Raw genomic sequence first — 57671 nt, 5'->3', positions numbered from 1 at the left:
ATTGATCAGCTCGGCGAGGATGTTGAGTGGGATCACGGCGGCGATCAGGCCAAACACGATGCCGACCAGCCAGGTGGCGAAGAACGGCGTATGGAAGCGTGGATGCACGGTCGACAGGCGTTTTGGCAGCAAGCCGTCGCGCGACATGGCGAAGATGATGCGCGTCTGGCCGAAGGCCATCACCAGGATCACGGTGGTCATGCCGAGGATGGCGCCCAGGTCGACGAAGCCGGCGATCCAGTTTTCACCCGCGTATTGCAGGGCCAGCGAGACGGGATGGTCGACGCCGAGGAATTTTTGATACGGCACGATGCCCGTCATGATGGCTGACACCACCACGTACAGCACGGCGCACACGGCCAAGGAGCCGATAATGCCGATTGGCAAGTCGCGCGACGGCTTCTTGACTTCCTCGGCGGCCGAGGTCACGGCGTCGAAGCCGATGAAGGCGAAGAACACGAGGGCGGCGGCGCTCAGCATGCCATGGTAGCCGAACGGCATGTAGGGCTGCCAGTTGGCGGGCTGCACGTGGCGCGCACCGAAGATGATGAACAGCAGCACCACGCCCACCTTGATGGCCACCATGATGTTGTTCAGGCGCGCCGATTCGCGCACGCCCCAGCCCAGCATGGCCGTCAGCAGCAGCATGATGATCAGGGCCGGCAGGTTGATGAAGGTCGTCACGCCGGGCAGGGCGCCCGGGGCGGCCGTCAGGGCCACGGGCAGGGCGATGCCAAAGCCCGACAGCAGCGACTGGAAGTAGCCGGACCAGCCGACGGAGACGGCGGCCGCGGCCAGGCCGTATTCGAGCAGCAAGTCCCAACCTATCATCCAGGCGGCCAGCTCGCCCAGGGTGGCATAGCTGTAGGTGTAGATGGAGCCGGCCACCGGCACGGTGGAGGCGAATTCCGCATAGCACAGGGCGGCGAAGCAGCAGGCGACAGCGGCCACGACAAACGATAACGACAGGGCGGGGCCGGCCGTCAGCGCACCCGTGCCGGTGAGCACGAAAATGCCGGTGCCGACGATGGCGCCTATGCCCATGAGGACAAGGTCGAAGGGCCCCAGCACCTTGGCCAGTCCTCCCGGCTTCTTGCTGTGGGCAATCATGTCATCCAAATTCTTGGTTCTAAATAAGCTCACTGTGTCTCCTGGTAGTTTTTGTCATGGCGCCATTGCCGCCTCGTGGGCAGCACGACGCAGCCAGATTCTAGCCCAGGCGGCCAAGATTCCAGAAGGAAAACTGTACATTGCCGTGCGCGCCAGCCCGCAAGCTTGTCTTGCAGGCAAAAAAACAGCCCCGAATGTGGCCGGGGCTGGAAAGGAGACTGCTACAAATGGTTACTTTGGCTTACTTCGCGAAGTGCGCTTCGATCTCTTCCAGCGTCTTGCCCTTCGTCTCTGGCAATAAAAACGCGGCAGCCAGGAAGTACAGTACCGTGCAACCAGCGCCAAAGAAGAACAGCGTCGAATAACCGTGCAAGCCCACGGTTGGCAGGAAGATGGCGGCGATCACCGTCGAGACGAACTGGTTCACCAGCAGGGCGATGCTCATGCCGTTCGAGCGTATGCGTGTCGGCATCAGCTCGGACAGGGCCAGCCACACGCACACGCCCGGTCCCACGGCGAAGCTGGAAACAAACACGCAGATGGCAATCGCCACCAGCCAGCCATGCGTGGACGACGGCACGGGACCCAGGCTGGCCTTTTCGATGCGCAGCGGCGCCTCGCGCCCGGCGGCCGGGTCGGCGAACGGATTCAGGTGCAGCTTGCGGAAGAAGACGCCGATCACGCTGTCGGCCTGCACGGCGTCTTCGCGGGCGATTGACACTTGGCGCAGCACGGGATCGTCGCTGCGCAAGCTTTTCACGTTGGTGAACGGGCCGTAGGCGTAGGCGATGGTTAGTTGTTGTGGCGTGCCGTCGGCCGCCGCGCCCAGGGCTTGCAGGGTGGCGGTGTCCAGGTGCAGGGTTAGGCCGTCCGCCTGAACCTGGGTGGCGATGGCGGGGCGCACGTCGGCCAGGTGCGCTTCGGCGCCGCGGAATAGCAAGCCGGCCGCCAGCAGCGAGACGACGATGCCGCCCGTGCCCAGCATCAGCAGGAATTTGCGGCCCTTGCGGTCCACCAGCAGCACGGCCACCACCGTCATCACGGCATTCAGTACCTTCAGCAGCACGTCCGCCATGTTGGCCGAGGCGCCCGACAAGCCCGCCTGATTGAGGATGTTGACGACATACGCAAGGATGGAATTGATGCCCGTCGCCTGCGTGCAGGCCAGGATCAGGCAAGCGAGCAGGAAGGGCAGCACGTAGCGGCGGCTCAGCAGCGGATCCCTGGCCTTGCCACTCGCCTTTGCCGCGTTCTCTGGCGTGTCTTGCATCTCGCGCAATTCCAGCTCGGCGGCTGCGGGCAGGCGCGTGCGCAGCAGGGACTGGCGCGCCTGCCCGATGCGGCCCCGTTGCGCCAGCCAGCGCGGCGATTCGGCCAGCAGCAGGGCGCCGACGGTAAATACCAGGCCCGGCGTCAAACAGACCCAGAAGATGCTGCGCCAGGCGTGGTCCTTGGCCGTGAAGATGGCGGCGATGCGGCCAGCTTCCGGCAAGGCTTGCGCCGCTTGCGTTGCCGTTTCCACCGTCTGCGCTTGCAGCAGGCCGATCAGGGCGGCCGCCACCAGGCCGATGGTCAGCAGCAGCTGGAACAGGGCCGCGCCCCGTCCCCGCTGTTGCGCGGGCAGGCATTCGGCCAGGTACAGGGGCACGACGACGCCGATCAAGCCGCCGCTGATGCCTTGCAGCAGGCGGCCCAGCAGCAACGGCGTGTAGCCGTCGGCCAGCGCGATCAGCGGAATGCTGGCGCTGAACAGGGCGCCGGCCAGGAACATCACCCAGCGCCGGCCCAGCAGGTCGGCCAGGGCGCCGGCGAACAGCGAGGAGAGGACTGAACCCAAGAGCACGGCGGCGACGATAAAGCTCAGCTGCTGGGCTGTCAGTTTCCAGGCCACCGAGGCCGTCGATTCCAGGTAAGGCAGGGCGCCGGCGATGATGCCGATGTCTATGCCGTACAGCAATCCCCCCATGCCGGCAATAAATAGCAGGTAGCGCATGGCCCACACAGGGGCCTTGTGTGACGTGTCGTGCATGAAAACTCCGGGACGGGGTTGAGGTTGGGGGAGGTGGTCTAGCGGGTGGAAAGATCGATGGCCGCGCCTTCGACGAAGACGGACACTGGCTGTAGTGTGGAATCGAGGACGACGATATCGGCCCAGGCGCCGGGCGCCAAACGGCCCCGTTCGGATTCGCCCAGGTAATCGGCGGGGTACAGCGACAAACGGTTCGAGGCGTCGGCCAGGTCCAGGCCCAGGTCGACGAAATTGCGCAGCGCCTGGTCCATGGTCAGCACGCTGCCGGCCAGCGAACCCGTGGCCAGGCGCACGCAGCCCAGGCATTTGTAGACGCGCTGCGTGCCCAGGCCGTATTCGCCGTCCGGCATGCCGGTGGCCGAGGTGGCATCCGTCACGCCGTACAGGCGCGGAATGGCGCGCAGGGCGGCGCGCAGGGCGCCCTTGGCCACGTGCTGCAGGTCGGGGATGATTTCCGCGTATTCGGCATGCGCCAGCGCCGCGCCCACCATGCCGGGGTCGTAGTGCGTCATGCCCGTCATGCCGTTGTAAAGGTGGGTGAAGCCGGAGACGCCCGCCTTCAGGGCCGCGACGCCTTCGTCATACGTGCCGGCGCTGTGGCCGATCTGCACGCGGATGCCCAGCGCCGCCAGTTGCGGGATCATTGCCAAATGGCCGGGGATTTCCGGTGCCATGGTGAGCACCTTGATGGGGGCGATGGCGTGAAAGCGCTGCACCAGCGCCAGACTGGCTTGTACCACGTCGGGCGGCTGCGCGCCCAGGCGGTGCAGGTTCAGGAATGGTCCTTCCAGGTGCACGCCCAGCATGCGCGCGCCGTTGGCCGGGCGCTCGGCGATGACGCCGGCCAGGCCTTGCAGGGCGCGCAGGATCGAGGGTTCCTTGGCCGTCAGAGTGGTGCCCAGCAAGGCCGTGGTGCCGTGGCGCGCATGCACCTGCGCCACGGTGGCGCCCGCGTCGCCGCCTTCCATGATGTCGACGCCGGCCGCGCCGTGCACGTGCAGGTCGATAAAACCGGGCAAAATGGTCAGCGCGCTGTCGGCGGCAGGGTCTTCTTGTATCTGGACGATACGCTGATCAAAAGTGATGGTGCCCGTGATCCAGCCAGATGGGGTAAGGATTCTGCCGCTCAGCATGTGTTATTCCGCTATAAAAAGTTCGATGCCCAGCTTTTGCAGCCCTTCGCGGTATTCCTGGCTGATGCTGGCATCGGTGATGACGGTATCGACGCGGTCCAGCTGCACGATGCGGTGCAGGCTGACGCGGCCGAACTTGGAGGCGTCCGTGAGGACGATGATTTTCTTGGCCCGTTCCACCATCTTGTGGTTCAAGCTCGCTTCCGCTTCGTGGTGGGTGGTCACGCCAAACTGCAGGTCGAAGCCGTCCACGCCCAAAAACAGTTTGTCGAAGCTGTACGCTTGCAGACAGGTTTCGGCCTGGCTGCCCTGGATCGACAGCGACTGCTTGCGCAGCAAGCCGCCCGTCAGAATCAGGTCCACGCCGGGAGCGTCGGCCAGTTCCCATGCGATGTTGAGGCCATTCGTGGCCACCGTCACGCCGGTCGCATCGCGCAAATGGCGCGCCAGCGAGATGGTGGTGGTGCCCGAGTCGATGATGATGTTGTCGCCCGGTTCCACCAGCCGCGCCGCGAAGGCGCCGATGCGCTCCTTCTGCTCGTGGTTGATGGCATCTTTCTGGCGTATCGTGTGTTCAAGCGGCGGCGTGCGCGTCAGCGTCGCGCCGCCGTGGCTGCGTGTGGCCATGCCTTGCGCTTCCAGCGCATTCAAGTCGCTGCGGATGGTGACCGCGGACACGCCGAGCTTTTCCACCAGATCGGTCACTTGCACCGAGCCGTGCTGGGCAAGCATTTGGAGGATGGATTCACGGCGTTGGCTGGTATTTCGCATGGTGGCGGGCTCAGTAAAAAATGAAAATACCGAGCTTAACAGATTGCCGCTTCGGCAATGACGGGGACTGCCGCATTGCGGTTGCAGGCGCGCGCATATTGCGCCAGCAAGCTGCCGATCTTGTGCTCGATCAAGGCTGGCGCCTGCGCTGGCAGGCTGCCCTGCACCACGGCCAGGTACTGTTCCGGCAAATGCTGGCTCAACAGCGGCAGCGGAATCGCCACGGTGTCCAGGTTGGCCAGCAACTTGTCGACGGCGGCCGCCACTTCCGGCTCGCCCCAGTAATAGCGGCAACGGTCGCTCAAGCCATAGCGGCGCATCAATCGCTGTTCGTCCGGCGTGCCCAGGTAATGCTTGATCCAGTTCTTCGGCTTGGCCGCCATCACGTCGTCGAGCACTTGCATCAGCTGCGAGGTGGCTTGCGCCGGCAGCAGTTCCTGCTCGATCTGGCACAGCGCGTACAGCGCCTCGCGCAGGGCGAAGGTGGCGGCCGGGCCCACTTTCAGGATGGCGAAATGGTCGCGCACCATGGCATGCAGAGCCGATTCGCGCTGGTAGTCGGTGGAATGGGCTTCGAATACCAGGCCAGGCTGCTCGGCGACAAAGGCCGACAGCTCGGTGGCGGCATCCGCGTCGTAGTGCTGGATGCTGCTCTGGTCGAAATCGACGCCCGGCTGCACCACCATGGCGATCACGCGGCGCCAGGCGCCATGCAGTTCCTTGTCGAGAAAGGCGCGGCGGTGCACGTCCAGCGTGCGGCGCGCCGCTTGCGGGCTGGTGACAGCGCCGGCCTGCGCCAGCGATGCTTCGCCGCCGGGAATCGGCACTTCCGTGCCGATCACGTAGACGGGCGGCTCGAAGCCGGCGGCGGCGGCGGCGGCTTCGGCGACGATGCACAGGCGCGCCGAACGTGCGGCCACGGTTTCATCGTCGAGCTGCAAGGGGTCGTCAAAGCAGCGCATGCTGCAATCGAGGTGAATTTTATGGAAACCGGCCGACGCATACGCGGCGATCAGGGTCTCGGCGTGGGCCATCGCGGTGGCCGCGTCGAGGTGCTGCCAGGCGTTCGGGCCAAGATGGTCGCCGCCCAGCACCAGGCGCTCGGTCGGGAAACCCTGTTCCCGCGCCAGTGCCAGCATGGTGTCGCGGAAAACGGCCGGCGTCATGCCCGTGTAGCCGCCGAACTGGTCGACCTGGTTCGACGTCGCTTCGACCAGCAGCACGGTGTCGTACTCGCTGGCCACGCGCATGGCGGCGCGCAGCACGCTCGGGTGGCTGCAGCAGACGGCGTACAGTCCCACGCGTTCGCCGCGGCGGTGCGCCTTGATCACTTGCTGGATCGGGGACAAGGTAAAAGTCGGGTTTTCCACTTGCTTCATGATGTTTACGCCTTGGTATGTTGTCGTATCAAAAGGGCCGCGCCGCGCGCGCCGCCGGCATCGCCAAAGCGGGGCGGCAAGATGGGCGGCACGTGCACGCCGGGGAACAAATGACGCTTGACGGCGGCCGGCAGCCTGTCGTACAGGTGCGGCAGCTTGGACAGGCCGCCGCCGAGCACGATGACGTGCGGGTCGTAGGCCAGCACCAGGCCGGCCAGCGCGTGGCCCAGCACATCGAGGTGCACGGCCACCGTGCGTTGGGCCACGGCGTCGCCGATGTTGGCGCGGGCGACGATGGCCAGCGGCTCGGCGCCATCGCCGCCGAAGTGCGCGTGGAGTTTACGCATGGCGGGGCCGGAGACATAGCGTTCCAGGCAGCCCGCTTTACCGCATGGGCAGCAATACTCGGCCAGGCCGTGCTGCGCCAGCAGGGTGGCGGGCAGGCTCCAGTGGCCCCATTCGCCGGCCACGCCGTTAAAGCCGCGCAGCAGCTGGCCGCCCACGCAATAGCCGCCGCCGGCGCCCGTGCCGAGTATGGCGCCGAACATGCTGGCGGCATTCTCGGCCGCGCCGCCTTGCGCTTCCGACAGGGCGAAGCACTGGCAATCGTTGCCGATGGCGACAGGGCGCTGCAAGGCTTGCTGCAGCGTTTGCGCCACCAGGCGGCCGTTCAGGGCGGGCACGTTGGAGCTCAGTTGCCGGCCGCTGGCGCTGTCGATCACGCCGGGCAAGCCGATGCCGACGGGCGCCGTCGTACCCAGTGCCGCGTCGCCATGCGCCACCAGCTCGACGATGGCTTGCACGAAGGCGGCAAAATCGTCGCCCGGCGTGGCCACCCGCTCACGGAACACCTCGGTCAGCGCGCCGTCGCGGTCGGCAAAGGCGACCAGCTCGATCTTGCTGCCGCCGATGTCGATGCCGTGGTAGCCCGTTTTGTGGTTAGAATTGGTCATGGCCATAGATGGTGACGCCTTGCACGACACGGTTGACGATGCCGCCGGCGAATGGATTGTCGGGGCGCAGTTGCAGTAGCGCGGACTGGTGCAGCGCATATTGCTGCGCCATCAGCAGCCACAATGGCGCCAGCCAGGCGTCGGGCCAGGCCGGCGCGTCGGCCGCTAAGTTGGCAGATAAGTCGCCGCCGATGCCCACGGTCAGGCACGTCTGCGCCACGCTGTCGCGCTGCAGTTCTTTCAATAGATCGTCCTCGTACTGGCGCGCCAGCGGCTTGCTGCTGCGCAGCAGGATCACCAGCGACTCCGTGGTGACGGCCGATTTCGGGCCGTGGCGGAAACCCAGCGGGGTATTCGCCATCGCCATCACGCGGCCACCCGTCAGTTCCAGGATTTTCAATGCCGCTTCCTTGGCCAGTGCTTCCAGCGGGCCGCTGCCCAGGTAGACCACGCGCTGCACTGGCTGCGAACCCAGGTCCGCCACGGGAGCCGACCAGTCGCGCAACGCTTGTTCGCCCAGTTGCGCCAGCGTCTCCAGGCGAGTCAGATCCGTGTCCTTGCCCAGCACCGACAGGGCCGCCAGCAGCATGCTGCTGAAACTGCTGGTCATGGCAAAACCGCGGTCGCAGCTGCCTTCCGGCATCAGCAGGTTATACGTATTAGCGTCGTTCGCGCCCTGGCGCGCCAGCTTGCCATCGGCGTTGCAGGTGATGTTCAAAAAGCGCGCGCCGGGTACCACCTGGCGCAGCAATTCCACGGCCGCCAGGCTTTCCGGGCTGTCGCCGCTGCGGGCAAACGAGACGAGCAGGGTGGGCGCGTCCGCTTCCAGGTACAGCTCATGGTGCGTCAGCAGGGTCGTGGTGGCGATGGCGCGGATGTGCGCGGGCCAGGCGGCATTCAAGGTGTCGACAACGATTTCGCCCACGTAGGCCGAGCTGCCGGCGCCCGTCAGAATGACGCGCTGCGCGGGATTGGACAGCGCGTCGCCCAGGAAGGCGGCCAGGCTGGCTTGCTCGCTGCGCAAAATGCTGGCCAGCGCGCGCCAGATGGCCGGCTGGTGGGCGATTTCCTCGGCCGTGTGCAGGCCGCCGATGTCGCGCCAGGTTTGAATGTCACGCTGAAGAAGGGTAGTCATGGAGTGTCAGTAAAGTGTTTGTTGGGGAAAGCATAAATACTAAATTTCGAAAAGTCAAATACGAAAGTAAAACGAAAGTAAATTGTTTGGTGGCTTGCGAAATAATGTCGTTTTAACGACGGTGGAGTGTGCTGCGGTGCAGCGTAAAAGCCTGTGGCGGCGCGGCTTGTCGCTGAAATGCGACGATAACGAAAGTATGTTTTGTGACATTTTGGTGAAACGTAAGAAAATTGCGCCAATTTTGGGCATTTTATTAATAAATTGGCGGTAGAACTTTCTTTTGATTGACGATATTTATTTTTCTTCTTAAAGTATTTCCATCACTTCGATTTTCTGAAAGCCGCCTGATGAAACCACTTCCGCTTCCCCGCCGCGCCCTTGCCGCCTGTGTCCTCGCCGCCCTCGCCACCTTGGCTGCGCCTGGCCTGCATGCCGCGACTATCGGCAATTTGCAGACGATTTCCGCCATGCACGCGGCCGACGTGGCCAAGGGGGAGGCACTGGGCTGGGATGTGCGCAGCGATACGGGCATGCAGCTGCGTATCAGCCTGCCGCAGGCGGACGTGCTGCGTATCCAGGCAGGCGGCAAGGCCGGTTTGACGGGGCCGGGCGACAAGGCCGCGCCCATCGTCGTGGGTCAGCCGGCCGCGCAAGTGGCGTACGAGTTCAGCGAGCAGACCGAGCATATCCTGATCAGTACCGCAGCCCTGAGCCTGCGCATCGACCGTCAACCCTTGCGCTTTACCCTGCTGCGCAAGGGCGACGCGGTGCCGCTGTGGCGCGAAGTGCAGCCGCTGTCGCTCGACGACAAGCAGGGCGTGCAGGTGCTTTCCAGTCTGCCGGGCGAACGTTACTTTGGCGGCGGCCAGCAGAATGGCCGCTTCGAATTCAAGGGCAAGCAGGTGCCCGTGTCATATTCGGGCGGCTGGGAAGAGGGCGATCGGCCGAACCCCGCGCCATTCCTGATGAGTTCACGCGGCTGGGGCATGCTGCGCAATACCTGGTCCGACGGTCATTACGACTTGCGTGACAAGGAGCAGATATCGCTGCAGCACGCGGAAGGCCGCTTCGATGCGTATTTCTTCGTCGGCAAGGACGTGCGCGACGTCGTCGCCCGCTACACGGAATTGACGGGCCGCGCGCGCATGCTGCCCCGCTGGGCGCTGGAATACGGCGACGCCGATTGCTATAACGATGGCGACAACGTGAAAAAGCCGGGCTCCGTGCCGAAGGGCTGGAGCGATGGCCCGACGGGCAAGACGCCGGACGTGGTGGAAACCGTGGCGCGCCAGTACCGTGAACATGATATGCCGGGCGGCTGGATCTTGCCCAACGATGGCTATGGCTGCGGCTACACGAGTTTGCCGGAGACGGTAAAGGGCCTGGCCGGCTACGGTTTTCGCACGGGCCTGTGGACGGAAAACGGCGTCGACAAGATCGCCTGGGAAGTGGGGCAGGCGGGCAGCCGCGTACAAAAACTGGACGTGGCGTGGACGGGCAAGGGCTACCAGTTCGCCATGGACGCGAACAAGTCCGCTTACGACGGCATCCTGAACAATTCCGACAGCCGCCCGTTCCTGTGGACGGTGATGGGCTGGGCCGGCATCCAGCGCTACGCCGTGGCGTGGACCGGCGACCAGAGCGCCAGCTGGGATTACATCCGCTGGCACATCCCGACCCTGATCGGCTCGGGCCTGTCCGGTCAGGCGTATGCATCGGGCGACGTGGACGCCATCTTCGGCGGCAGCCCGGAAACCTATTTGCGCGATCTGCAGTGGAAAAGTTTTACGCCCGTCCTGATGGGCATGTCCGGCTGGGCCGCGGCTGAGCGCAAGCATCCGTGGTGGTTCGAGCAACCGTACCGCGACATCAATCGCCGCTACCTAAAACTCAAGATGCGTTTGACGCCGTATATGTATACCCTCGTGCGCGAAGCCGAGCTATCGGGCGCGCCGCTGGTGCGGGGGCTGATGTGGGATTACCCGCAAGACCCGGCCGCCTACACGGAAGCCTATAAATATCAATTCCTGCTGGGGCGCGACGTGCTGGTGGCGCCTGTCTACCGCAGCCAGGCCGTCAGCGGCGGCTGGCGCAAGGGCATCCACCTGCCACAGGGCACGTGGTACGACTACTGGGATGGCCGCCAGGCCACGGCCGACGCCAAAGGCCGCGATCTGGACTTGCAGGTCACGCTGGACAAGCTGCCCGTGTTCGTGCGCGGCGGCGCCATCCTGCCCATGTATCCGGAAATGCTGTACGACGGCCAGAAGCCGAAGGATCAGCTGACCCTCGATATTTATCCACACGGCGATTCCGAATACACCCTATATGAAGACGACGGCAACACGCGCCAGTACCAGGGCGGTGCCTACAGCCAGCAAATCATCCGCATGCGCCAAACGGGCGGCGACGTGCAGGTCGACATCGGCGCCGTGGCAGGCCAATACGCGGGTCAGGAAGCGCGTCGTGGCTATGCGCTGCGCATGCTGGCGGGCCGGGCACCGGCCGCCGTGCGGGCTGGCGAACGTCTGATCGCGGCATCCGGCGAGCGTGCCGCCTATGACAAGGCGGTCGAAGGCTGGTTCTTCGACGCGGCCGACCGGCAAGGTACCTTGCACGTGAAAGTGGCGGCGCACGATATCCGCCAGCCCTTGACCATGCGTGTCGACGGCGCGCTGGCCGTGGCGAGACTGGACGCCGACTTCCCGGCCGCGCCCGTACCGGGCCGCGCCTTGCCGGCCGACGCCATGCAGGTGGTGGCGCGTCCCTTTGAGGAAAACGGCTATCCGCTGGAAAACGCCTTCGATGGCAAGCCCGAGACGTGGTTCCGCACCGTGCGCAGTCCGTCCGTGAAAAGCGGGCCGCACGAATGGGTGATCGGCTTCACGGAGCGGCGCCTGGTGGACGGCATCGAACTGGCGCCGCGCAACGACCAGCACTGGAAACATGGCCAGGTGCGCGACTATGAAATCTACATCGGCGACAACAACGGCGAGTGGGGCGCGCCGCTTGCACGCGGCACCCTGAAACTGGAACAAGGCACGCAGACGATCAATTTTCCCGCCACGGCCGGGCGCTTGCTGCGCTTCCGCGTGATGAGCACGCAAAATCCGGAAGGCGATGGCGCGGCGTCCACCGATCCGATGGTCACGGCAGTGCAAGGCGCGCCGGTGGCGCGGGCGTTCGATGCGGCGTTGGCGACCGACGTGGCGCCCGTCACCTTGTCCGAATTCCGCGTGCTCGAGCACCGCGTGGCCGAAGGCGAGGAGGTGCAGCGCTATCTGTCGGATCTGGCGCTGCCGAAAAATATTGCGCGCGACCGGCCGGCCGGCAAGGCGGTCGAGATGCGCATGAACGGGCTGTGGTTCCGCAAGGGCCTCGGCGTGGGACCTGCCAGCCGCATCGACTTGCAACTGGCGGGCAACTGGAATCTGCTGCGCGCCGACCTGGGCGTGGACGATAGCTGCCGCAGCGCGGGCGGCCTGCAATTCCAGGTCTGGAGCGGTGAACGGCTGCTGTATGACAGCGGCCTGGTCACGGCTCCCGGGGTGGTCAAACCCGAAATCGACGTGCGCGGCCTGAGCCAGCTCAGTTTGCGCACCCTGGGCGCGCGCGGCGCCCACCCGGCCCAGGTCTGTGGTAACTGGGCCAACGCGGTGTTGACCGGCACGGAGGGCGCGACAGTCAAGCCGCGCTAGACACATCATCATTTCACTAAAAACGAGCCCCTCTTCGGACCGGGGAGGGGCTCTTGCAGCCTGACGAAAAAAATCACTGATAACCACTGATAATAAGGGAGATGGGAATGCACTTGAAAAAACTGATGGCCGCCATGGTGGCGGTAGGGTTGGGCTCAACTGCGCTGGCCTCAACTGCGCTGGCAGCGGAGGAGGAGAAACTGGCGCGCGTCGAAGTGACGGGCTCCAGCCTGAAGCGCATCAACGCGGAAACGGCGTCGCCCGTACAGGTGATCAACGCCAAGCAAATTGAAAACATGGGCGCGCTCACCTTGCTGCAGGTGCTCGACAACCTGCCCGCCGCCCGTCCGGCGCAGCAGGATTTCCGCTCGATGTTCACAGGGTCCGATGGCGGTTCGCAAGCGAACTTGCGCGGCCTCGGTGCGCAAGGCACGCTGGTGCTGCTGAATGGCCGCCGCCTGTCGTTCTACGGTGCGCCGGCCGGCTTCCAGACCATGTTCGTCAACATTGACGCCATTCCCGCCGCCGCCATCGAACGCATGGAAATCCTGACGGATGGCGCGTCGGCCGTGTATGGCTCCGATGCCGTGGCGGGCGTCATCAACGTCATCACCAAGAAATCGTATCAAGGCCTGGAAGCGCGCGCCAATGGCGAGTTTTCGCCCAGCGTGAAAGCCTATGGCGAGCGCCAAGCCAGCGTGCTGTATGGCTTGGGCGACTTGGCCAGCGATGGCTACAACATCTACGGTTCCGTGAACGTCTACCAGCGCGACCGCATTGCGCTGGCCGATACCTACCGCAAGCGTCCCTCGTATTTTTACGTGAATAATCCCAATTTCATCCCGAACATGCGCGTGGGCGTCGGCAGCGAACCGGGCGTGATGAATCCCGGGACCTTCTTTGTCTTCGACAAGGCGAAGAACAATGCTCGCACCCAGCGCGCCGCGCCTGGCTGCAACACCAGCATCACCGAAGCCTCGGGCACGCGCTGCGTGTGGAATGCGCTGCCCAACCAACTCGACACGGGTCCGACCTCGGAGCGCGCCACAGCCTACCTGAGCGGCCGGCTGAAACTGGGTGGCGACATGGAAGCGTTCGCGGAAGGCGCCTTCACCCACATCAAGATGCGCGGCGAGAATGGTCCGTCCAGCTTCAATAGCGGCAGCACGAATAACTGGTTCGCGCGCAATACAGGCAATACCTTGAACACCTTCGCCACGCCTTTTCTGAGCCCGAACAACGTCTACCTGAAGGGCAAGCTCGATGCCGACATGGTGGCCAGGATGGGCGGCGCGGCCGGCTTGAATTACCTGTTGCAAGATGCGACGGGCCACTTCGGCCAGAAAAATGTCGATGAAAACTACCGCGCATTGTTGGGCCTGCGCGGCAGCATCGGCGGTGGCTGGGATTTTGAAACGGCGCTGAGCGTGGCGGGCAGCCATTCCACCTTGTTCCAGACGGCCAATCTGAATATCAATGGCTTCAAGCAGGCGTTCGGCCCGTTCACCAAGGATCCCGTCAGCGGCCGCACGTACATCTCGGACAATCCCGCCTACAAGTTCGGCGAAATCAGCGACGCCAACGCGGCGCTCCTGCGCGCCGCCTACCCGACCTTCGCCATCGAATCCTGGACCAAGCTGATGACGTGGGATGCGAAGCTGGAAGGCACCTTGTTCAAGCTCGGTGAGCGCGAAGTGCGCGCCGCCGTGGGCACCAACATCATGCGCGAGAGCTTCCTCACGCCCGGCAACGCGGATGCTGCCAATGGCTTGATCACGCAGCAGGGCGGTTCCTGGTTCGATGGCCGGCGCACCATCGCCGCCGTGTTTGGCGAAGTGGTGGTGCCGCTCAGCGACACACTGGAAGTCAATGCGGCCGCGCGCCTGGACAAATACCCGCATTTTGCCGCCAACCTGGCGCCCAAGCTGGGCGTGATCTGGCGCGCGCGGCCCGACCTGATGCTGCGCGGGACGTATTCTGAAGGTTTCCGCGCGCCCAATCTGGCCGAAGCAGGGTCGGGCGGCGTCTTTGCGCAGGTGGGCGGCATCCGCGACACGGTGCGCTGCGACGAAACGAATGCCATGGCGCGCGCCTTGCTGAAGTCCAAGGTGGCGACGGATGCAGACCTGGGCAAGAGCCTGCTCAATTCGAATTGCGCGACGACGGTGGGCGGCCTGACGCCGCCGAACCAGAACCTGCGCCCGGAAAAAGCCAAGATTTCGACCGTGGGCCTGGTCCTGCAGCCGGCCAAGGACGTGAGCATCTCCATCGATTACTGGTTCATCAACCGTCGCGACGAAATCGTGCGCCAGGACTTCAACGAGCTGTTTACGGAACTGGTGGACAAGTATGGCCCGACCCTGGCCGGCACATCGAGCGCCATCCGCAATAGCTTGACCGACGCGGACCGGGGTAATATGGCGGCGGTGGCAGCGATGTGCGCCAATCCCGCCAACGCGGGCGTGTGCGCGGGCGGCGTGCCGGGCTACTCGGTGGGCAACCTGGGCGGCTTGATCAACTCGTACTCGAACCGGGGCCGCACCCTGATGGACGGCGTGGACATCGATGCGCGCACGCGCTTTGCGCTCGGTGACTGGGGCAAGCTGAGTACCGGCATCGCGGCCACCATCCGCAAGCGCGACACCCATGACAGCGAAGACGGCAGCGACATCAAGGGCAATACCGTCGGCTACTATGATTCACCGCGCTACCGCGCTACAGTCAACGCCGACTGGAGCTACCGCAACTTCGTCAGCAGCGTTTTCATCAACTACTCGGGCAAGACGCGCTGGGCCTACGGTCCCTGGGACAAGGACAACACGCCGGAAAACTGCACCGCCGCCTCCGTGGCCCTGCCTGCGGGCCAGTGCAAGGGCGCACCGTCGTACACCACGGTGAACCTGGCCTTCAGCTGGAAGCCGATCAAGCACCTGGACGTGGGCCTGAACGTGAAAAACGCGTTCAACAAGCAGCCGTACTACGACCCGAACGGCTGGGAAGGCTACAACCATAGTCAGGACCTGTTCGGCCGCCAGTTTGCCCTCTCGGCCAGCTACAAGTTCTTTTAAGGCGTGATCTTGCCCCGGCCCGCCAGCCGGCATAGTGGCGGGCCGGGTATTACCATGAAAAGAAAAAACAATATTCCGAAATGCGCAATATGAAAGATAAACGTAAATGAAAGGGGATTACCATGTCTACTTTCGCGTTTTCCTCACACAATTTCTGTGCGGATTGTCCTTCATAGGCCACGTTCTTGCATGCGCATGTATCTGTCACACCACGATAACGAAAGTTGTCAGCCGGGCCACTCATTAAACCGAAAGATAAATCGCATTTATTTGCTGGGTTGATCGATAAATTTGCGTTATGGCTTTCTTTTTATTGACGATACTTATTTTTCTTTTTAAAGTAATCCCAAGAAAACGAAAATCAGCCGATACGGACTGATTTCCCGAAAGGTGCAACTGCCTGGCTGCACCGGCCGACGACCACCATAAAAATTGCGTTCCCCCGACTCCGCCCTGGAGCGGGGAGGGCGCGTATAACCCTCGATATAGACGGAGAGACAATCATGCATAGCACCCGACTCAAATTGCGCGACATCAGCCGTGCCGCCGCGATCGTGATCGCATTGGCGGCCGGCGTGCCAGGCCAGGCCTGGGCACAGTCGAACGCCACCAGCACCATTTTCGGCGAAGTGAGCGCGCCGGCCGGCGCCACCGTGGTACTGGAAAACCTGGCGACGGGCGTGCAGCGCAGCTTGACGCCCGATACGTCGGGCCGCTATGTGGCCAACTCCATGCCGCCAGGCCGCTATGCGGTGCGCGTGCTGCGGGCCGGTTCGGTCGAAGCGTCGCAGGAAGTCGAAGCGCTGATCGGCGCCGGTGCGGAAGCGAACTTCGGTCCGGCCAGCGCGGCCGGTTCTGTGGGCCAGGAGCAGACCGTCGTGGTGAAAGCGTCGCGCAACCCGATCGACGTGTCGAACACTAACAATGGCGTGATCTTCACCGCCAAGGAATTGAAAGCGCTGCCAGTCGGGAATGACGTGGCCTCCATCGTGCAGCTGACGCCGGGCGTGGCGCGCGGCACCAACAGTGTGTATGGCAATGCGCCATCGATCGGCGGTTCAGGCCAGTCGGAAAACGCGTTTTACGTCAACGGTTTCCCCATCACCAACATCCTGACCCAGGTGGGCGCGTCGGAACTGCCGTTTGGCGCGATTTCCAACCTGCAGGTGCTGTCGGGCGGCTACGGCTCGGAATTTGGCCGTTCCACGGGCGGCGTGATCAACATCACCACCAAGAGCGGCGGCAACAAGGTCGAATTCGGCGGCAAGGTGTCCATCATCCCCCGCTCGCTGAAGGGCACGACGGAAAACCGGTATTACCCGAACACGGGCGCCAATCCGAAGACGGATGGCACCTTGAAGTACTGGAACCGCGATAACGGCAGCACCAGCAAGGTCGTCGGCTTGTACGGCAGCGGGCCGCTGATCAAGAACAAACTGTTCGCCTTCGTGGCGCTGGAACAGACGCGCACGGATGGCGGCTCTGTCGCTGGTGCGCGCGACGACCTGGTGGACAAGGTGCTGCCGAACGGCTGGCGCGAGAGCAAGAGCAAGGTTGACCGCATGATGGCCAAGCTGGACTACAATCTGACGGATGATCATCACTTTGAATATACCAAGCTGTATGACCGCACGACAACGGACAGCCAGAGCTATGGCTTCGACTATGCCACGCTGAAACGCAACAACGTGCCTGGCGGCGGGAGCGAAACCACCATCAACTGCTGCGGCTCGTCGGCTGCGCCAGGCGCGAATGTCGACATCTTCAAGTACACGGGCTATCTGACGGATAAGCTGACGGTGACGGCCATGATGGGCCAGTCGCGCACTGCGCACACCCGCACGCCGAATGGCTACAACCCGCTGCTGGCGCAGACCTCGTCGAACACGTCGACCCAGGTGCCTGGCCTCTCCTATGCCAATCCGCAAGCGGTGACGGGCACCCTGGTTGACCCTTCCTCGGAAGACCGCCAGAAAGCCAAGCGCCTGGACCTCGAATACAAGCTGGGCAAGCACTCGCTGCGCGGCGGCATCGACCGCATCGACGTGGAATCGCAAGTGGGCCTGAGCCTGGCCGGCGGCTACCGCTGGAACTACCAGCGGGCCACGGATCCGAATCTGCCGATCAACGGCGCCTTTGAAACGCCGTACCAGGGCGACGGCTACGGCAAGCAGGGCTATTACGTCAGCAAGGAACTGAACGCCAACCTGGCGCGTCCGACCAGCGTGCAGTCGGCGCAGTATATCCAGGATCACTATCAGGTCACGGAGCGGGTGCTGCTGGACCTGGGCCTGCGCCGCGAGCAGTTCACCAACTACAGTACCGATGGCGTGGCCTTCATTTCGCAGCGCAACATGATCGCCCCGCGCGTGGGCGCCACCTGGGACTACCTGGGTGACGGCACCCTGAAATTCTTCGCCAACGGTGGCCGCTACCATTTGCCGGTGCCGTCGAATTTGTCGAGCAACATGGCCAGCCCCTTCCTGGCCACCAGCGAGATGTTCACCTACACGGGCGTCGATCCCGTCACGGGCGCGCCGACGGGCCTGCATGCGATCAGCAAGCCGTATTCGGCCAACAACGCGTATGGCCAGAGCCGCGATGCGCGCGAAGTGACGGCCGTTGGCCTGAAACCGCTGTCGCAGGATGAATTCTCGCTGGGCTTCGAACGCGCCCTGAGCAAGAAGCTGGTGGTGGGCGCCAGCGTCCTGTACCGTAAGCTGAACGATACCAACGATGACACTTGCGACGCGCGTCCGCTGCAAGCCTGGGCCTCGCGCAACAGCGTCGACACGGGCAAGTGGGGCGGCTTCCAGTGCGCCATCATCAACCCTGGCCGCGACAACAGCCTGATGGTGGACTTTGACGACGGCAAGGGCTTGCGTCGCGTGGATATTTCGGCGGCAGAGTGGGGCAATCCGCTGCCATCGCGCACCTACCGCGCCTTGAACATGTTCGTCGAGCATCCGTACACGAACGGCTGGTACGGCAAGCTGACCTACACCCTGTCCGCGCTGAAGGGCAATATGGAAGGCCAGACGGACAGCATCGGCGGCGGCGACGTGGGCTTGACGGTCAGCGACGACCACAAGGAACTGATGTACAACGCGTATGGCTATCTGCCGGGCGACCACCGCCACGCCTTCAAGGCTTACGGCTTCATGCAGCTCATCCCGGACGTGATGGTCGGTGCCAACCTGTCGCTGATCTCGGGTGCGCCGCGCAACTGCATCGGTGCGCTGCCGGACAACCTGAAGTTCGAGAACGATTACGGCGATTCCTACTTCTATTGCAACGGCAAGCCGGCGCCGCGCGGCAGCCAGGGCCGCCTGCCATGGCAAGCCCAGCTGGACATGAATGTGGCCTATACTCCCAGCGCCGTCAAAGGCCTGAGCCTGAAAGTGGACGTGTTCAACGTTTTCAACAGCCAGACCGTCACCCGCTATACCGAAACGCGCGAAGACCATGGCGCCATCTCCCGCAATTACCTGCAAGTGGATGGACGCACGGCGCCGCGCTCCGTGCGCTTCACGGCGGAATACACCTATTAAACTGCAGCCGGCCCGCCGTGCGGCGGGCCGGTGACGAACATTACCAATGGAAGCGAGAAGAGACCAATGACGACACAAATCAATCGACGCAATTTCCTGTCCGCCAGCGCCGCGCTGGCCGGTGGCGCCATGGCCGGCAGCGCCTTGCTGCCTGGCGCCGCCAACGCCGCCAACGCCGCACCTGCCGCCGACCGCGACAAGGTCCGCCTGGGACTGATCGGCACGGGCATGCGCGGCCAGGTGCTGCTGGCCGAGCTGGTGCGCCGCGACGACGTGGAAGTGGTTGCCCTGTGCGATATCGAGCCGATCATGCTGAAACACGCGCTGGGCCAGGTGGCCAAAGCCGGCAAGCCGCGTCCGCGCACGTATGGCGAAGACCGCGACGAGAAAGCCTACAAGCGTATGCTGGATGCGGGCGGCCTCGATGGCGTGATCATCGCCACACCGTGGGAATTCCACGCGCCCATGGCGATTGCCGCCATGCAGGCGAAGATACCCGTCGGTTGCGAGGTGGTGGCCGGCATCACCCTGCAAGACCACTGGGATGTCTTGAATACCCAGTTGAAAACGGGTACGCCCTATATGTTGCTGGAAAATGTGTGCTACCGCCGCGACGTGATGGCCGCGCTGCAGATGGTGCGCGCGGGCCTGTTCGGCGAACTGCTGCACTTGCAGGGCGGCTACCAGCATGACCTGCGCGCCGTCAAATTCAACAGCGGCAATCCGGCCAAGCCGTATGGCGGCGGCGTGGAATTCGGCGAAAAAGGCTGGTCGGAAGCCCATTGGCGCACGCAACACTCGGTCGAGCGCAATGGCGAACTGTATCCGAGCCACGGCATCGGCCCGTGCGCCATGTACACGAACATCAACCGCGGCAACCGTTTTACGCGCATCAACGCCTTCGCCAGCAAGGCGCGCGGCTTGCACGACTACATCGTCAAGCAGCCGGGCGGCGCGCAGCATGCGAACGCCAAGGTGAAGTTCAAGCTGGGCGACGTGGTCACCACCACGCTGGCGTGCGAAAACGGCGAAACCATCATCCTGCAGCACGACACGAGCCTGCCGCGCCCGTATTCGCTGGGTTTCCGCGTGCAAGGCACGGATGGCCTGTGGATGGACTTGAACAATGCGATTCACATCGAAGGCGTCAGCAAGCCGCACCAGTGGGACGACTTCAAGGTCTACCAGGACAAGTATGACCATCCCGTATGGCGCAAGTACGCGGCGCAGGCCGAAGGCGCGGGCCACGGCGGCATGGACTTCTTCGTCATCCATGCCTTTGTCGAAGCATTGAAGGCCAATGCGCCGATGCCGATCGATATCTACGATGCCGTGACGTGGAGCGCCATCACGCCGCTGTCCGAGCAATCGATTGCCGCCAACTTCCAGACCCTGGACTTCCCCGACTTCACGGGCGGGCAGTGGAAATCGCGCAAGCCGATCTTTGCCCTCGACGGCAAATACTAAGCACCATTCACCCGCTACCGCGCCTGCCGCCGTGGCGGGTTTTTTCTATCCCAGGAGACGTTGATGAAACACAGAAGTTCATTACTCTACACAGTCCTTCCCGCCATGCCCTTGCTGCTGGCAGCCTGCGGCGGCGCCACCGCCACCAGCACCAGCACCAGCACGGGCGGCACCGCCTTGCTGGCCGCCAGCGTGACCGCACCGGCCAACTCCGCCACCGTGGAACTGGCCGGCAACGCCTTCATCACCAGCGGGCAGGAGGGCGCCGTCATCGGCGAACATGGCCTGGCCGGCTGGAGCAATCCGGCTGCCGTCGCCAGCACGTATTTTCGCGTGGCCGGGGCGGGCCCCGTCCAGGTGGCGCTCGATGCCAGCTTGGCCGATGGCGGCAACAGCACCATCCGCGTGAAGCTCAACGGCCAGCCCTTCGACGTCAAGCTGGCCGGCAAGGCGCGCAAGACTTACGCCGTCGGCACGGTGAACGTGCCGGCGGCCGGCTATGTGAAGGTGGACTTGCAGGGACTGACACGCGCAAAGGCCACGTTTGGCGAGGTCGCCGCGCTGAAGGTGATGGCCGGTGCCACGCTGAACTATGCCAACGATCCGGCCAATTACTACTGGTCGCGGCGCGGGCCGTCCGTGCACATGGGCTACGCGGTGCCGGCCAATACCGAGTATTTTTACAACGAGATGACGATACCGAAGGGGCAGGACGCCATCGGCTCCTACTTCATGGCCAACGGCTTCGGCCAGGGCTATATGGGCATTCAGGTCAAGTCGCCCAGCGAGCGCTGGATATTGTTTTCCGTGTGGGATGCCGACAATGGCGCGAAGACTACCCTGGTCAGCAAGGGTGCCGGCGTGGTCGACAATGCGTTTGGCGGCGAGGGCACGGGCGGACAGACTTACCTGTCGTATGACTGGGCGGCCGGCACCACGTACCGTTTCATCACGCGCGCGCGGCCCGATGGCAAGGGCGGCAGCGATTACTCGGCCTGGTTCTTCGCGCCAGAGACGGGCAAGTGGCGCTACATCGCCACCTGGAAGCGGCCGGCCATCAGCACGTACTTGACGGGCGTGCATTCCTTCCTTGAGAACTTCATCGACACCCTGGGCTACACGGAGCGCCGCGTCCAGTTTGGCAACCAGTGGGCAAGGAACGTTTCCGGCACCTGGTCGGAAGTGACGGCAGGGCGCTACACGGGCGACGCTACGGCGACCAATGCGCAGCGCATGGATTACGCGGGCGGCCTGGAAAACGGCAAGTTCTACCTGCATAACGGCGGCTTCTTTGCCGATGTCGTGAAAACCAGCCAGAACTTCACGCGGCCCGCCACGGGGCAGGCACCCACCGTCGATGTGAGCGCCTTGCCGATGCAATAGGCGCCCTTAGCCCGGCCGCTTGCCCACCATCGCTTCGATGCCGCGATAGTAAGTGAGCGGCCGGCCTATCGTCACTCCCATCAATGCTGCCGCCTGGATGATGTCGTTTGTATCGCGCCGGTACACCACCAGCGCATCCATTTCATCGGTGCCGTTGCCGTCGATCTGTATCAGCTCATAGCCGCCTTCGTCCACGGCGCGCTGCGCCAGTTCCGTATCCAGCCACTCGAAATAGGGCAGGGCGCTACCGTCGCTGTCCTTGAGCATTTCGTACGGGAAGTCGGGGAAATCGTCGAACATTTCCTGTATCTGTTCGTGCAGTTCATCGAGCTTGTCGCTCGACGCCATGTAGCCGCCCAGATGCGAGAGGATCGCCACCGCGTAGGCCTGCGCATCGCTATCGATCCACTCGTCGCGTGGAGCGGAGGGCGCATCGGTGATGGCGGTGACGGCTTCGTCGAGCTCCTCTCCTTCCAGGTCACCGCAGGTCAGCTTGGTCAGCAGCTCAGATAGCAGCATGTTTGCCTCTCAATGGTGGTGGCATGGCCGGGATGGCCAGCGTGTGCATCATGTCATAAATACTATCATTGCCCTGCAAGCTGGCGCGTTCTGCAGAACCGACCACATGCCCGTCGCAGGCCGCTTGCGCCGCAGCACCGCATAGATATAGAATGCGAATCATTACTATTTACGAACCAGGGAGTATGCAACGTGTCGGCTGCCCAATCCGGCGTCCACCAGGAAGTGGGCAGCCTGTATCACGAACACCATCGGTGGCTGCAAGGCTGGCTCAAGCACAAGTTGGGCAATGCCTTTGACGCGGCCGACGTGGCGCACGACACCTTCATGCGCCTGCTGAACCGTGACGTGGCCATCGCCGCGCGCGAGCCGCGGGCTTTCCTGACGACGGTGGCCAAGGGCGTGCTGGGCAATTTGTACCGCCGCCGCGACCTGGAAGCGGCCTACCTGGACACCCTGGCCAGTTTGCCGGCGCAGCACGCACCCGATCCCGAAGCGCAGGCCATTTTGCTCGAAGCCTTGTTCGACATCGACCGCCGCCTCGATGGCCTGGCGCCGGTCGTGCGTCGCGCCTTTCTACTGTCGCAGCTCGATGGCATGCCGCAGGCGGCCATCGCACTGGAACTGAATATCTCGCTGGCCACCGTGCAGCGCTACCTGGTCAAAGCCATGCACCAGTGCTTCTTTTCCCAGCCGGGGCCGTGATGGGCGCCTTGACGCCGGAAGCGGCCAGCCTGCAGGCCGTGGAGTGGCTGGTGCGCCTGCAGGCCGGTGACGCCACGCCGGAAGTGGAGCAGGCCTGGCGCGTCTGGCGCGACAGTGATCCGGAACATGAGCAAGCCTGGCTGCATGTGGAAGGCTGCATGGCGCGCATGCGTGCCTTGCCGGCGCCGCTGGCGCATGGCACCCTGGCGCGCAAGCCCGCGCATGCGCAGGCCAATGCGGCGCGCCGGCAGTCGCTCAAACTCCTGGCGCTGCTGGCCGTGGGCGGCGGGGCATGGATAGTGGGCGGCGATGAGCAGGCGCGATGCTGGCTGGCAGACTACCGCACCGGCACGGGTGAATTGCGCCACATCGTGCTGGCAGACGGCACGCGCATCACCCTCAATACGGCCACCTCCGTCGACGTGCGCTATGACGCAGGCCAGCGCCTGGTGACAGTATTAAAGGGCGAAATCATGGTCAGCACGGCGCGCGATCCTGCCGGCCGGCCTTTTATCGTGCAGACGGCCCAGGGCCGCTTGCAGCCCGCGGGTACGCGCTTTGCCGTGCGCGCCGGTGGCGAGGCCACGCGCCTGGGCGTGTTCGCGGGCGCTGTTGACATCATGCCAAAGCTGGCGCCCGGCGCTGTGCAAAGGCTGCACCCCGGTCAGCAAACCAGCTTTACGGCGGCGCAGATCGGTGCCGTGCAAGCCTTGCCTGCCGGCGCGGATGCCTGGACGACGGGCATGCTGGTGGCGCACGACATGCCGCTGGCCGATTTTATCGGCGAGCTGGCGCGCTACCGCCATGGGCGCCTGGCTTGCGATCCGGCCGTCGCCCAGCTGCGCGTGTCCGGCATCTACCCGCTGGCAGACACCACGCAAGTGCTTGACATGCTGACGCGCACCTTGCCCGTCGACGTGCGCCAGAGCACGCGCTTCTGGGTGACCGTGGTGCCGCATCGGAAGAATTCATCAATATTTTCTGAAAAATGAGGGGTTTTCGATTTTCGCGTGACATAGCAAGTGAACCCTTCATTCACTTTCAGGAAAACAGTCCGCATGCCCAGCACAACACCTATTTACGCTTCTTCCTCTTCCTCTTCCGCTTCCACCGTATGCCGCCGCAGCGTGGCGGCACTGGCCGTCAGCCAGGCCCTGTGGCTGCTCGCCGCCGGCGGCGCATTGGCCGTCGCACCTATTACTCAGGCAGCCAATGGGGCGCGCATCGAACTGGCGATACCCGGCGGCACCCTGGAACAGGTGCTGGTGCGCTTTGGCCAGCAGACGGGCACCATGATTTCCTACCAGGCCGCCAGCCTGGCAGGCAAGCGCAGCGCCGGACTGACGGGCAGCTACAGCGTGCCTGAAGCGCTGGGCGCCATCGTCGCCGGTTCGGGTCTGCGTGCCGTGCCGCAGGCGAATGGTGGCTATGTGCTTGACCTGGCGCCCGTGGACGGCGGCCAGACCATGCCCGAGACGAAGGTCACCGCCAGCGCAAGCGCGCATGGCGTGACGGAAGGCAGCGGCGCTTACACGACACAGACCATGCGCTCGGCCACGCGCCTGGGCCTGTCCGTGCGCGAGACGCCGCAAGCCGTCAGCGTGGTCACGCGCCAGCAGATGGATGACCAGAATCTGCAAACGGTGGAAGACGTGCTGCAAAATGCGGCCGGCGTGGCCATCAACCGCTACGACAGCGACCGTACCTCGTTCTTCGCGCGCGGTTTTTCCATCGCCAGCTACCAGTATGACGGCATCCCCACCACGGTCGACAATGCGTTCAGCGTGGGCGACAGCACGCTGGACATGACGGCCTATGACAGGGTCGAGATCGTGCGCGGCGCCACGGGCTTGCTCACTGGCGCCGGCGAACCGTCGGCCACCGTCAACCTGGTGCGCAAGCGCGCGTCTTCGCGGCAGCTGGCGGGGAATGCCGCCCTGAGCCTGGGTTCCTGGAACAATGCGCGCGCCAGCGCGGACCTGTCCACGCCTTTGACTGCGGATGGCAAGGTGCGTGGCCGTGTCGTGGCCAGCTACCAGGACAGCGAATCGTATGTGAACCTGTATCACGGCAAGAAAGCCATGGCCTACGCCACCGTGGAAGCGGACTTGGGGCCCGGCAGCGTGCTGATCGCGGGCTATGAGTACCAGGATAACCGCCCGCGCGGCGGCATGTATGGCGGCTTGCCGCTGTGGCATGCGAACGGCGAGCGCGCCACCTGGTCCCGCTCGGCCACCACGGCCGCCACCTGGAGCCGCTGGTTCAGCACCAGCCAGACGGCCTTTCTGCGTCTGGAGCAGGACCTGGGCAGCGGCTGGAACCTGACGGCCATGCTGAATCACGGCTGGGGCGATTACTCGGCTGCCGAGTCCTTCGCCTACCTGTGGCCCGACAAGGCCACGGGGCAGGGCATGAAGGGCGGCCCCGGCTTCTATTCAGGCACGCGGCGCCAGGATAGCGTCGATGCCTATGTGCAGGGACCGGTGCAACTGCTGGGGCGCACGCATGACCTGGCGTTTGGCGTCTCTGGCAGCAAGCAGTTCTCCAGCTATCCGGGCATCGCCGGCGGCAGCGTCGATTACGGCAATTTCCATCAATGGCGGGGCGTGACGCCGGAGCCGGACTGGAACGATCCCGGTTTCTCGCGCTGGAAGCTGCTCGATACGGTGCAGCAGCGCGGCATCTACGGCACGGCGCGTTTTTCGCTGGCCGACCCCTTGAAACTGATCGTCGGTGCGCGCTACAGCCGTTACAAGGCCGACCATGTTGACGACTGGGGCGGCAGCTACGCCTATGCCAAGCATGCCGTGACGACCTACGCGGGCCTGGTGTGGGATATCGATGCGCAGCATGCGCTGTACACCAGCTACAGCAAAATCTTCAAGCCGCAGGGCTACCAGGACCGGTTCGGCCGCTACCTCGACCCGGTGCAGGGCAAGAATGTGGAAGTGGGCGTGAAGGGCGAGTATTTTGGCGGCAAACTCAATGCCGCGCTGGCCGTGTTCCGCATCGCGCAAGATGGCCTGGCGCAAGAAGACACGGGGCATGTTGTCGGTAATTCGCTGACGCAGGCGTATTTCGCGGCATCGGGCACCACCAGCAAGGGTGTGGAACTGGATGTGTCGGGCGAGCTGGCAAAGGGCTGGAACGTGTCGGCCAGCGTGTCGCATGCGGCTGCTGAGGACAACGCGGGCGCGCGCTTGAACAGCTATGTGCCGCAAACCCTGGCGCGTGTGTTTTCCACCTGGCAGCTCGATGGCGACTGGCGCGCCTTGTCCGTGGGCGGCGGCGTGAACTGGCAGAGCGGCGCCTACCGCGACGCCACGGGGCCGAACGGTGTCGAGCGCGTGGAGCAGGGCGGTTACACCGTGGCCAGTCTGATGGCCAAATATGCGCTGTCGCGCCAGCTGTCGCTGCAGGCAAACGTCAACAACCTGTTCGACAAGCATTACTACAGCCAGCTCGGTATGTACAACCAGGCTTACTGGGGCGCACCACGCAACGCCAGCGTGACCCTGCGCTACATTTTCTGATGCATCAGAGCGGCCAGGCCTGCTTGGTGACGGCCACGCCAACGATGTAGGCAAACAGCAGCACGGCGCCGACAAACGCGGCGCCGCGCACGGCCGGCGTCTTGCCACGTTTCAGGGCAATCGTGCCCAGCACGATGTAGGCCAGCAGCGCGCACAGCTTGGCGGTCAGCCAGGGCTGACTGCCGGGAGACTGGCCGCTCCACACGGCCAGGGCGATGGCGCTGGCCAGCAGGGCCGTGTCGACCAGGTGCGGTAGCACCTTCACCCAGCGCTGCCGCAAGGCGGGCGAGGCGCGCAACATCCAGGCACCGCGCAAGAGGAAAAGAAAGCCGCTGGCGGCGGCGCAACCCATGTGGAAATGTTTGAGGCTCAGATAATCCATGCGTGTGTCGGTGGCGTTGATTGACGGTGGCGCCAGCATAGCCGCCTTTCGTGCGCCGCGCCATACGTCGTCGGGAGGTCGCGCAATCAGCGGCACCATTTTACGTACACCAGCTCCGGATCTCCCTCGTCGAGATGGTCGATCTGGCCGCTGCGCACGAAGCCCGCGGTGGCGAACAGCCGTTGCGCGGCCAGGTTGGACTGGTTCGTCGAGGTGAACAGTTTCTTTGTCTGGCACGCGGCTTCGGCGGCCGCCAGCAGGCGCAGTCCCACGCCGCGCCGCTGCTGCGCGGACGAGACCACCACCAGCGGGACAAAACCGTAGCCAAAGAAGTCCTCGTGCAGCAGCGCATAGCCGGCGGCTTGGCCGGCCCGGAGGGCGACCAGGCATAGATTCCTGTCGACGGCCGCGCGCACGGCTTCGCCCCGGCTTTTGTAAGACACCCGCCATCCAGGCTAGGTCCGCGTGCCTGTATCTAGTCACTTTTGCCGATACGGCTATCCAGATTGCCTTTCCAGAATCACCCTGTGGCCGATAGTGCCTTTCCCCTCTGCCACGTAAGCTGGTCGGGACGGCTGGCCAGACGGCCAGTGCATTCATGGAGAAACATCGTGGCTACCCTAGATGGCACTAAGAACAACAGTAGTAACAAGGCAGTCGAACCGGGCATGCGGCGCAAGCAGGCGTCCGTGTTGGTCAGCAGTACCTTCGCGTTTACCATCTGCTTCGCGGTATGGATGATGTTTGCCGTACTGGGCATTCCCATCAAGACCAGCCTGGGCTTGACTGAAACGCAATTCGGCCTGCTGGCCGCCATGCCCGTGCTGACGGGCTCCCTCGTGCGCGTGCCGCTGGGCATCTGGACCGACAAATACGGTGGACGCCGCGTCTTCTTCCTGCTGATGCTGGCCAGCGTGGTGCCGATCTACCTGATTTCCTACGCCACCGTCTATTGGCATTTCCTCGTGCTGGGCATGTTCGTGGGCCTGGCAGGCGGCTCGTTTTCCGTCGGCACGCCGTACGTGGCGCGTTGGTATGAAAAGGAGCGCCGCGGCCTGGCGATGGGCATCTTCGGCGCCGGCAACTCCGGTTCCGCGCTGACCAAGTTCGTCGCGCCGGGCATCGTCGCCGCCTTCGGCTGGCAAATGCTGCCGAAGGTGTATGCGGTGGCCATGCTGGCCACGGCCATTATCTTCTGGCTGTTTTCGTACACCGACAAATCGCATCTGGCGCCATCGGGCGAGAGTTTTTCGGCACAAATGAAGGTGCTGAAGGACCCGCGCGTGTGGCGCTACTGCCAGTACTACTCGGTGGTGTTCGGCGGCTATGTGGCGCTGGCGCTGTGGATGACGAAGTATTACGTGGCCGAATACGGCTTCGACCTGAAGCACGCGGCGCTGCTGGCGGCCTGCTTCTCGCTGCCAGGCGGCGTGCTGCGCGCGCTGGGCGGCTGGATCTCGGACAAATATGGTGCCGCCAAAGTCACCTGGGCCGTGATGTGGGTGTGCTGGGTGTGTTTCTTCCTGCTGTCATATCCGCAAACGCAGATGGTGATCGAGACCGTGACGGGGCCGCTGGCTATCCACATCGGCCTGTCGCCGCTGTGGTTCACCGTGCTGCTGTTCATCGTCGGCATCGCCATGGCCGTGGGCAAGGCCTCCGTCTTCAAGTTCATCGGCGATGACTTTTCCGACAACATCGGCGCCGTCTCGGGCGTGGTGGGCCTGGCCGGTGGTCTCGGCGGCTTCGTCCTGCCCGTGATGTTCGGCGCCCTGGTGGACTTCACCGGCGTGCGTTCGAGCGCCTTCATGCTTCTGTACGGCACCGTCTGCGTTTCCCTCGTCTGGATGTATTTCTCGTTCAAGCCGCTGCGTGCGGCACCAATCAATCAACCTGCAGGAGTGACGCTGTGAGCAAACCAATGAGCCGCTACATGATCAATACCTGGGAGCCGGAAACCCCGAGCTTCTGGCAAAGCACGGGCAAGGCCACGGCCGCCCGCAATCTGTGGATTTCGATTCCCGCGCTGCTGCTGGCGTTTGCCGTGTGGATGGTGTGGAGCGTGGTGGTGGTCAACCTGCCCAACATCGGCTTCACCTACAGTAACAACCAGCTGTTCTGGCTGACGGCCTTGCCGGGCCTGTCCGGCGCCACCTTGCGCATCTTTTATTCGTTCATGGTGCCCATCTTTGGCGGCCGCCGCTGGACGGCCATTTCCACGGGGTCGCTCCTGATTCCCGCCATCGGCATCGGCCTGGCCGTGCAGGATGTGAACACGGGCTATCCGACCATGCTGATCCTGGCCCTGCTGTGCGGCTTCGGCGGCGGCAATTTCGCTTCGTCGATGGCCAATATCAGCTTTTTCTACCCGAAGGCGAGCAAGGGCTTCGCGCTGGGCATGAATGCGGGCCTGGGCAACCTGGGCGTGTCGGTGGTGCAGTTCGTCGTGCCGCTGGTGATCACGTTCGCCGTCTTCGGCGCCTGGGGCGGCGACTCGCTCACCTGGGTCAAGAATGGCGTGAGCAAGGACATGTGGCTGCAAAACGCGGGCTTCATCTGGGTGCCGTTCATCGCCTTGAGTACCTTGCTGGCCTGGTTCGGCATGAATGACCTGGCCTCGGCCAAGGCTTCGTTTTCCGAACAGGCCGTGATCTTCAAGCGCAAGCACAACTGGCTCATGTGCTGGCTGTACACGGGCACCTTCGGCTCCTTCATCGGTTATTCGGCCGCGTTCCCGCTGCTGATCAAGATCCAGTTCCCCGACGTCAACCCTCTCGATTACGCCTTCCTGGGCCCTTTGGTCGGCGCGCTGGCGCGCGTGGCCGGCGGCGTGATTTCCGATAAATTGGGCGGCGCCAAAGTCACCCTGTGGTCCTTCCTGCTGATGATAGGCGCCGTGCTGGGCGTGCTGTACTTCATGCCGCAAGCCGGCGCAGGTGTGCACACTGCGGGTAGTTTCAAGGGCTTCTTCTGGATGTTCATGCTGCTGTTCGCCGGCACGGGCATCGGCAATGCGTCGACCTTCCGCATGATCCCCGTGATCTTTTTGACGGAGCACCAGCGCGCTGCGGCCGGCAAGGGCAAGGCGGCGCAGGAGCAAGCCATCGTCGACGCCAACAAGGAAGGCGCGGCAGTCCTGGGCTTCACCTCGGCCGTGGCGGCCTACGGTGCCTTCTTCATTCCGAAAAGCTATGGCACCTCGATTTCTCTGACGGGCAGCCCCGACGCGGCCCTGTGGTGCTTCATCGGCTTTTATGTGAGCTGCATTGCGATTACCTGGTGGTGCTATGCGCGCAAGAATGCGCCCATGCCTTGCTAAAGTTGGAGTGTCTGGCAAGTCGTTCTTGCCAGACGTTGAGGAAATGAGAGTATGTCATGGAAGAACTGGAAAAATTCGTCAACGGCTTCAGCCTGTTTCAGCGGCAGTATTTCAGCGAGCCGCAGACCTTGTACGACAGCCTGCGCGATGGGCAGCGGCCCACGACCTTGCTGATCGGTTGCTGCGATTCGCGCGTCGACCCCATGCTGCTGACGGGCAGCGACCCGGGTGACATGTTCGTGGTGCGCAATATCGCTAATCTGGTGCCGCCGTGCACGCCCGACGCGCCGCCCGGCGTCAGTTCGGCCATCGAGTTTGCCGTCTGCAAGCTCGAAGTGGCCAGGGTCATCGTGCTCGGACATGCGCGCTGCGGCGGCATCCGCGCACTGCTGGAACCGCAGCCGCGCGCGGAAGGGCAGGAAACGGACTTCGTGGGACAGTGGATGCGCATTGCCGAACCGGTGGCGCAGCGCGTGCGGCGCGAGCTGGCGCACCGCTCATCGGAGGAACAGCACCATGCGTGCGAACTGGCCAGCATCCTGCAGTCGCTGGACAACCTGCTGACCTACCCTTGGCTGAAGCGCCGGGTGGAGCAGGGCTTATTGAAATTGCATGGCTGGTATTTTGACATCGACAGCGGCGCGCTGATGGCGTATTCGGCGCGCCAGCAGCAGTTTTTGCCGCTCGTGTGTCCAATCGAAAGGGCGCGCCATTTGCACGAGCGCCCTTGGCCGGATTCAACTAAAGCGTAACAGATCGCCGCTGCGGTCAAACGCCAGCAGGCCGTCGATACGCCCTTGCTCGATGGCCGTCACCATGGCGCGCAGGGGCGCCTCGCATGCCTGCGCGGCGGGCGGCTGGCCGTCCTGGCCCGCCAGTCCCGCCACGAAGACCACGTCCCAGTGCGTCTGCATCTGTTTCGACTCCTCCATCAATGTATCGAAGCTGCCCAGTTCATCTGGCAGCTTGTCGGCGCACATCACGGGCGTGAGGGACTTGCCCTGGCCGCCTGGCTGGGCCTGCGCCTGGGTAAAGGTGAACAGCAGACGTTGCGGCTGTTCCTGGTCGCGGGCGCTGCGCAGCAAGCTGGCGTAATCGGTAATGGACATGGTGCTCTTTCTCTGTGTTGAACGATGACGACAGGTATACCGCAGCACGCTCGCGGCGCCCATAGGCAATAGTGACTATCCGGGTGACTACGCGCCTATGCATTCCTGGTGCCGGAAACCGACTTCTTGCCAATACCGCCGCGCGGGGCGCATCGATAGACTGTTTGTATCGACGCTTGAGCCATCCTGCTTGCAGCGTTTTTTAAGACCTGGCGCCGCTGCCTGCGGCGCAATGTGGAGGTAGCATGAGTCACTTTCTGGACCGCCTGAAATTTTTTAGCAAGCCCGCCGAGCCGTTTTCCAACGGCCATGGCACCGTGGTCGATGAAGACCGTACCTGGGAAAACGCCTATCGCCAGCGCTGGCAGCACGACAAGATCGTGCGTTCCACGCATGGCGTGAATTGCACCGGCTCGTGCAGCTGGAAGGTGTATGTCAAGAATGGCCTGATCACCTGGGAAACCCAGCAAACCGATTACCCGCGCACGCGGCCCGACCTGCCCAACCACGAGCCGCGCGGCTGCCCGCGCGGCGCCAGCTATTCCTGGTATGTGTATTCGGCCCAGCGCGTGAAGTATCCGATGGTGCGCGGCCGCCTGATGGAAATGTGGCGCGAAGCGCGCAAGACCATGGACCCCGTCACCGCCTGGGACTGGATCAGCCAGGACCCCGTGCGCTCGCAGCAGTACAAGTCCATCCGTGGATTGGGCGGCTTCGTGCGCGCCACCTGGGAAGAATCGAATGAAATCATCGCCGCCGCGAATGCGCTGACGATCAAGAAATACGGCCCGGACCGCATCGTCGGCTTCTCGCCGATTCCCGCCATGTCCATGGTCAGCTATGCCTCCGGCACGCGCTACCTGTCACTGATCGGCGGCGTGGCCCTGAGTTTCTATGACTGGTACTGCGACTTGCCGCCTGCCAGCCCGCAAGTGTGGGGCGAACAGACGGACGTGCCGGAATCGGCCGACTGGTACAACTCGACCTATTTGATGGTGTGGGGTTCGAACGTGCCGATGACGCGCACGCCGGATGCCCACTTCTACACGGAAGTGCGCTACAAGGGCACGAAAACCGTGGCCATCTCGCCCGATTATGGCGAAATGGTGAAGTTCGGCGACATCTGGCTGGCCCCGAAACAGGGCACGGACGCCGCGCTGGCGCTGGCCATGGGCCACGTCATCCTGAAGGAATTCCACTCGGAAGGGCAGAGCGCCTACTTCCGCGAGTATGCGCGCCAGTACACGGACTTCCCCATGCTGGTGCTGCTCAAGGAGCATAACGGCACCCTGGTGCCCGATTACTTCCTGCGCGCTTCGCACCTGGACAACAACCTCGACGAAACCAACAACCCGGAATGGAAAACCCTCGTCATTGACGAAACCACGGGCGCCATCACGGCGCCGGCCGGCTCCATCGGCTTCCGCTGGGGCGAATCGGGCAAGTGGAACCTGGAGCAGAAGGCAGGCGGCAGCGGCGTGCCCATCGTGCCGATGCTGTCCATGATCAACGACAGCGATGCCGTCACGGAAGTGGGTTTCGCCTACTTCGGCGGCAAGGATGCGGCCGACATGCTGCTGCGCAAAGTGCCGGTGAAAACCATACGCCTGGCCGACGGCAGCACCGCCCTGGTCACCACCGTGTTCGACCTGACCCTGGCCAACTACGGTATCGACCGTGGCCTGGGCGGCGAAAACGTGGCGGAAAGCTATGACGACGACGTGCCTTACACCCCGGCATGGCAGGAAAAACACACGGGCGTGAAACGCGCCGACGTCATTACCGTGGCGCGCCAGTTCGCGGAAAATGCGGACCAGACGCGCGGCAAGAGCATGGTCATCGTGGGTGCCGGCCTGAATCACTGGTACCACATGGACATGACCTATCGCGGCATCATCAATATGCTGATGATGTGCGGCTGTATCGGCCAGTCCGGCGGTGGCTGGGCGCATTACGTGGGACAGGAAAAGCTGCGTCCGCAAACCGGCTGGACGCCATTGGCCTTCGCCCAGGACTGGGTGCGGCCGATGCGCCAGATGAACGGCACCTCATTCTTCTATGCGCACACCAGCCAGTGGCGCCATGAAAAGCTGGAAACGGGCGACATCGCCTCGCCATCGGCCGCCAGCGGCACGGGCGACCTGACCCTGCTCGACTACAACGCCAAGGCCGAGCGCATGGGCTGGCTGCCATCGGCGCCGCAGCTGCAAACCAATCCGCTGGAAGTGGCCAAGGCCGCCAAGGCGGCGGGGCAGGCGCCGGCCGCCTATGCGCTCGATCAGATCAAGGCCGGCCAGTTGCAGTTCTCTTGCGACGACCCGGACAATCCAGCCAACTTCCCGCGCAATATGTTTGTCTGGCGCTCGAATATCCTGGGCAGCTCGGGCAAGGGCCACGAGTATTTCCTGAAATACCTGCTGGGCACGCAGAACGGTTTGCTCAGCGACGAAGACGACTGCATCACGCCGAAACAGGTGAAAGTGCGTCCCGCCGCCGAAGGCAAGCTCGATCTGCTGGTGGTGCTGGACTTCCGCATGTCGACCACGTGTTTGTATGGCGACGTGGTGCTGCCGACGGCCACCTGGTATGAAAAAGATGACTTGAATACCTCGGATATGCACCCCTTCATCCACCCGTTGTCGGAAGCCGTGCAGCCCTTGTGGCAATCGAAGTCGGACTGGGAAATCTACAAGGGCATCGCCGAGAAATTCTCGGAAATCGGCGGCGAACTGCTGGGCACACAGCAAGACATCATCCTGACGCCGCTGATGCACGATACGCCGGGCGAGCTGGGCCAGCCTTTCGATCCCAAGGATTGGCGCGCCGGCGAATGCGAAGCCGTGCCGGGCAAGACTATGCCGAACATGACGGTGGTCGAGCGTAATTACCGCGACGTCTACAAGAAGTTCACCTCGATCGGACCGCTGCTGGAAACCATCGGCAACGGCGGCAAGGGCATTTCCTGGAAAACGGGGCATGAAATCGACGTGTTGCGCGGCATCAACCGCACGGTGCTCGATGAAGGCGTGTCGAAAGGCCAGCCGCGCCTCGACACGGCCATCGATGCAGCCGAGATGATCCTGACGCTGGCGCCGGAAACGAATGGCCACGTGGCCGTGAAAGCCTGGGCCGCGCTGTCGGCCATCACGGGACGCGAGCACACGCATCTGGCCAAGCCGCGCGAGCATGACAGCATCCGCTTCCGCGATGTGCAGGCGCAGCCGCGCAAGATCATTTCCTCGCCCACCTGGTCGGGTCTGGAAAGCGAAGAAGTCAGCTACACGGCCGGCTATACGAATGTGCATGAAATGATCCCATGGCGCACGCTGACGGGCCGCCAGCAGTTTTACCAGGATCACCTGTGGATGCGCGATTTCGGTGAAGGCCTGTGCGTGTACAAGCCGGCGATCAATACCAAGACGACGGAAGCGCTGCTGGGCACCAAACCGAACGGCAACAAGGAACTGGCGCTGAACTTCCTGACGCCGCACCAGAAATGGGGCATCCACTCCACGTATTCGGACAACCTGCGCATGCTGACCCTGTCGCGCGGCGGACCGCACGTGTGGCTGTCGGAAATCGACGCGAAGACGGCCGGCATCGTCGACAACGACTGGATCGAAGTCTTCAACGTGAACGGCAGCCTGACGGCGCGGGCCGTCGTCAGCCAGCGCATCCCGTCCGGCATGACGATGATGTACCACGCGCAGGAAAAGATCATCAACGTGCCTGGCGCGGAGATGACGGGCAAGCGGGGCGGCATCCATAACTCCGTGACGCGCGCCGTGCCCAAGCCGACGCACATGATCGGCGGCTATGCGCAACTGGCGTACGGCTTCAATTACTACGGTACGGTGGGCTCCAACCGCGATGAATTCGTATTGGTGCGCAAAATGAACAAGGTCGATTGGCTGGAAGGCCCGTTGCAGGAAGAAGGAGCATAGTATGAAAATCAGAGCGCAAATCGGCATGGTGCTGAACCTGGACAAGTGCATCGGCTGCCACACCTGTTCCGTCACCTGCAAGAACGTGTGGACCAGCCGCGACGGCGTCGAGTACGCATGGTTCAACAACGTCGAAACGAAACCGGGCATCGGCTATCCGAAGCAGTGGGAAAACCAGGACAAGTGGAATGGCGGCTGGCGCCGCACGGACGCGGGCAAGATCGAGCCGCGCCAGGGCAGCCGACTGAAAATCCTGGCGAATATTTTCGCCAATCCGAACCTGCCGGCCATCGACGAGTACTACGAGCCGTTCACCTACGATTACGAGCACCTGCAAAGCGCACCGCTGTCGCAGACGCCGCCGACCGCCCGTCCGATCTCCGTGCTGACGGGGAAGAAGATGGAAAAGATCGAATGGGGTCCGAATTGGGAGGATGACCTGGGGGGCGAGTTCGCCCACCGCAGCAAGGACAAGCTGTTCGACAACATGCAGAAGGAAATGTACGGCACCTTCGAAAACACCTTCATGATGTATTTGCCGCGCCTGTGCGAGCATTGCCTGAACCCGACGTGCGTGGCGTCTTGCCCGTCCGGCTCCGTGTACAAGCGCGAAGACGACGGCATCGTGCTGATCGACCAGGACAAATGCCGTGGCTGGCGCATGTGCATCTCCGGTTGCCCGTACAAGAAGATTTACTACAACTGGTCGTCCGGCAAAGCGGAGAAGTGCACATTCTGCTTCCCCCGCATCGAAGCGGGCCAGCCTACCGTGTGCTCGGAAACGTGCGTGGGCCGCATCCGCTACCTGGGCGTGCTGCTGTACGACGCCGACAAGATCGAGGCTGCCGCCTCCGTGCCGCAAGAGCAGGACCTGTACCAGGCGCAGCTCGATCTGTTCCTCGATCCGCACGACCCGGCCATCATCGCCGAGGCGCGCCGCCAGGGCATCCCCGACCTGTGGCTGGAAGCGGCCGCGAAGTCGCCCGTCTACAAGATGGCCGTCGATTGGAAAGTGGCGTTCCCGCTGCATCCCGAGTACCGCACCTTGCCGATGGTATGGTATGTGCCACCCCTGTCACCGATCCAGGCGGCCGCCGAATCGGGCAAGCTGGGCGTGAATGGCATGCTGCCGGACACGCAAAGCCTGCGCATTCCCGTGCAGTATCTGGCCAATTTGCTGACGGCAGGCGACCAGCCGCCCATCGTCTCGGCGCTGGACCGCATGCTGGCCATGCGCGCCTATATGCGCAGCAAGACCGTCGACAAGGTGGAGAACCTGACGGTATTGAAGCAGGTGGGCTTGACCAAGGCGCAGGTGGAAGACATGTACCACATCATGGCCATCGCCAATTACGAAGACCGTTTCGTCATTCCCAGCAGCCACAAGGAAATGGCCGAAGACAGCTTCAACGAGAAGGGCTCGTGCGGCTTCAGCTTCGGCAATGGCTGCTCGGACGGCACCAGTGAACCGACCTTGTTCGGCAAGAAAAAACACGGTTCGGCCATCTTCATGCAGATGCCGAAGTCGCGCAAAACGGCGCCAGGCGCTTAAGGAACCGATATGACACACGCTATGAATCACTATCAAATCCTCTCGCGCCTGTTGCTGTATCCCGAGCCCGAGCTGATCGCGCATCTGCCCGAGCTGGACGCGGCGCTGGCGGCCATGCCGGAACAGCACGCCTTGATGTACCCCTCGTTGCGGCCCTTGTTGGCGCACCTGGAAAGCAGCAGCCTGATCGACCTGCAGCAGCAGTACGTGGCCACGTTCGACCGCAACCCGTCGCATTCGCTGCATCTGTTCGAGCATATCCACGGCGAATCGCGCGACCGTGGCCAGGCCATGGTCGACCTGATGGAGGAATACAAGCGCCATGGCTTGCAGATGACGGGCGACGATTTGCCCGACTTCGTGCCGCTGTTCCTGGAATTTTTGGCGCAGCTCGACGAGGCTGCATCGGCGCCGTTGCTGGGCGACGCCGTCCACGTGCTGGCGCATATCGGCCGCAAGCTGACGGTCAACGGCAGTCCGTATGCGCCCGTCTTCACGGTGCTCGAACGCCTGAGCCCCGTGGCGGCCGAAATGCTGGCCGAACCGCCCATCCGCGACATGGATGAAGCGCTGGAAACCTTCGGTCCCGGTGCGGATGGCGTCGAGCCGTTGCTGCGCCAAGGTCTGGGCCAGGCCCCGGGCGGCGTCCATCCCGTGCATTTTCACCCGCAGCCGCGGCGCGCCGCTTAAACGGCCCCCTGCGCCCGCATGACGAGGAGTTATCATGAGTAATTATTTGCATCAATTTGTGTACGGCATTTATCCATACATCGCGCTGGCCATCTTTTTCCTCGGCAGTCTGATCCGCTTCGACCGCGAGCAATACACGTGGAAGTCTGATTCCAGCCAGCTGCTGCACCGTGGCAGCCTGCGCCTGGGCAATATCCTGTTCCACATCGGCATCATCGGCCTGCTGTTCGGTCATGCGGCCGGCTTGCTCACGCCCGTCTGGGTGTGGGATACATTGGGCGTGTCGCACAGCCTGAAACAGGGCGTGGCCATGGCGGCCGGCGGCATCATGGGCGGCCTGTGCCTGGCCGGCTTGCTGATCTTGCTGGTGCGCCGCTTTTCCAATGACCGGCTGCGCGCCGTCACCACGGCCGGCGACAAACTGGTGATGGTCTGGATCCTGTTGACCTTGCTGCTGGGCCTGTCGTCGATCTTTGTCTCTGCCTCGCACATGGATGGCCACATGATGGTCCTGCTGATGAACTGGGCACAGCACATCGTCACCTTCCGCGGCGACGCCGCCAGCTTCATCGTCGATGCGCCGCTGGTCTTCAAGCTGCACCTGTTCATGGGCATGTCGCTGTTCGTCATCTTCCCGTTCACCCGTCTGGTGCACGTGTGGAGCGGCTTTGGCGCAGTTGCCTATTTGGGCCGCGCCTATCAACTGGTTCGCCGCCGCTAAGAAAGGAGTCAGTCATGGGAATCTCCGTCAATGGCATCGATATCGACGATGCCGACATCGCACTGGAATTGCCGCACCACGAGCGTGCTGGCAATCCGCTGAAACAGGCCGTGCATGAACTGGTGCTGCGCCGGCTGCTGCTGGGTGAGGCCGAGCGCCTCGGCGTGCAGGGCGGCAGCGATGACGACCGCATCGAGGCGCTGTTTGCGCAGGAAGTGCGCGTGCCGCCCGCCGACGACGAAGCCTGTCGCACTTTTTATGCGCAGCGCCCGCAATTGTTCCGCAGCGGCGCGCTGGTCGAGGCGCGCCACATCCTGTTCCAGGTGACGCCGGAAGCGCCGCTGGAGCTGCTGCGCACGACGGCGCAAGCCGTGCTTGACGCCCTCAAACTGGCGCCCGAGCGCTTCGCCGAACTGGCGGCGCAGTATTCGAATTGCCCGTCCGGCGCTTTGGGCGGAAGCCTGGGCCAGCTGTCGCCGGGCCAGAGCGTGCCGGAATTCGACGCGCTGCTGTTCCGCCTGGAGGCGGGTGCGCTGGCCGGTCACTTGCTGGAAACGCGCTTCGGCTACCACATCGTGCAGGTGCAGCGCCGGGTCGAAGGCCAGGCCATCGCCTACGAGGCGGTGCGGGCGCAGATCGCCGACCGCCTGGCGCGCGCAGCGTGGCAGCGCGCCGTGCACCAGTATCTGCACTTGCTGGTGGGACGCGCCGATATCGCGGGCATCGAGCTCGAAGGCACAGCCAGCCCGCTGGTGCAATAGACCGAAAGGCGTAGTGCGCTAGGCCTTCTGGGGCGCAGCCAGATCGTGCCCCAGCCCTTACAATCAAGGAAGTAACAGGAGTAGTGTCATGGGTAGCGTCAAGTTGCAGGACCGTTTTGGCCGTTCGATCGATTATGTGCGGCTGTCCGTTACCGACCGCTGCGATTTGCGCTGCAGTTACTGCATACCCAAGGGCTTTCGCGGCTTCGAAGAGCCGAAGGATTGGCTGACGTTCGACGAGATCGAGCGCTTGCTGGGCATCTTCGTGCGGCTCGGCACGCGCCGCGTGCGCCTGACGGGCGGCGAGCCGCTGTTGCGGCGCAATCTGCCCGAGCTAGCGCAGAAACTGTCCGCGCTGCCCGGTTTGCAGGACCTGTCTCTGTCGACCAACGCCACCCAATTGGGCAAGCACGCCGTGGCACTGCGCGCGGCCGGTGTGGACCGCATCAATGTCAGCCTGGACTCTTTGGACCGCGCCTGCATGCAGCAGATCACGGGACGCGACAGCCTGCAGCCCATTTTAGACGGCCTGATGGCGGGCAAAGCCGCCGGTTTTGACCCCATCAAGATCAATATGGTGGCCATGCGCGGCGTCAATGACGGCCAGATCGAGGCCATGGCCGCGTTTTGCATCGAGCAGCAGTTCATCCTGCGCCTGATCGAAGCCATGCCCATGGGCAGCACGGGCCGCAATGCCAGCTACATGCCGCTGGGCCCCGTGCGCGAGCGCCTGGCGGCCCGCTTTGGCCTGGTGCCGCAGGCGATGGAGCTGGGTGGCGGGCCGGCGCGCTATATGGCGACACCCGATGGACGCTCGAGCATCGGCTTCATCACGCCCATGTCGCAGCATTTCTGCGCCAGTTGTAACCGTGTGCGCCTGTCTGTCGATGGTACCCTGTATCTGTGCCTGGGCCAGGAAGAGAAATTCGCCTTCGGCCCCATGCTGCGCGGCGGGGCCACGGATGCGGAGATCGAAGCGGCGATCCGCGCCGCCATTGAACTCAAGCCGCAGCAGCACGATTTTAGTACGCAGCCAGACAAGATTATCCGGTTTATGGCGCAGACGGGCGGTTGAAGCAGTTTGTATTTACATTCAAGGGCTGTATGAAATTCAAGGCGATGTTTTCCTCCTGGCAGAAGCTGTCGACCAAGATCGTCGGCGCGCTGCTGCTCATGCTGGTGCTGGCCTTGAGTGCGATCGGCTGCACCCTGTTCTTGTCTTGGCAGCTCGAAGGCAGTTCTGCCGCCATCAATGAAACGGGCCGTTTGCGCATGCAGACCTACCGTCTGACCCTGCTGCTCGCCAGCGACGCCGGCGAGCAGGCGCGCCAGCAAGTGCTGCTGATCGACGAGACTCTGGCCAAGATCGGCCACGGCGACCCGCAACGCCCCTTGTTCCTGCCGCCCAGCACGGCCATCAAGTCGGAATTCGAGCGTATCGGCACCGCCTGGCGCGGCACCTTGCGCCCGGCCGCCCTGGCCGCCGATTCCAACGCGCGCGCGCGCCATTTCGAGCATGACGCCGATACCTTTGTCGGCCAAGTTGACCAGCTGGTGCGGCTGATCGAGCACGATAGCGAACAGCGCACCTTCTGGCTGCGCGCCTCGCAGCTGATCCTGGTGGGCATGGCTGTCATCGGCACGGTCAGCATGATTTACCTGATGTTCATGCTCATCATCGAACCGGTGACGCGGCTGCGCCTGGGCATGCAGCGCATGAAGGAACGCGATTTCAGCGTGCGCCTGGCCGTCGAAAGCAATGACGAATTCGGCCAGCTGGCCAGTGGCTTCAACCAGATGGCCGACCGCCTGCAGGCGCTGTACGGCAACCTGGAAGAGGGCGTGCGCAGCAAGACGGCCACCCTGGAGTACCGTAACCGCGAACTGGCGCTGCTGTACGAAAGCGCCGCTTTCCTGCAGCGCCCGCAGCCACTGGAAGACATTTGCGGCGGCTTCATGCAGCGTATCGTCGATTATTTCGAGGCCGATGGCTCCACCGTGCGCGTGCTCGACGCCGAGCGCGGCAACCTGCACATGGTGGTGCACCACGGCCTGTCCGAAGAACTGGTAGCATCCGAGCATTGCCTGAAGGTGGGCGACTGCCTGTGCGGCACGGCTGTCGAAATGAAGGTGGCGAAGGTGCACGACATGCGCCGCATCGACAAGGCGCACGAGCTGCGCTGCCACCGCGAGGGCTTTGCCACCGTGTCCGTCTTCCATATCCACGCGCATGAGCAGCACCTGGGCTTCTTCAACCTGCATTTCCGCCATGCGCGCGTGTTTTCCGCGCGCGAGCTGGCGCTGCTGGAAACCCTGGGCCAGCTGCTGGGCATCGCGCTGGAAAACCTGCGCCTGGCCGCGCGCGAGCGTGAAATGGCCATTTCCGAAGAGCGCAATCTGGTGGCGCAGGGCCTGCATGACAGCATCGCGCAAAGCCTCAATTTCCTCAACCTGCAAGTGCAGATGCTCGACGATTCGGTGCGCAATGCCCGCTTCGATGAAGTGGCGGGCATCGTGCCGGCCCTGCATGCGGGCGTGAAGGAAAGCTATGAAGACGTGCGCGAACTGCTGGCGAACTTCCGCAGCCGCCTGATGGAGGACGACCTGATCGGCTCCCTGCGCGCGGCGGTGGACAAATTTCGCCGCCAGACGGGCATCGACGCCGAGCTGCTAGCCGATGTCGATGGCGCGCCATTCCCCCGCGAACAGCAATTGCAGTTACTATTCATCGTGCAGGAAGCGTTGTCGAACATCCGCAAGCACGCCCAGGCCAGCCATGTCGAGGTGCGCCTCGCCGATCACCAGGACTTTACGCTGACGATCAGCGACAATGGTGTCGGCTTCGATGCCTGCGCCGTGCTGGAAAAGGGCGACAGCCATGTCGGCATCCATATCATGCGCGAGCGCGCGCAGCGCATCGAGGCCACGTTCGACGTGCATGCCTGTCCCGGTGGCGGCACCACGGTCGAACTGCACCTGTCGCGCGAGCAGCGCCGCGCCGCATAAGCAACTATCTGAAAGTACAAAAAAATGGAGACTCCCGTCAAACCGATCACCGTCATGCTGGTGGACGACCATGCGTTGTTCCGCAGCGGCATCCGCTCGCTGCTGCAGCGGCATACCGACTTTTCCGTGGTGGGCGAGGCGGCCGATGGCGTGGAAGGCATCAAGCGCGCCATCCAGTTGCAGCCCGATGTGGTGTTGCTGGACCTGAATATGGCCGGCATGTCGGGCGTCGAAGCGCTGCAGCTGATGCAGCACGACTGTCCCGACACGGCCATCGTCATGCTGACCGTCTCCGAAGACGCCGAGGATCTGGCGACGGCCCTGCGCGCGGGTGCCTGCGGCTACCTGATCAAGAATATCGACGCCGATTACCTGGTGCGCGCCATCCGTCGCGCAGCCGCCGGTGAAGTCGTTATCGCCGAAGCGATGACGGGCAAGCTGGTGGCGCAGCTGCAGGCGGGCACGCGGCGCGAGGAACCCGTGTCGGAACTCGACAAGCTCACGCCGCGCGAAAAGGAAATCATCGACTGCCTGTCGCGCGGCGAGAGCAACAAGGGCATCGCCCGCACCCTCGACCTGGCCGAAAGCACGGTCAAGATCCACGTGCAGAACGTGCTGAAAAAACTCAACCTCACCAGCCGCGTGCAGGCGGCCGTGTATGCGGTCGAGCACCGCCAGGGCAAGTAGCCCGCAGTGCAGGCTAGTCACCGCGGGCTAGTCGGCTAGTCCTTTTGCCGATGGCGTTGTGTGCGCTTTTAAAGTAGTATGTTGAATATATCTTTAACGAATATATCTTCAATATCTTCAAATACGAGTCCATCATGGCCATCACCCCGATCAGCGAACCTTCCCCTTCTTCCACGACAGCCGACGCCGCTCCCTGGCATGCCGGCCATGCCGTCTGGCAACTGGGTTTCCGCCCGTTTTACCTGCTGGCGGCCGTGTTTGCGGCCATCAGCATACCCCTGTGGCTGGCCAGCTATGCCGGCTTGCTGGCGGGCGGCCTGCAGGTGGGACTGGGCTGGCATATGCATGAAATGGTATTCGGCTTCGCGCTGGCCGTCGTCGTGGGCTTCCTGTACACGGCGGGGCGCAACTGGACGGGCTTGCCCACGCCGCACGGCGCGCAACTGATGGCGCTGGTGGCGCTGTGGCTGGCAGGGCGCGTGGCCATGCTGTGCGGCCCCGGATTGGTGGCGGCGCTGGTCGAGTGGCTGTTCCTGCCGCTGGCCGCCTGGCCCTTGTACCAGGTGCTGCGCCGCTCGGGCAATACGCGCAACCTGTTTCTGGTGGGCCTGCTGGCTTTGCTGGCGCTGGCCAATGGCCTGTTCCACGCGGCCGTGCTGGGCTGGTTGCCGCTGTCGCTGTTCGTGCCCGTGCAGGCGGCCATCTTCATCATCGTGCTGATCGAATCGGTGATCGGCGCGCGCGTGATTCCCATGTTTACGCGCAATGGCGCGCCAGGCAGTACGCCGGTGGCCAGTCCGAAGCGGGCGCTGGTCGCCGTGGCCTGCATGGCGGCGGCCGCCATCGCCTGGCTGGCAGGCGCGCCGGCCTGGCTGACGGCGCCGCTGGCCCTGGCGGCAAGCGGCGTGTCGCTGGCCAATCTGCTGGCTTGGCAGCCGCAGCGCACCTTGCGCGTGCCCTTGCTGTGGATTTTGCACCTGTCGTATGCGTGGATAGGCGTCGGCTTTGCGCTGCTGGCGCTGGCCAGCCTGGGGCTGCTGCCGGCCAGCGCCGCATTTCACGCGCTGACGGTGGGCTCGATGGCGGGATTGATCATCGGCATGATGACGCGCACCACCCTGGGCCACACGGGGCGCCCTTTGACGGGCGGCCGGGCGGAAGCGGCGATGTACTGGCTGATCCAGCTGGGCGCGCTGGCACGCCTGCTGGCCGCTGTCGGTCCCGCAGCGCTGGCCATGCCGCTGCTGCTGGCAGCAGGCGCGTGCTGGTCGCTGGCCTTTGGTCTGTATGCGTGCGTGTATGCGCCGTATCTGTGGCGCGCCAGGGTGGATGGGCGCGAAGGCTAGGCGCTAGTCAGAGAGGGCGCCAGGCCATCAGTTTCCTGATCTCCGGCGTCCAGTAGGACAGCGATTCGCCCACGACGAATAGCAGCATGCCCAGCATCAAGGCTCTCAGCAGAAAATCCCTGTACCAAAGCATAGCGTCCCTCCGAATTTCATATTGGCAAGTTTATCATTGGCATGCACTGCCATGTTGAGTTTCTGGCATGGCCGGTTGGCCGGGTGGTGCCGTCTGCGCCGTGAAGGCAGCGATGGCATCGATGGCGTGCGCCAGGGCTTGCTCCAGTGTATCGAGCGCGGCCGACGCATCGGCGCCGGCGTGCAGCAACTGTTCTACTTGCTGAGCGGCCTGCAGGGTGGCGGGCAGGGCCAGGCTGCCAGCCTCGCCCGCCAGCTTGTGCGCCAGTGCCGCGGCAGCGTCGCGTGCGTTGGCCGCCAGCAGCGCGCGCATGGCGCCCAGCGTGTTGCGGTAGGTGTTGCCAAAGCGCGACAGATGCTGGCGGTAAGGCGCCTCATCGAGCCACTGCGCCATGCCTTGCGCCAGGTCGATCACGGATGCCGCACCGCAAGGCGGCACGGGCATCGTCGCTTCGGCCACGAACGGCGTCAGGGCAGACAGCACTTGCGCATGGCGGCGATGCGCGCGCGCAATCAGGGCGATGGTCTGCGGCACGTCGAACGGTTTGCTGATGAAATGATTCACGCCCGCTTCCAGTGCCGCCGTGCGCTGTGCCTGGAATGCCCCGGCCGTCAGCGCCACCACGGGCAGGTCGTGAAACTGCGGCAGCCGGCGCAGCGCGCGCGTCGCCTGCAAGCCATCCATGACGGGCATCTGCACATCCATCAGCACGATGTCGACGGCGGCGGGGTGGGCCAGTAGCCAGTCCAGCGCCTGCTGGCCATCGCAGGCGAACGAGGGCAGGGCGCCCTGGTCGCGCAGGATGTGGTTGACCACGTCGCGGTTGATCTCGCTGTCGTCGACCACCAGCACGCGTACGCCGGCGAGCAGGCGTTCTTCCAGCGTACCCAGGCTGGTATCCACGCCGGCAGCCCTGGCGCGCTGTTGGCGCGCTTCCATCGTCGCGTTGTACAGGCTGGAAGCCGTCACCGGTTCGTTGAGGACGGCGTCGGCCGGATCGGCCGGGTCCGTATGGCGCCGCGCTGGTTGCGAGGCTGGCGCGCCGCTGGCCGCCAGGATGACGATGGGGCAGTCCTGCGGTGGCAGGTGTTCGCGCAGCGCGCGCGCCGTGGCTTCGCCATCCAGCTCCGGCATGCGCGCCGCCAGCAGGACGACGCCGGGCCGCGCGCCCTGGGCGCAGGCGAGCGCATGGTCGAGGGCCGCCCGCCCACCGGACACGGCATGCACGCTCCAGCCCAGGCCGCGCGCCACGGCGGCAACGGCATCGCGCGTGTCGGCGTTGGCATCGGCCAGCAGGACATGCAAGGCTTGCATGTCGGGCGAGGACAGGGCGCCGACGGACATCAGTTGCAGCGGCACCGTGAAACTGAAGTCGCTGCCCTGGCCCAGGCCGCTTTTCAGGCGCAGCTCGCCGCCCATCAGGCTGACCAACTGGCGGCAGATGGTCAGGCCCAGGCCCGTGCCGCCGAAGCGGCGCGTGGTGGACGTGTCGGCCTGGGCGAAGGCGGAAAAGATCGTCTCCTGCGCCTCGGAGGCGATGCCGATGCCCGTGTCGCGCACGCTGAAACGCAGCACCGCGGCGTCGCCGTCGCGGCGCTCCAGTGTGGTCAACAGCTCGACCGTGCCTTGCGGCGTGAACTTGATGGCATTGCTGGTCAGGTTGACCAGCACCTGTTCCAGACGCAGCGCGTCGCCCAGCACCTGCTCCACACCATCGGGCAGTGGCCCGATCAGCACGGCGATGGGCTTGTCATGCGCGGCAACGCCCATGCTGGCGGCGATCTTCTCGATCACCTCGGCCAGGCGAAACGGTGCCTGCTCGATGGTCATGTGGCCCGCCTCGATTTTCGACACGTCGAGCACGTCATTGATGATGCCCAGCAAGGACTGGCCGGCGGCGCGGATCTTGCGCGTCATCTCGCGTCCTTCGCCGTCCAGGCTGCCGCGTTCCAGCAGCCATGCCATGCCGAGGATGGCGTTCAGCGGCGAGCGGATTTCATGGCTCATGTTGGCGAGAAATTCCGCCTTGCTGCGGTTGGCCGCCTCGGCCGCATCGCGCGCCAGCAGCATGGCCTCTTCGGCCTGCTTTTGTGCCGAGATATCCTGCGCAAAGATCAGCGTGGCCGGTCCATCCTTGAGCATCACGCGCGTGGTGGTCTTGAACATGGGCACGGGAAGGCCCTGCTTGTCCAGGCCGATGGCTTCGAACACCTGTTCGCTGGGCGAGTCCGCCTCGATCAGCGCTTCGTTGGTGGCCAGTGCCGCCTGCGATTGCGGGGAAATCATGGCGGACCAGGGCAGACCGTTCAAATCGTCTTCAAACGCGTAACCATGCAGTCTGCGATAGCGGGGATTCGAGTAGATGAAGTGGCCATGGCGCAGGATCGCGATGGCCACGGGCGCATCTTCGATCAGCGTGCGAAAGCGCGTCTCGCTGTCGGACACGGCTTGCATGGCCTGGCGCTCCGTTTCCTGTTCCGCATGCCAGGCGGCCTGTTGCCGGCGCCGCCGCTGGCTCCAGAACAGCAGGCTGGCCCCGGCCAGCGCCAGCATGGCAAAGCAGAGGACATAGGCCAGCGCCTGCCGCCGCAGCGGGGCGGCGATGGCCGTTTCTTCGCGGCTCAGGCCGACGATGATGGCACGGTCCATGTGCAGCGCGGGAGGCGCGATGGTCGCCATGGCCATGATGCGGGGTGCGGCGCCGCCGGCAATCTCGACGCCGCTCAGGACGCCAGCCTGATAGCCGCTGTCGCGGAAGCGCCGCAGGAAGCTGCCGGGCGTGTCCACATTGCCGCCATTGGCAGCCCTGGCGGGATAGTTCAGGAATTGCCGGCCGTCGCCATGCAGCACCACGGCCCAGACGTCGGGGGCATACATGGCGGTGCGGAACTTGGCCGTGAAGTATTCAGGGTCGAGGGTGGCCACCACCACGCCGGCAAAGCGGCCCTGCCTGTCCTGCACCATGCGCGACGCCGTGATGACCAGGTCACGCTTGAAGGACAGGAAGGGCGCCGAAATGTACAGCATGCGTGCATCAGGGGCGTCGCGCGCCGTCTGGAAGTAGCCGCGGCGCGAAAAATCCTGCTTGGCCAGTTCCGGGATATTCGTGGCGATCGGCTTGCCCTTCGCATCGATGACCAGCATGGTGCGCACGCCCGGCATGGCGTCGACCAGCGCGGCCAGGCGCCGGGGCAGGGCTTGCCCGGCGTCTGCCGCGGCGCCGGCGTCAAGATAGTCGCGGATCACGCCGTCGAGCACCAGGTTGGTCGCCGCCAGGTCGACTTCAATATTTTTTGCCAGCAGGGCCGTCAGCACGCTGAGCCGTTCACGCTCGGCCGCGTCGTGCCGCGAAGCTTCGGCCATATGCGCGTAGGCAAGGGCGGTAGCCACGAGGAGCAGCCCTAGGAGTAAAAACAGCCATTCGATCCATTGTCTGCGTACCGCCGCCGCATCTGTGTGGTAAGTCATGAGGCGATGCTATACCCGATAGGGATGGATAACAACGTTAGCGTATGACTATGCATGCGATAGTGTGGTCAATTTGCCGCCCGCCGCCATCGCGCGGGCCGTGCCGCCCAGCGGCAGCCGCAGGCGGAAGGCGGCGCCGTGGCCCGGCGCGGATTCCACGCCGATGCCGCCGCCCATCAAGGTGACGAGCTGGCGCGCGATGGCCAGGCCCATGCCGGCGCCATCATGGGCGCGGCTCGGCGAGTCGTCCGCCTGCGAGAATTTGTCGAAGATCTCGGCTTGCTGCGCCTGCGCGATGCCGATGCCCGTATCGCGCACTTCGATCTGCAGGTCTGCGCCACTGAGCATGACGTGGACATCGACCCGCCCTGCGGACGTGTAACGGATGGCATTGTCGAGCAGGATATCGAGCACGCGCACCAGGCGGACGCGGTCGCAATCGATGCTGAGCGGCGTTGCGGGCGCAATATGCGAGGCCAGCAGCAGGCCCTTATGCGCCGCGCGCTGCCGGTGCGGCGCCAGCGCCAGTGTCAGCAGCTGGTCCAGCGGCACGGCGGCAGACTCCAGCCGCACCTGGTCGTTTTCGAGCGCGCTCAGTTCCATCGCCGCCTCAACCATGGCCAGCAATTGGCGGCCGCTGTCCTGTATCGTTTGCGCGTAGGCGGCCTGTTCCGGCTCCCGCAGCTGCTCCAGCAGTAGCTCGGAGAACCCCAGGATGCCATTCAGGGGCGTGCGTAATTCATGCGACATGTTCGACAGGAAGCGCGACTTGGCCTCGCTGGCGGCGATGGCCCTGGCGCGGCTGTCGACCAGGCGGCCGATCAGCAGCACCAGCGCAGCCCAGGACAGCACGATCAGTGTGCTCGTGACGGCAGCCATCAGCAAGACCTGGTTGCGGCGCGAGACGTAGTCGGCCAATACCGTGTCGCGGTCCAGCCCAACCAGCATGTAAAGCGGGTAGTTGGCCAGTTTTTCGAAGGCGTAAATGCGCAGGGTGCCGTCGACTGGACTGCGCTCGGTGAAGCTGCCCCGCGAATTACCTTGCATCAAGGCAAATATCTTGCTGCCGCCGACATCCTGGCCGATGGTGTTGACGGCACCGACCCGGCGCGCGCGCACCACGCCGTCGCTGCCGACGAGCGTGAGCGAGCTGTTGTCGCCCAGGTCGACTTCGTCGTACAGGCGCGTAAAGTAATACGGGTCCATCGAGACCACCACCACGCCCTTGAAGCGACCATCGGCATGGTTGATGCGGCGCGTCATCTGGATCGACCATTTTTTCGACACGCGGCCCAGCACCGGCTTGCTGATATACAGTTCGCCGCTGTCGCGCTGCATGTGTACCCGGATGTGCTCGCGGTCGGCCAGATTGGTCGGTTTGAAGGGGCGGCTCGACAGTACAGTATCGCCCCGTTCGTCGACGATGGTAAACAGGTTGTACAGGGGGCCGGGATTGAGGCCTTGCTGCAGGTCCGCCACGATATCGAGGTGCTTGTCCAGCGCCTGGTAGCGGCTGCGCAGGTAAGTGACCGCCTGATCCGCCGCCGCTATCGTGCGGATCGCGTGTTCGTCGAAGACGCGCGCCATGCTGCGCGCATCGCGCCCGGCATCGGTGATGGCGGCGTCGCGCGCGCGCTGCAATTGCAGCATAGTGATGCTCCACAGCCCCGCCAGCAGGACCGCCATGAAGAGCGACAGCAGGGCGCGGGTATCCCAACTCTGCCAACTCTGCCAACCCTGCCAGCGCTCCCTGGTCATGGCTTTCCAGTTTCTATACTCCCGCATGCTGCCTCCGCCAGGTCTGCCAGGTCTGCCAAGTCCGCCACTATGCGCGGATGCCCGGCGTCACTGGCGCGTTGTTTTGTTAATTATATCGAATATAATTGATTTTATTGAATAAATTGATTTTTATGCGGAAGTGTTGTATCCGGCGCCGGCGCCGGTGCCGGCAGGTGTGCATTGCCGTCTAGCGCGTCAGCCAGCGCTCCACCATCGCGCGCAGCTGGGTGGCCGTAAAGGGTTTGGACAGATAATCGTCCATGCCGGCCGCCACGCAGCGCTGCCGGTCGTCCTCGGTAACGCCGGCCGTCAGGGCGATGACGGGCAGGCGCGCCGCGCCGCTGGCCGTTTCGCGGGCACGCAGGGCCTGGCAAGCCTGGTAGCCATCCATGACGGGCATCATGCAGTCCATCAGGACCAGGTCGTACTGCTGCTCAGCCAGTGCTTGCAGACCCAGTGCGCCGTTCTCCGCCGTGTCGATGCGGTAGCCGCAGGCGGCCAGTTGCAGGCACACCAACTGGCGGTTCAGCGCCGTATCCTCGACCAGCAGGATGCGCGCGCCCGGCGCCAATGTGGGGGCAGGCGCGGATGCGGATGCGGATGGCGGCGCTATCTCTGGTTCCGGCACATGGGCCGCCATGCAGGCTATCGGCGCGTGGACCTCTTGGCGCATGACGGCCATGGCGGCATACGCCGCTTCCGCGCGTGCTTGCAGCGCCAGCGCCATGGCCGCGTCGCGTTCCTGGCGGCGCAGCAGGGCCATGATCAGCGCGATGGCCAGGCCCAGCCCGAGCAGGCTGACCACGGCCGCGCCGCCCATGGTGCGCAGCATGCGCCGCCAGCCCGCCAGGTAGACCTCGTCCGTCACGGTCACGTTGATGGCCAGCGGATAGTCGCGCACCAGTCGTATGCCGGCCAGGCGGCCGACCGTGCGCCACTGCTCGGCTGCGCGCGGCAAGTCCACCTGCAGCACGCCATGCGTCTTGCCTTGTTCCAGCAAGCGGTAGGTGCTGCCCGTCAGGTTGCGCTTGCCCATCATGGCGGGCACGGCCGGCCAGCGCGCCAGCAGCGTGTAGTCGCTGCGGTACAGGGAAAAGGCCGTGTGTTCGCCGATGCTGGCGTTCTGGAAGAATTTGCTGAAGAAGTCGCACGACAGGCCGACCAGCACCACGCCCAGGAAGCTGCCGTCCGGCCCGCTGATGCGCCGGCTGATATAGAAGGTCCAGGCGCCATTGCCCTTGTTTTGCACGGGCGCGCTGAGATGCATGCCGCCGTCCGGGTGGCGCCGGTGATACTCGAAGTAATCGCGCTCGTCGAGGCGGATGGGCGGTGCGGGATAGGCGCGACTGAAGGTCAGCACGCTGGCATCGCTGCCGACGATGGACACCACGTCCACTTGCGGTACGCCGCCGATCTTGTGCCGCAGCATCTGGTGCGTGGCCGGGGTGCCGACGGCGGCGGCCAGCGCGGCCGCGTCTGCGGGGGCGGCGGCCTGGATGTCATTGCTGACGCTATCGAGCACCAGGCGGGCCGCCGTCATGCTTTGCGCCGTGTTTTCCGCCAGCAGCAGCGACAGCTTGGACAGGTCCTGCTTCCAGTTATCGACGGCTTCGCGGTGCAGCAGCACGCCCGAGACGACGATGCACAGCGCCAGCAAGCCTACCAGCACTGGGCCCACCACGGCCGCCGTGCTGCGTGGGCGATAGCGGTGCGCCAGGCGCAAGACGGCCTGGCGCGCGGTCATGCTTGCGTGCCCGTGTAGTCAAGCATGCTGCGGCGTACCTCCTGCTCCACTGCGCCGATCAGCGCTGCCGTTTCCGCCAGCCAGCCGGCTGCCGCCACGCCCTGGTGGCGCACCAGTTGCTCGAGCTCCGCCAGGCGCGCCACCAGGGCGCTGGCACCCAGCAGGGCCACGGTGCCGCGCAAGGTATGGCAGCTATGCACGATCGCTTGCGCCGCGCCGCCCCGTACGGCCTGTTCCACGCGCGCAAACATGGCCGGCGACGTGTCCAGGTAGGTCTGGGACAGGGCGCGGAACATCTCCAGGTCGTGCCCGGTGGCCTGGAACAGCACGGCTGGATCGATGTGGCGATAGGCTGGCATGGGGGCTCCGTGGCGAGGGGGAAGCGGTGGAGGGCTAGGCGGCCAGGCTGTTGCGCCGCGCATGGCCGGCGCAGCAGGCGCGCAAATAGCCGCGCAGCTCGTCGTAATTGACGGGCTTGGCAAAGAACACCACGCCGGGCGGCACGCCACCGCGTTCTTCCAGTTCCTCCGGCGTCAGGCTCGACAGCATGGCGATATGCATGTCCGCCAGCAGCGGGTCGGCCAGGATGGTGCGTATCACTTCGTAGCCGTCGATGCCTTCCATGATGATGTCGGCCAGCAGGATGTCGGGCTGATCGCGGGCGATTTCCATCAACGCCTGATAGCCGTTCTCGCAAAAGCGCAAGCTAGCCTGCAAGCCCCATGAACCGATCTGCTTTTCATACAGCGCGCGTTCGATTGGATTGTCTTCGATCACCAGGATGGACGGCGGACGGCCCGATGGGGCGGGGCGGTTGGCCCGTGCCGTGCGCTGGTCCTGGCCTGGCTGGCCGGGATTGCCCTTGTAGGCCTCGACGGCCGCGAGGGGAATGCGCCGGTGGCCGCCCTTGGTCTTCCAGGCTTCGATCACCCCGGCCTCGACCAATTGCTGCACCGAGGTGACCGAGATGCCGAGGATTTCGGCGGCCTTTTGTGTAGTGCAGACGTCTGCAGTGTGCATGATGGGCTTTATGGTCGCGGATGAAGTTGAAGGGAATGATACGCAATCGTGCTCAAAAAATCAATTTCAACGAATTAGATGAATTCACTAAAAACCTGCCGTGTGGCGGTGGGCCTGGCGCCGGTGCCCGTGCGCGTGCGGCAAAGGGCAATATGGCCGTGCGGCTCCAGGATATCGCGCCATTCGCTCCACTCCGCGTTGCTGTGGCGCAGCAGGGTTTCCATGTGTTCCGCATCCAGACCCAGTACCCGCGCAGTGGCCATGGCCGGCCCGCGCGGCCCCACGCCATTGCGCAGTATCAGGTCGGCGAAGCTGCTGGCCAGTTTCAGCAGCCAGGCCAGGTCTGTCCTGCGTCCGGACTGCCCGAAGCCGGGCGGCGCCGCATGGCAGAGTACGGCGTCGCACAGGATTTCCGGCATGCCCCAGCCCCGCATGAGCATGGCCGACAGCTCCAACTGGTGGTGGCCGAAGCGCTGCGACTCTGCGCACAGCAGCAGGGTCTTGGCGGCATTGCCGTGCTGGCCCAGCAGTTGTCCATATTCTTGCGGATGCAAGGTGGCCAGCGCCAATTGGCCGCAGTTGGCCAGCAAGCCGCAACTGTACAGCTCATCGGCCGGCGCCAGCTGCAGCGTGTCGCCTGCCACGCGGACGGCGCAGGCCATGGCCAGCGAGTGCGACCAGAAGCGCTGCGGGTCGAAGTGCGCACACGTGGCCGCTGGCACGGCGGGGGTGGCAAATGCCTGGCGCAGGGCGGGCAAGCCGATGGTCGCCAGCATCGCGGCGTTGACCGCCGCATGTTTGCGCTCGCCCGGTGGCACGCCGGCATTCGCCAGGCCGATGATCATACCGGTCAGGGCCGGATCGCAGCCCAGTTGTTCTGCCAACGCATCGAGCGGCAGCTGTTGCTGGCACAAGGTCGTCAGCCAGTGGCGCCGCCAGGCGGGCGAGGGCAGGATGGCGCCGCCGAGCAGGCGCGCCAGATCGATGTGTGCATTCATGGCCGGCTCCCAATGCCACGGTAGTCATCCGCCTGCGCGGCGCCGGTTTGCAGGGCCGTGACCGCTTGCGACAGCACGTCGAGCGCCATCAGCAGGTCCGCATGCAGGCGGCGCAGCGCGCCGATATCGTTGGAAAAGCCCGCATGCACGGCTTGGCGCGCCAGGGCCTGCAGCGGGAGCAGTCCCATGGCGTGGCTGCTGTCGAGAATTTCCTGTGCCAGCACGCGTGCCGGGGCGGGGCGTTCGCAGCGCAGCGCATGGGCGATGCCGGCCAGGCGGTCGCGCGTCTCGGCCACGAACAGGGCCAGAATCTCGCCCTGCAGGCGTCGGTCGTAGCCGAACATGGCATCCAGGCGGGCCAGTTCGAACGGCGGCGCGTCCAGCGCCTCGGGCTGTGGCGGCGCCGTGTCTGCCACCCTGCACGGCTGGCTGGCCCTGCGCGTTTGCAGCAGTTGATGCAGATCGGCAGCCGGCGCGCTGGCGGCTTGCGCGCGGCCGGCCTGGCGCCAGCGGAGGCGGCGCCAGAACAGCGCGGCCAGCAGCAACAGCAGGCCTGCCAGGGCCAACGCCGGCCGCATCAGCGAGACATCGTCGCAGCGAAGGTAAGGATGGACGGCGAGGAAGGCGTTCATGGCAATGCCTGCATACAGAGAGAGCGGTTGAAAACGGATGTCATGGCGATGCTCCAGGGCGATCAATGCCGCTGATCCTGCGTGGCGACTGGTTCAAAATGTTTCCCAGTCGCCGCCGTCAGCTGCGGTCGTGCTTCTGGCCTGACCGGCGGCGCGCTGGGCGACCAGCTTGAGCGGCGCCGTCTTGCGCGGTGCCGGCGGCTGGGCGGCTGGGGCGTGGCGCACCGGCGTGCTCTGTTGCGCCACATTGGCCTGGCCATGCGCTAGCTTGAAGGCACCCACCACGCCGGCCAGGTTGCGCGCCTGCTCTTGCAGCGATTGCGATGCCGCCGCCGCTTCTTCGACCAGGGCCGCATTTTGCTGCGTGACTTCATCCATCTGCGTGATGGCGCGGTTGATTTCCTCGATGCCCGTGCTTTGCTCCGCGCTGGCGGCCGAGATTTCGCTGACGATGTCGGTGACGCTGCGCACCGTGTCGACCACTTCCGTCATGGCCGCGCCGGCTTGCTGGACCAGCTTGCCACCTTGCTCCACCTGCTCCACGGAGTCGCTGATGAGCGTCTTGATTTCCTTGGCGGCCGCCGCCGAACGGTGTGCCAGGTTGCGCACTTCGGTCGCCACGACGGCAAAACCGCGTCCTTGTTCCCCGGCCCGCGCCGCTTCCACGGCCGCATTCAGGGCCAGGATGTTGGTCTGGAAGGCGATGCCGTCGATAACGCTGATGATGTCGGCGATCTTGTTGGACGAGTTGTCGATCGCTTGCATGGTGCGGATGACATCGCCCATCACCTCGCCGCCCCGCACCGCCTTGTCCGAAGCGCTGACGGCCATTTGCTTGGCCTGGCGTGCATTGTCCGAGTTTTGCCGCACGGTAGCCGTCAGTTCTTCCATGGCCGAGGCGGTTTCTTCCAGCGAGCCGGCCTGCTGTTCCGTGCGTGCCGACAGGTCCAGGTTGCCTGCCGCGATCTCGCTTGAAGCCGTGCTGATGGTCTCCGTGCCGGCGCGTACTTCGGCCACGATGCGCACCAGGCTCTCGCTCATGTCCGCCAGGGCCGTCATCAACTGGCCCACCTCGTCGTTCGAGGTGGCGCTGACCTGCACGCTGAGGTCGCCACCTGCAATGGTGCGGGCCACGCCGATGGCGCTGGCCAGCGAGGCGACGATGCGTCGCGCCAGCAGCATGCCCATGCCGGCCACCAGTATCGTCACGGCCAGGGCCAGGCTGATGGAAATCCAGCGCGAGTTGGCCGCGGCGGCGGCGCCCTCGGCCGCGCCCGTGTTGCCCAGCTTTTCGTTGTGGCGGTGGTGGGCGGCAAGGGCGTCGACCAGTTCCTTGATGATGGGCTGGTTCTGCATCAGCAAGTCGCGCGCCGCGTCGAGTTCACCCGCCTTCGACAGGGCCAGTACCTTGTCGCGCACGGCATCGTAGCGCAGCAGTACGGCACGGTCCGTGGCCAGCAACGCTTTGTCTTGTTCATCAGAAAGGTTTTCCTTTTCATACTTGTCGAGCGCCTGCTCGACTGCCGCACGCGCTTCCTTGATGCCCGCTTCCAGCTTGTCGCGCATGGCGGCATCCTTGCTCGCCACGTGCTGCCAGACGGCCGTGCGCATCTGTGTGAAGGGTACGAAAGCCTGGTTCAAGGTCAGCAGGCTGGGAACGGTGTTGACGGTGGCATAGCTGGCCGCCGTGTACACGCGGTCCGTTTCATATATGCCGACGCCCGCCAGCGCGGCCAGTCCCAGAACGGCGGAGAGTATCAATGCATACAGGCGTTGGGCGATAGTCATGATGGGTGCCGCTCCACGTGAAGGTTGAAAATCGGGAAAATCGTTTGTAGAGTTCGTGTTTTTCATTTTACGATAAAAATTTGATTTATTCGAGATATTTGTTATTTATTTGATTTATTTTGTTTTTTTGAGGTCGCCGATGGAGAACGGACTGAGCGGAGGATGGGGTGTAATGAAAAGCAACACCGCGGCGCCTGGCTCGTCTGCCTTGGCGGCTCCTGGTATGACGTCGCGGTGCGACATCGTGTTCGAGTGGGGCGGGGCGGCCGTCGATCCGGTGCGTCAGTTGCTGCTGGTCAATCCGGACTACATGGGCTTCCTGGAGCGCCTGGCGCCGTGCCCAAGCCAACGCGAAGGGCTGCATGGGTTCGGAAATGGGCTTGCAGCCGCAGACGGGCGTAACGTTTACCGTGGAAATCAAGCCCTTTCTGTCGCCGCTGGGCTTCCCATGTGTGGTGGTGATAGCCGGCGGCCATGGTTCACTGGGCACGAAGAGCGGTGATAGTCTGGTGGCGTTTGCCTTGCCGGACGAGGCGGTGAAGGCGGCGGGGAAAACGACAGAGTCACCATCGTTGCGGTGCCGCTACTGTTGGCTGCGCCGTAGCCTCATTAGCTCTGGTGCAGGCGAATTTTTAACTTTGCATGTTGCATGTAGGAATGTCGTTTGCTAGACTCGGGATCGGACTCATATCGCCTCTCCTGTGATTTATTCAATGAAAACGACGACTCTCTCGGTAATAACTGCCGCCTTACTTTCCATTAGCGCTTGCTCTCCTAAAGCACCCAATGCCGAACTGGATGCGGCGAATAAAAAGATCGCCACGCTGGAAGCCGAGCTGGCGGTTGAAAAGGCAAAAAACGCTCCAGTTCCCGTGGCCGGCACGGTTGTGACGGGGAAACAGTGGAATTATGATGTGAGTGAAGATAAGATGGATGGCGGCACGACCTCTTTCGCTAACGTGTATAGCACCAATACCGTCAATTTTGACTTCCCCTACAGCGGATTACAAAACGCCAAATTGACTTTGCGGACAGGATACCGTCAAGGTAAAGATGTGATTTTTTCGATTAGAAAGGGGCAGATATTATGCCCCTCCTATCAGGATTGCACGGTGCTGGTGAGATTTGATGATGAAAAGCCCGTCAATTATTCCGCGGCGGCTCCTGCGGACAATAGTTCAGAGACGATTTTCTTGCGCAATTATGAGAAATTCCTGGGGAAACTGCAAAAAGCGAAAAGAGTGCGGATTGCCGTGGATATTTTTCAGGAAGGCGCACCCGTATTTGAATTTGATGTCAGCGGATTTGACCGTCAACAATATCAGCCAAAGAAATAAATTCGTTTCTTGATAAAAGGCGTTGTCCGCAAGCTTGTTGCAGACAACGCCTTTTTTATTGCGCCGCCAATCCCAGCTTCAAGCCCACCAGCTTTCCTGGCGCAGCCTCCGTTTTTTCCGGCGCTCCCGCGCTGACCCTGGCTGCCGGCGTGCCGTCCTGCTGCAGGGCCGCCAGGATGGCCGCGCTGCGCTGAGTGCCCAGCTTGCTCAAGGCGTCGGCAGGCAGCGGTTGTTTTGCTTCCAACTGCTCGCGCAAGCCGGCATAAAACGCGCCCGTATCGGCCACTTGCGGCTCTCCCTCGATCAGCTTGCCCAAGCGTAGCAAGACGGGGATTTTTGCCGTCGCCGGAGCGGAGGCGGCAGCTGATGCGGCCGCTGCCGCCGGAGCTGACGACTCCGCCGCTTTCTTCTGCTTGTCCAGCTCGGCCTTGCCGAAGCGTTCGCCGTACAGCTCGCGCAGGGCGCCCCGTATCTTGCGTTCGCCCAGGTTCAACGGCCCCGGTTCTTCGCCCGCTTCGAGCTTGATGCCGGCCTTGGCGGCGACGGCGCGGCGCACGGCCTGGGCGCGCAGGGCGGCCCCGTCCGTGTCGCTGTACTGGCCCGGCACGGCCAGCTTCAGCTGTTCGCGCTTGGCCAGGATTTGCGCCACTTGCTTGATCTTCTCCCGTTCGGGCGGCAGCAGCACGGCGCTGCCCGCATCGAAGTCGATGGATTCGAGCTTGTCGGCACTGATGCCCAGCAAGTTGCCCAGCGCGCGGAACGGCGCCGTGACGATTTTTGTCAGCACATTGCCCACGGCTTTCCAGATCAGGGCGCCATAG

At 64.0% G+C, this 57671-nt stretch carries 42 protein-coding genes (2 of these 42 running past the window's edge); 22 read left to right on the top strand and 20 right to left on the bottom strand.

Translation table 11 applies throughout. The features are described from left to right. The 7 genes from bcaP to ACQ4W7_RS11735 all read right to left on the bottom strand — a co-directional run. Nucleotides 1–1143 carry the 5' portion of a branched-chain amino acid transporter BcaP gene (bcaP, locus tag ACQ4W7_RS11765; protein ID WP_436530620.1) on the bottom strand. Its footprint begins 255 nt before the window's first position, so only the first 1143 of its 1398 coding nucleotides appear in the window; the start codon lies at nt 1141–1143; its stop codon lies off the left edge, out of view. Nucleotides 1144–1351: 208 nt separating this feature from the next. After that, complete coding sequence (locus tag ACQ4W7_RS11760; RefSeq protein ID WP_436530618.1) at nt 1352–3139, bottom strand: MFS transporter; 1788 nt, start codon at nt 3137–3139, stop codon at nt 1352–1354. Between the two features lie 38 nt (nt 3140–3177). After that, nucleotides 3178–4272 carry an N-acetylglucosamine-6-phosphate deacetylase gene (locus ACQ4W7_RS11755; RefSeq protein WP_436530616.1) on the bottom strand — a complete coding sequence of 365 codons (1095 nt, stop codon included), beginning with the start codon at nt 4270–4272 and terminating at the stop codon, nt 3178–3180. 3 nt (nt 4273–4275) lie between these two features. Next, nucleotides 4276–5043 (bottom strand): DeoR family transcriptional regulator, encoded by a 768-nt coding sequence (locus ACQ4W7_RS11750; RefSeq protein ID WP_426074398.1) that lies wholly within the window; start codon nt 5041–5043, stop codon nt 4276–4278. A gap of 35 nt (nt 5044–5078) precedes the next feature. Further along, nucleotides 5079–6422, bottom strand: a complete 1344-nt coding sequence (locus ACQ4W7_RS11745; RefSeq protein WP_436530614.1) for a D-tagatose-bisphosphate aldolase, class II, non-catalytic subunit — start codon at nt 6420–6422, stop codon at nt 5079–5081. A gap of 5 nt (nt 6423–6427) precedes the next feature. Next, a complete protein-coding gene (locus tag ACQ4W7_RS11740; RefSeq protein WP_436530612.1) occupies nt 6428–7375 on the bottom strand; it encodes an ROK family protein in 948 nt (315 codons plus the stop codon). Next, entirely contained in the window at nt 7362–8510 is a 1149-nt protein-coding gene (locus ACQ4W7_RS11735) for an SIS domain-containing protein (protein ID WP_436530610.1), read from the bottom strand. Before ACQ4W7_RS11735 ends, ACQ4W7_RS11740 begins: the two co-directional genes overlap by 14 nt. Before the next feature lie 347 nt (nt 8511–8857). On the opposite strand from ACQ4W7_RS11735, the gene ACQ4W7_RS11730 reads away from it, so the two are divergent. The 5 genes from ACQ4W7_RS11730 to ACQ4W7_RS11710 all read left to right on the top strand — a co-directional run bounded on the left by ACQ4W7_RS11730 (nt 8858) and on the right by ACQ4W7_RS11710 (nt 21677). Then, nucleotides 8858–12208 carry a TIM-barrel domain-containing protein gene (locus ACQ4W7_RS11730; RefSeq protein ID WP_436530608.1) on the top strand — a complete coding sequence of 1117 codons (3351 nt, stop codon included), beginning with the start codon at nt 8858–8860 and terminating at the stop codon, nt 12206–12208. Nucleotides 12209–12315: 107 nt separating this feature from the next. Next, nucleotides 12316–15276, top strand: coding sequence for a TonB-dependent receptor plug domain-containing protein (locus ACQ4W7_RS11725; protein ID WP_436530606.1), 2961 nt, complete (start codon nt 12316–12318; stop codon nt 15274–15276). Nucleotides 15277–15779: 503 nt separating this feature from the next. Further along, entirely contained in the window at nt 15780–18827 is a 3048-nt protein-coding gene (locus tag ACQ4W7_RS11720) for a TonB-dependent receptor (RefSeq protein ID WP_436530604.1), read from the top strand. Nucleotides 18828–18893: 66 nt separating this feature from the next. Further along, nucleotides 18894–20294: a Gfo/Idh/MocA family protein gene (locus ACQ4W7_RS11715; protein WP_436530602.1), complete on the top strand. Its 1401-nt coding sequence runs from the start codon at nt 18894–18896 to the stop codon at nt 20292–20294. 63 nt (nt 20295–20357) lie between these two features. Beyond that, on the top strand, nt 20358–21677 hold the full coding sequence (locus ACQ4W7_RS11710) for a DUF3472 domain-containing protein (RefSeq protein ID WP_436530600.1): 1320 nt from the start codon (nt 20358–20360) through the stop codon (nt 21675–21677). Nucleotides 21678–21683: 6 nt separating this feature from the next. Here ACQ4W7_RS11710 and ACQ4W7_RS11705 read toward each other — a convergent pair whose 3' ends face one another. Next, nucleotides 21684–22196, bottom strand: a complete 513-nt coding sequence (locus ACQ4W7_RS11705) for a hypothetical protein (RefSeq protein ID WP_436530598.1) — start codon at nt 22194–22196, stop codon at nt 21684–21686. A 192-nt stretch (nt 22197–22388) separates the two neighbouring features. On the opposite strand from ACQ4W7_RS11705, the gene ACQ4W7_RS11700 reads away from it, so the two are divergent. From ACQ4W7_RS11700 to ACQ4W7_RS11690, 3 genes are all read left to right on the top strand, one after another. Next, complete coding sequence (locus tag ACQ4W7_RS11700; RefSeq protein ID WP_426074409.1) at nt 22389–22901, top strand: sigma-70 family RNA polymerase sigma factor; 513 nt, start codon at nt 22389–22391, stop codon at nt 22899–22901. Further along, entirely contained in the window at nt 22901–23893 is a 993-nt protein-coding gene (locus ACQ4W7_RS11695; RefSeq protein ID WP_436530596.1) for a FecR domain-containing protein, read from the top strand. Before ACQ4W7_RS11700 ends, ACQ4W7_RS11695 begins: the two co-directional genes overlap by 1 nt. Nucleotides 23894–23959: 66 nt before the next feature. Continuing rightward, nucleotides 23960–26434, top strand: a complete 2475-nt coding sequence (locus tag ACQ4W7_RS11690; protein ID WP_436530594.1) for a TonB-dependent siderophore receptor — start codon at nt 23960–23962, stop codon at nt 26432–26434. Nucleotides 26435–26438: 4 nt separating this feature from the next. Here ACQ4W7_RS11690 and ACQ4W7_RS11685 read toward each other — a convergent pair whose 3' ends face one another. Then, a complete protein-coding gene (locus ACQ4W7_RS11685) occupies nt 26439–26816 on the bottom strand; it encodes a SirB2 family protein (RefSeq protein ID WP_436530592.1) in 378 nt (125 codons plus the stop codon). An 86-nt stretch (nt 26817–26902) separates the two neighbouring features. Further along, entirely contained in the window at nt 26903–27259 is a 357-nt protein-coding gene (locus tag ACQ4W7_RS11680) for a GNAT family N-acetyltransferase (protein ID WP_436530590.1), read from the bottom strand. Nucleotides 27260–27484: 225 nt separating this feature from the next. On the opposite strand from ACQ4W7_RS11680, the gene ACQ4W7_RS11675 reads away from it, so the two are divergent. The 3 genes from ACQ4W7_RS11675 to ACQ4W7_RS11665 are packed head-to-tail and all read left to right on the top strand — an operon-like array spanning nt 27485 to nt 30887. Then, the gene (locus tag ACQ4W7_RS11675) at nt 27485–28729 is read left to right on the top strand and encodes an MFS transporter (RefSeq protein WP_426074439.1); all 1245 of its coding nucleotides are present in this window, start codon (nt 27485–27487) and stop codon (nt 28727–28729) included. A gap of 8 nt (nt 28730–28737) precedes the next feature. Then, nucleotides 28738–30135, top strand: coding sequence for a NarK family nitrate/nitrite MFS transporter (locus ACQ4W7_RS11670; protein ID WP_426074440.1), 1398 nt, complete (start codon nt 28738–28740; stop codon nt 30133–30135). A 56-nt stretch (nt 30136–30191) separates the two neighbouring features. Beyond that, complete coding sequence (locus tag ACQ4W7_RS11665; protein WP_426074413.1) at nt 30192–30887, top strand: carbonic anhydrase; 696 nt, start codon at nt 30192–30194, stop codon at nt 30885–30887. Here the strand turns inward: ACQ4W7_RS11665 and ACQ4W7_RS11660 are convergent. Then, complete coding sequence (locus tag ACQ4W7_RS11660) at nt 30873–31244, bottom strand: ribonucleotide reductase subunit alpha (RefSeq protein WP_426074414.1); 372 nt, start codon at nt 31242–31244, stop codon at nt 30873–30875. The two genes, ACQ4W7_RS11665 and ACQ4W7_RS11660, sit on opposite strands and share 15 nt — an antisense overlap. Nucleotides 31245–31489: 245 nt before the next feature. On the opposite strand from ACQ4W7_RS11660, the gene ACQ4W7_RS11655 reads away from it, so the two are divergent. The 9 genes from ACQ4W7_RS11655 to ACQ4W7_RS11615 all read left to right on the top strand — a co-directional run bounded on the left by ACQ4W7_RS11655 (nt 31490) and on the right by ACQ4W7_RS11615 (nt 43951). Continuing rightward, the gene (locus tag ACQ4W7_RS11655; RefSeq protein ID WP_436530587.1) at nt 31490–35188 is read left to right on the top strand and encodes a nitrate reductase subunit alpha; all 3699 of its coding nucleotides are present in this window, start codon (nt 31490–31492) and stop codon (nt 35186–35188) included. A 1-nt stretch (nt 35189) separates the two neighbouring features. After that, nucleotides 35190–36740 carry a nitrate reductase subunit beta gene (narH, locus tag ACQ4W7_RS11650; protein WP_426074416.1) on the top strand — a complete coding sequence of 517 codons (1551 nt, stop codon included), beginning with the start codon at nt 35190–35192 and terminating at the stop codon, nt 36738–36740. Between the two features lie 21 nt (nt 36741–36761). Next, nucleotides 36762–37430, top strand: a complete 669-nt coding sequence (narJ, locus tag ACQ4W7_RS11645; protein WP_436530656.1) for a nitrate reductase molybdenum cofactor assembly chaperone — start codon at nt 36762–36764, stop codon at nt 37428–37430. Between the two features lie 34 nt (nt 37431–37464). After that, entirely contained in the window at nt 37465–38151 is a 687-nt protein-coding gene (gene narI, locus ACQ4W7_RS11640) for a respiratory nitrate reductase subunit gamma (RefSeq protein WP_436530585.1), read from the top strand. 14 nt (nt 38152–38165) lie between these two features. Continuing rightward, a complete protein-coding gene (locus tag ACQ4W7_RS11635) occupies nt 38166–38912 on the top strand; it encodes a peptidylprolyl isomerase (protein ID WP_426074418.1) in 747 nt (248 codons plus the stop codon). Nucleotides 38913–39000: 88 nt separating this feature from the next. Then, a complete protein-coding gene (gene moaA, locus ACQ4W7_RS11630) occupies nt 39001–39987 on the top strand; it encodes a GTP 3',8-cyclase MoaA (RefSeq protein WP_426074419.1) in 987 nt (328 codons plus the stop codon). 29 nt (nt 39988–40016) lie between these two features. Next, nucleotides 40017–41918 carry a type IV pili methyl-accepting chemotaxis transducer N-terminal domain-containing protein gene (locus ACQ4W7_RS11625; RefSeq protein ID WP_436530582.1) on the top strand — a complete coding sequence of 634 codons (1902 nt, stop codon included), beginning with the start codon at nt 40017–40019 and terminating at the stop codon, nt 41916–41918. Between the two features lie 24 nt (nt 41919–41942). Further along, complete coding sequence (locus tag ACQ4W7_RS11620) at nt 41943–42605, top strand: response regulator (protein ID WP_071323820.1); 663 nt, start codon at nt 41943–41945, stop codon at nt 42603–42605. 134 nt (nt 42606–42739) lie between these two features. After that, complete coding sequence (locus ACQ4W7_RS11615) at nt 42740–43951, top strand: NnrS family protein (protein WP_436530580.1); 1212 nt, start codon at nt 42740–42742, stop codon at nt 43949–43951. Nucleotides 43952–44117: 166 nt separating this feature from the next. Here the strand turns inward: ACQ4W7_RS11615 and ACQ4W7_RS11610 are convergent, their stop codons facing one another. The 8 genes from ACQ4W7_RS11610 to ACQ4W7_RS11575 all read right to left on the bottom strand — a co-directional run bounded on the left by ACQ4W7_RS11610 (nt 44118) and on the right by ACQ4W7_RS11575 (nt 55513). Then, a complete protein-coding gene (locus ACQ4W7_RS11610; protein ID WP_436530578.1) occupies nt 44118–47552 on the bottom strand; it encodes a response regulator in 3435 nt (1144 codons plus the stop codon). 48 nt (nt 47553–47600) lie between these two features. Then, a complete protein-coding gene (locus ACQ4W7_RS11605; protein WP_436530576.1) occupies nt 47601–49310 on the bottom strand; it encodes a sensor histidine kinase in 1710 nt (569 codons plus the stop codon). A 208-nt stretch (nt 49311–49518) separates the two neighbouring features. Then, nucleotides 49519–51075, bottom strand: coding sequence for a response regulator (locus ACQ4W7_RS11600; protein WP_436530574.1), 1557 nt, complete (start codon nt 51073–51075; stop codon nt 49519–49521). Further along, a complete protein-coding gene (locus ACQ4W7_RS11595) occupies nt 51072–51434 on the bottom strand; it encodes an Hpt domain-containing protein (RefSeq protein WP_426074425.1) in 363 nt (120 codons plus the stop codon). The genes ACQ4W7_RS11600 and ACQ4W7_RS11595 overlap by 4 nt, the downstream gene beginning before the upstream one ends. Before the next feature lie 34 nt (nt 51435–51468). After that, nucleotides 51469–52095, bottom strand: a complete 627-nt coding sequence (locus ACQ4W7_RS11590; protein ID WP_426074426.1) for a response regulator — start codon at nt 52093–52095, stop codon at nt 51469–51471. Between the two features lie 74 nt (nt 52096–52169). Beyond that, entirely contained in the window at nt 52170–53093 is a 924-nt protein-coding gene (locus ACQ4W7_RS11585) for an HDOD domain-containing protein (RefSeq protein ID WP_436530571.1), read from the bottom strand. Continuing rightward, nucleotides 53090–53725: a hypothetical protein gene (locus ACQ4W7_RS11580; protein ID WP_436530569.1), complete on the bottom strand. Its 636-nt coding sequence runs from the start codon at nt 53723–53725 to the stop codon at nt 53090–53092. The genes ACQ4W7_RS11585 and ACQ4W7_RS11580 overlap by 4 nt, the downstream gene beginning before the upstream one ends. A gap of 93 nt (nt 53726–53818) precedes the next feature. Next, a complete protein-coding gene (locus ACQ4W7_RS11575; RefSeq protein ID WP_436530567.1) occupies nt 53819–55513 on the bottom strand; it encodes a methyl-accepting chemotaxis protein in 1695 nt (564 codons plus the stop codon). Nucleotides 55514–55685: 172 nt separating this feature from the next. On the opposite strand from ACQ4W7_RS11575, the gene ACQ4W7_RS11570 reads away from it, so the two are divergent. Continuing rightward, nucleotides 55686–56015 carry a hypothetical protein gene (locus tag ACQ4W7_RS11570; RefSeq protein ID WP_426074430.1) on the top strand — a complete coding sequence of 110 codons (330 nt, stop codon included), beginning with the start codon at nt 55686–55688 and terminating at the stop codon, nt 56013–56015. A 211-nt stretch (nt 56016–56226) separates the two neighbouring features. Further along, nucleotides 56227–56850 (top strand): hypothetical protein, encoded by a 624-nt coding sequence (locus ACQ4W7_RS11565; protein WP_436530565.1) that lies wholly within the window; start codon nt 56227–56229, stop codon nt 56848–56850. Between the two features lie 55 nt (nt 56851–56905). Here ACQ4W7_RS11565 and ACQ4W7_RS11560 read toward each other — a convergent pair whose 3' ends face one another. Continuing rightward, nucleotides 56906–57671, bottom strand: partial view of a DUF748 domain-containing protein gene (locus ACQ4W7_RS11560; protein WP_436530563.1) — the 3' portion only. The gene runs 2741 nt beyond the window's last position; the window shows 766 of its 3507 coding nt (coding positions 2742–3507); its start codon lies beyond the right edge, outside the window — the gene reads right to left on this strand; its stop codon occupies nt 56906–56908.

This window comes from Janthinobacterium algoris (assembly GCF_051380935.1).
Taxonomy (GTDB): domain Bacteria; phylum Pseudomonadota; class Gammaproteobacteria; order Burkholderiales; family Burkholderiaceae_D; genus Janthinobacterium.
This window is presented reverse-complemented; position numbering and strand designations above follow the sequence as displayed.

Excerpts from the sequence above, each read along its gene's own strand:
- ACQ4W7_RS11760 (WP_436530618.1), bottom strand. The coding sequence starts at position 3,139 with ATGCACGACACGTCACACAAGGCCCCTGTGTGGGCCATGCGCTACCTG.
- ACQ4W7_RS11755 (WP_436530616.1), bottom strand. The coding sequence starts at position 4,272 with ATGCTGAGCGGCAGAATCCTTACCCCATCTGGCTGGATCACGGGCACC.
- ACQ4W7_RS11750 (WP_426074398.1), bottom strand. The coding sequence starts at position 5,043 with ATGCGAAATACCAGCCAACGCCGTGAATCCATCCTCCAAATGCTTGCC.
- ACQ4W7_RS11745 (WP_436530614.1), bottom strand. The coding sequence starts at position 6,422 with ATGAAGCAAGTGGAAAACCCGACTTTTACCTTGTCCCCGATCCAGCAA.
- ACQ4W7_RS11740 (WP_436530612.1), bottom strand. The coding sequence starts at position 7,375 with ATGACCAATTCTAACCACAAAACGGGCTACCACGGCATCGACATCGGC.
- ACQ4W7_RS11735 (WP_436530610.1), bottom strand. The coding sequence starts at position 8,510 with ATGACTACCCTTCTTCAGCGTGACATTCAAACCTGGCGCGACATCGGC.
- ACQ4W7_RS11730 (WP_436530608.1), top strand. The coding sequence starts at position 8,858 with ATGAAACCACTTCCGCTTCCCCGCCGCGCCCTTGCCGCCTGTGTCCTC.
- ACQ4W7_RS11725 (WP_436530606.1), top strand. The coding sequence starts at position 12,316 with ATGCACTTGAAAAAACTGATGGCCGCCATGGTGGCGGTAGGGTTGGGC.
- ACQ4W7_RS11720 (WP_436530604.1), top strand. The coding sequence starts at position 15,780 with ATGCATAGCACCCGACTCAAATTGCGCGACATCAGCCGTGCCGCCGCG.
- ACQ4W7_RS11715 (WP_436530602.1), top strand. The coding sequence starts at position 18,894 with ATGACGACACAAATCAATCGACGCAATTTCCTGTCCGCCAGCGCCGCG.
- ACQ4W7_RS11710 (WP_436530600.1), top strand. The coding sequence starts at position 20,358 with ATGAAACACAGAAGTTCATTACTCTACACAGTCCTTCCCGCCATGCCC.
- ACQ4W7_RS11705 (WP_436530598.1), bottom strand. The coding sequence starts at position 22,196 with ATGCTGCTATCTGAGCTGCTGACCAAGCTGACCTGCGGTGACCTGGAA.
- ACQ4W7_RS11695 (WP_436530596.1), top strand. The coding sequence starts at position 22,901 with ATGGGCGCCTTGACGCCGGAAGCGGCCAGCCTGCAGGCCGTGGAGTGG.
- ACQ4W7_RS11690 (WP_436530594.1), top strand. The coding sequence starts at position 23,960 with ATGCCCAGCACAACACCTATTTACGCTTCTTCCTCTTCCTCTTCCGCT.
- ACQ4W7_RS11685 (WP_436530592.1), bottom strand. The coding sequence starts at position 26,816 with ATGGATTATCTGAGCCTCAAACATTTCCACATGGGTTGCGCCGCCGCC.
- ACQ4W7_RS11675 (WP_426074439.1), top strand. The coding sequence starts at position 27,485 with ATGCGGCGCAAGCAGGCGTCCGTGTTGGTCAGCAGTACCTTCGCGTTT.
- ACQ4W7_RS11670 (WP_426074440.1), top strand. The coding sequence starts at position 28,738 with ATGAGCCGCTACATGATCAATACCTGGGAGCCGGAAACCCCGAGCTTC.
- ACQ4W7_RS11665 (WP_426074413.1), top strand. The coding sequence starts at position 30,192 with ATGGAAGAACTGGAAAAATTCGTCAACGGCTTCAGCCTGTTTCAGCGG.
- ACQ4W7_RS11660 (WP_426074414.1), bottom strand. The coding sequence starts at position 31,244 with ATGTCCATTACCGATTACGCCAGCTTGCTGCGCAGCGCCCGCGACCAG.
- ACQ4W7_RS11655 (WP_436530587.1), top strand. The coding sequence starts at position 31,490 with ATGAGTCACTTTCTGGACCGCCTGAAATTTTTTAGCAAGCCCGCCGAG.
- narH (WP_426074416.1), top strand. The coding sequence starts at position 35,190 with ATGAAAATCAGAGCGCAAATCGGCATGGTGCTGAACCTGGACAAGTGC.
- narJ (WP_436530656.1), top strand. The coding sequence starts at position 36,762 with ATGAATCACTATCAAATCCTCTCGCGCCTGTTGCTGTATCCCGAGCCC.
- narI (WP_436530585.1), top strand. The coding sequence starts at position 37,465 with ATGAGTAATTATTTGCATCAATTTGTGTACGGCATTTATCCATACATC.
- ACQ4W7_RS11635 (WP_426074418.1), top strand. The coding sequence starts at position 38,166 with ATGGGAATCTCCGTCAATGGCATCGATATCGACGATGCCGACATCGCA.
- moaA (WP_426074419.1), top strand. The coding sequence starts at position 39,001 with ATGGGTAGCGTCAAGTTGCAGGACCGTTTTGGCCGTTCGATCGATTAT.
- ACQ4W7_RS11625 (WP_436530582.1), top strand. The coding sequence starts at position 40,017 with ATGAAATTCAAGGCGATGTTTTCCTCCTGGCAGAAGCTGTCGACCAAG.
- ACQ4W7_RS11620 (WP_071323820.1), top strand. The coding sequence starts at position 41,943 with ATGGAGACTCCCGTCAAACCGATCACCGTCATGCTGGTGGACGACCAT.
- ACQ4W7_RS11615 (WP_436530580.1), top strand. The coding sequence starts at position 42,740 with ATGGCCATCACCCCGATCAGCGAACCTTCCCCTTCTTCCACGACAGCC.
- ACQ4W7_RS11610 (WP_436530578.1), bottom strand. The coding sequence starts at position 47,552 with ATGACTTACCACACAGATGCGGCGGCGGTACGCAGACAATGGATCGAA.
- ACQ4W7_RS11605 (WP_436530576.1), bottom strand. The coding sequence starts at position 49,310 with ATGACCAGGGAGCGCTGGCAGGGTTGGCAGAGTTGGCAGAGTTGGGAT.
- ACQ4W7_RS11600 (WP_436530574.1), bottom strand. The coding sequence starts at position 51,075 with ATGACCGCGCGCCAGGCCGTCTTGCGCCTGGCGCACCGCTATCGCCCA.
- ACQ4W7_RS11595 (WP_426074425.1), bottom strand. The coding sequence starts at position 51,434 with ATGCCAGCCTATCGCCACATCGATCCAGCCGTGCTGTTCCAGGCCACC.
- ACQ4W7_RS11590 (WP_426074426.1), bottom strand. The coding sequence starts at position 52,095 with ATGCACACTGCAGACGTCTGCACTACACAAAAGGCCGCCGAAATCCTC.
- ACQ4W7_RS11585 (WP_436530571.1), bottom strand. The coding sequence starts at position 53,093 with ATGAATGCACACATCGATCTGGCGCGCCTGCTCGGCGGCGCCATCCTG.
- ACQ4W7_RS11580 (WP_436530569.1), bottom strand. The coding sequence starts at position 53,725 with ATGAACGCCTTCCTCGCCGTCCATCCTTACCTTCGCTGCGACGATGTC.
- ACQ4W7_RS11575 (WP_436530567.1), bottom strand. The coding sequence starts at position 55,513 with ATGACTATCGCCCAACGCCTGTATGCATTGATACTCTCCGCCGTTCTG.
- ACQ4W7_RS11570 (WP_426074430.1), top strand. The coding sequence starts at position 55,686 with ATGAAAAGCAACACCGCGGCGCCTGGCTCGTCTGCCTTGGCGGCTCCT.
- ACQ4W7_RS11565 (WP_436530565.1), top strand. The coding sequence starts at position 56,227 with ATGAAAACGACGACTCTCTCGGTAATAACTGCCGCCTTACTTTCCATT.